The following is a 57537-nucleotide window of genomic DNA, read 5'->3' as shown; positions in this document are numbered from 1 at the left end:
CTACGCAGAATATGCCTGTGATGACCACCTTGCAAGGATGGAAATATGGATTTAATAGTCCTTTTAAAGCGGATGTGTTTTTTATCAGTTTAAGACAATTTACCAATCAAAAATGGGGAACTAAAAATCCGATTATGCTACGGGATGCTGAATTTGGTCCTGTACGATTACGGGCTTTTGGATCGTATGCTTTTCAGGTTAATGATCCTGCTGTGTTTTTAAAGCAAATTGCTGCAACCAATCCAACATTTACCGTTGAAAATATTAATGAGCAACTTCGCAATATCGCGGTCACTCGCGGGATGGATGCTATTGCTGAGTCTAAAATAGCCGTTTTGGATCTGGCATCTCATTATGATGAAGTATCCAACTTTATCCAAGAGAAAATACGCCCTGAATTTGAAGAGATCGGGTTGAATCTGAATAAATTTTTGATTGAAAATATTTCATTGCCTGAAGAAGTTGAAAAAGTATTGGATAAAAGAAGTAGTATGGGTATTGTTGGAAATCTGGGCGCTTACGCTCAATTTCAAGCTGCAAATGCTATGGAAAAAGCGGCTGAAAACCCCAATGGTGGAGGTCTTATGGGGGCTGGACTGGGGGTAGGACTCGGAGCGGGGATGGCTGGCCAGATGACCGGTGTGTTCCAGCAAAATAAGTTTGACGGTAACCAACCTACGGGTGCCTCTCCATCGGCAAGCCCACCAGTAATACCACAAGCTGTCCAATACTACCTCGCGATCAATGGTGTGCAAGAGGGGCCATTTACGATTGAGCAGTTGAAAGATGAGATACATACTGGTAAACTTACTTCTTCTACTCTGACTTGGAAAGCAGGGATGGAAAATTGGATGGAAGCGCGTGAAATAGAAGAATTGACAAGCTTGTTTCATGCTGGTCCTCCACCAATTCCGGGGGCATAGATTCTGTTTATGAGTTTTGAGGATAAAACAACGGAAATCAGTCAGGATTTGAAGTGTCAGGGCTGCGGAGCGATTTTAGCCTATCAGCCTGGTACGTCATATTTAAAATGTGCATACTGCGGTACTGAAAATCAGATTGTGGAACATGCGGGTATTGGAGCTGCCATACAGACGATCGATTATGATGAATTTACAACTGCAATGCGGGATATTCACGATGCCCGGTTTACGATCACGGCTGAGGTCGTGCACTGTCAAAATTGTGGAGCAAACTCAACTTTGGATCCACATGTTACAGCAGATTTATGTGCTTTTTGCGCCTCTCCTCTGGTTATTGATCATCAAGAAAGACGAATTGTCAAACCTCATGGTTTAATTCCGTTTGTTATTGACGAAAAGAAAGCATTTCCGCTTTTCAAAAAATGGGCTGGGGGATTATGGTTTGCTCCAAATGATTTTAAACGTATATTTAATGCGCAGAATAATAGGTTAAAGGGAGTTTATATTCCTTTTTGGTGCTATGACGCTAAAGCAACCTCTTCTTATCAAGGTCAAAGAGGGGAGTATTACTACGTCACGCGGACGCGTCGTACTGCAGATGGTAAGTCAGAAACCTACGAGGAACAGCAGACACGCTGGTATTATGCGTCTGGCCAAGTGTTGAATCGCTTTAAAGATGTTTTGATTAGTGCATCAACATCGTTACCCAATGATTTTGCTTCGAAAATAGGTCCTTGGAACATGGCCTATTTAAAACCGTTTAATGATCAGTATTTGAGTGGATTTATTGCTGAAACTTTTAGTATCGATCATATTGCCGGGATTCAAGCAGCGAAAAGGGTAATGGAAGATATCATTAGCGATACTGTGCGATCTGACATTGGTGGCGATACGCAAAGCATAGATCATATTGATTCGGATTATGAGGACATCAGGTTGAAGTATATTTTACTTCCCGTATGGTTGTCTGCTTATCGGTATAAAAGTAAGAGTTATCAGATTATGGTGAATGCATTTAACGGTAAGGTATATGGACAGCGACCTTATAGTTTTTGGAAAATAACCTTGTTTATATTGCTGATCATTGTCATTATCCTTTTATTAAGTAATATGGGGTAAATTTGAGGCACTGATAAAAATAAAAAATGGTCTTATTGATTTCAATAAGACCATTTTTTATTGACTCTTTTTAATTGTACTATTTATTTAATGAGAGTAAGAAACCAATTGTAAAGTTGGCATCCCAATCAAAAACAAAGGTATCGCAGTTGGTTGCATCTTTAATTGCTTTATAGATGTTAACACCACTTTTGATTTTGACTTTGTCAGTATTGTATGTTTCGGGATTGTTTAATACCGTAAAACGTTCTTCTCCTGTACGTGTTTGTTGTGCTAATTCAAAAGGAACTCCACCGATGATAAAACAGATTTCTCTATTGGCTGATGGAATTTTTGCTGTCAATGATTTTACTTCATTATAAACATCTTCATCTTTGAGGTTCTTTTCATAATATTTAGCACCTGGAGCCTCCAGTGAATTTGTCTGTCCTGCAACCCAAGAAATTTTGGTGTTACCCGAGCCAATATCAACAACAAAAGAATTATCTTGATAAGAAGGAGGCAATACGCATTTAAGGGCAAATTTACCCTCTTGTTCTGCTGTGACTAAATTGACAACAAATCCCATTTTCTTAAGCTCAGAAACAATGATAGTTGTTTTAGGTTCTTTTTGAGCTCCGGAACTGATCACAAAGTGTATGTTTTTTGATTTTACGCCCTTATCAAACATGGTTCCGATATAATCTTTAAGACCTTTGCGAATATCTTCGGTATTGGCCATACCTTCATATACGAATGATTTGCCAAAATCTTTGGAAATAATCTCCCAATGATTTTCTTTATCTATATTCACAACAAAAGAATTGAAGCCCGAAGCACCTACTTCTATTACTCCTTTGTATTCACCGTTTACCGGTTTTTCGGGTTGGTAATTAAAAGTTCTTTTATCATCATTTGATTTATGGGCAGGATTTGAAGAGGTACTGTTTATTGTGGTATCTGCAGTGGATGTTGCTGTACCATCAAATTTACCCGAATTAAATGCCCAGTAGCCAAGTGCAATAAGTGGAATGGCAATAATTATTGCTTTAATTGGCCAGCGTAATCTAGCCCAAGTTGATTTTTCTTCCATAATTTTTATAATATAATTTGTATAACGATTAATCTAATAATGTAAATCCTTTGTCTATTTTTTCTTCGGGTTTGAGTTCGTAACTTGAATCGGCCATTTGACTGACATTCAACACTTTCAAATTGCGCTCATCAACTTTTCGGATAAACTCTTCCAGTTCTACCTGCGTAGGTGCTCCGCCCACCGTAATATTATTGTTTTGATCTAAAAAGTCTAGATTAGATCTGATCGAAGCAATATTTTGGCTGATAGCACCTGTTGCCGCATTCATTGCTTCTTGGAAAGCCCAGCCATCTTTGATATTAAATACGTCGGCAAGCCCTTCTGTCGCATTTTTCATTTTTTGGGTAGCTTCGAGTTTTTTTGAAATAATAGATATACTACTGTCCAGTGTGCTTACATAAATACGGGCGGCACTTTCATTATCTTTCAATACTTCCAAAACTTTAGCAAATTGGTTGGCATACTGTACATAGCTTCGTGCATTTTGTTCTTCCGATTCTCCTTCTTTACCTAAAAGAAATGCTTTTGTGCGCGTCTCTTTTGCATTTCGCAGGTATGCGTTTGCTTTTTCGGTATTGTTGTTTTGAGTTTCTTTTTTAGCGCTTTCATCTAAATTTGCGGCTTCTGCGGTAAAGCGCTTTGCATAGATATACTTTTCTTCTGCGGTTTTTTGTGCTGTTTCACCACTTTGAATCATATCGATACGGACGCCATCTACATTACTAATTTTTTCTTTAACCCTTTTTAGGGTGTCCTTTGCATCTTTTGATAAAAGCTGTAACGTCTCTATGGGATTATTGCGGATGATCGCTTTTTCACCTTTAAATAATAAGACAGTACCCAATCGATGTAGTAACGCAATGATTTTTGGAGCTAATAATAATAGTGTTAATAATAGGATGCTGAAAATGACAAATAAAATGCTTTTTGCAGCATATTCCAACATGATCGGAAGAAACTTGAAAAAAGCGAAAGCACCTCCGAGTACTAATGCCCAAAAAAATATACTGGAGATTGTCTTCTTGGCTTGAGGAGTTTGCATCTGCGCGGGCAAATGATCACCCAATACTTGAAAAATAGGTAACTGAGATTTTATTTCAGCGGGTATATTGATATAGTGTTCTTTCTTTTCCATTGATTTGTAACTTATGAGATTGATCTCTCTATAATTGCTAAGGTTGTTTGAATATCGTTAACTACTTCATTGACAGCTGCGTTTCCAATCGAAATTTTTTGTTCGATCTCTTTTAATTTGGGCTCATATTTCGTGTTAATTTGAGCAAGGGCAACTTGTTTTTTCTGTAAGTCGTCTTGAAGCTTAGAAATGCTGTCGGTTAATGTTTTGATTTCATTGTTTAGTGTTGTCTTTTCAAATTCACGGTCTTGTTCTACCTTTTGTATTTCCGCTTCCTTTTGTTGTGTTTCTTTGGCTATGGTTTCTTTCAGTTTGTTAGCATAATTAGTGCCAGTTGTTTTTAACTTTTCTTTGGTCAAGCTACTATCCACATATTTCAGTGAAGTATAGGATGCTTTTAACGTATTTTCATCTACTTTTCCCATTGCTGCAGCTGCATTCCACACTTCAAAAAAATCTAATCCTTGTTCGTTGAGTCTTTCTAATATGCCAAGAACTTTCAGTTTCATTTGTTTGATATCAGTAGATCCATCATTGGCTGTTATCGGAATAGCGGGGGGCTGTTGATTGTTTGAAAGTGGATTTCCTGCGACGGCAGCTGTGTATTCCTTCGTGATCTTTGGAGGAATAGGTTCTTCTTTTATATGGGGCGATGGGGATCGTTCTTCAGATGGAGTCTCTTGGTGGTCTGTAAAAATTAGCTTTTTAAGACTATTCAATATACTTGAGCTTTTATTGTTTTCTTGATCAGTCATAATCTGTGTTAGTTTAGTTAAGTAAAAATAACAAAAAATGGCAATCTTGGTTCATGTCATTTGATTTTTAAAATGATATATGATGTAGCGCGATTTTCTAACCGAATTTTAGGGAATGATTGGTGGTGTTGAAATCATTCTATTGGTATTTTGAATATCAGATCATGTGTTTGTACAATATTATAGGACATAAAAAAACTCGAAAATTTAATTTTCGAGTTCTTTGTGTTTAATACGAGATGTGATACTCAGGTACTATCTTCCGAAATCATCTTGTACACGAACGATATCGTCTTCATTCGAAGGGTTTTCGATATCGGTGTGTTGCCAAATTTCAGCTAATATGCCATAACCATCTAATCCAATTAACCTGTGGCGTTGTCCTTGACGTAATTTGATAATACTACCTGCTGTCAATGTTTGAACAACAGATTCATCATCGGTATCTGATACCATAACACCAACAGTTCCGTGAATTACTTTCCAAATTTCGGCACGACGGTGGTGATACTGCCATGATAATCTTTTTTCGGGTGCTACCACGAGAATTTTTGGACTTAATTTTCCAGAAATTTTTAGATCTTTTACATCTAATCCGTCGAAATATTCGTCGGCAAATTTTTGGGCTTGATCTTCGTTGATGACAAAGAAACCGCCCCAAGGTCTGGTTTGATCAGATTTATCAATTTCAAATCCTTTTTCTTTTAACGCTTTATCTAATTCCTCAAATAGCGTTGATTTATCCGTTATCATAAATATGTATCTTAGTAAGTCTATTATATGTTTATTTGAGTGATAAATATAAATAAAATCTTTTAAATAAAAATAGCATAAACGTTTTAGCTATTTTTAACGATCATACTACTGGGGCTGATATATTGATGCTGTTGAGTCATGGTGAACACTTTATCGTCAGATCGATACGTATAAATAAACCTAAAGCGTAGTAGGTTTTCATTTTTTGACTCGGACTCGCTAGTGGCTCATGATCCGATCACAGGTAGATCTAGCTTACGCTGGTCTATCGCTTGAAGAGATGGATCAGTGTTTGTTAAATCTCTAAAAAAACATGGTCTGGCGTATAATAAACCTAGTTTTTCGGATTATTAGCTTATCAATAAGTATAGCTAAAGTCAGTAGGTTATTCGAATTTCCTTCATCTGTAGCGCACACAATATTCTTACCATATACAGCATAAATCCGTGTTAAGTCCATGGTGACTGCGTGTTAAGTCCGTGTTTTTAGTATTTTGACGATGATAGTACCATTTATAGACCCTGCTTACCTATATCAGATATATTGAAATGGCATCCTATTATGATCGGGACGTAGTGCCATAGATGACGGACAAGAGGCGCTATTACTTGATCTTAGAGCAGATCGTATCCAGTATAATCTTGACCAAGATTTCGGTAATAACCATCATTGGGTGTTTTGATATCAATATCAATAATTTGAAAAGTGGTATGGTTTAAAATATACAACAGATTGTATAGCGGTGTATGATGCTCATGTTTTTTACGATACCTTACTTCATCAGACTTAGATCGTATCATTATTTCCTCTCAGAATATTTGATTAGTTTTGTAATTCCACATTAAAATTATCAGTATGTCAGAAATAAAAATAGATCGTGAAAATACGGCTTTTATGCAAGCTGTTGCTTTTGTTAATCAAACAAATCAACATATTTTTCTTACTGGAAAGGCTGGAACCGGAAAAACGACATTTCTGAAATATATACGTGACCATAGTTATAAAAAAATGGCGATCACTGCTCCGACCGGAGTGGCGGCTATGAATGCGGGAGGGACTACTCTTCATTCGCTTTTTTGGTTGCCTTTTGGGACTTTTATTGAAGATCATGAATTGAAATGGGACGAACAAGATGGCCACATCTATAACAAAAGCCGTTTGTTTAGTACGATTAAATTAACGAAACAGCGTCGTACTATCCTTCAGGAGCTGGAACTGTTGGTGATCGATGAGGTGTCGATGGTTCGTGCTGATACATTAGATGCTATCAATGTTATCCTGCAATCAGTACGTCGTGATATGCGTCCATTTGGTGGTTTGCAATTGCTTTTTATTGGCGATTTATATCAATTGCCTCCTGTCGTGCGTGACCATGAGTGGCAGGTGCTACGCAATCATTATACTTCGGTATTCTTTTTTAATGCTAAAGTGCTTCGTGATAATCCTCCGATTTTATTGGAGTTAGATAAGATCTATAGACAGCAGGATGAAGGTTTTATTTCCATCTTAAATGCCATTCGAAATAATAACTGTGATACGGAGATGTTGAAGGAACTGAATACGTATTATAAACCTGATTTTGAACCGAAGGAAGGAGATCAATTTATTACGCTTACTTCCCACAATCGGAATGCTGACGATATCAATGGTAAAGCACTGGCTAATCTATCGGGAAAAATGCTCAATTTAAAGGCTGTTGTCAAGGATGATTTTGCACAGGGATCTTATCCTGCCGAAGAAATTCTGTCTTTAAAAATTGGTGCTCAGGTGATGTTCATACGGAATGATACGGGAGAGGATCGAAAATACTATAATGGCAAGATCGGTACGGTGAAGGATATTAATCTGCAAGCGGGCACAGTGGTTGTCAAATTTCCGGACGGGAGTGAGGATGTGACAGCGAAACGAGAGACTTGGGAAAACATCAAATACAACTACGATAAGGGACAGGATCAGATCAAGGAAGAGGTATTAGGTACATTTTCGCAATTTCCGCTGCGGTTAGCGTGGGCGATCACGATCCATAAGAGCCAAGGTTTGACATTTGATAAGGCGATCATAGATGCTGGAACTTCTTTTGCGGCAGGACAGGTGTATGTTGCACTGAGTAGATTGACGAGTTTAAAAGGATTAGTATTGAAATCCATTATTCCGGCATATGCAATCAGAACGGATAGCCAGGTCGTCGAATTTGCTTTGCGTTCTTCATTTCAAACGGATATTAAAGAAATTTTGGAGCAATGTCAAAGAACTTATCTGGCACAAAATTTAATCCAGTGTTTCCGTTGGGACTATTTGACTACTTCCTGTCAAGAACAGGTGGTTGCATTGGCCGACCGCAATATTGACAATAAAGTGGAAGCCGAGGCTTTTTGGTCTACGATGCAATCAAATTTGCTTACGCAAGAGAAGGTGGCGCATAAATTCATTACTCAATTGTACGAGCTATTGAAAAAAACCGACCAACATGTCGATTATGCTTTGATATGTGAACGTACTACATCTGCCGTCAACTGGTTTTTACCTAAGATGGATCAAGATCTGGTCGCCGCATTAGATCAGCACATAAAAGATTGGCAGATTAAGAAGCGAACAAAAAAATATATCGATGAAACCAAAGAGCTGCTTTTGGATTTTAAGCGTAAGCGCGAGCAGCTTCAACAATGTTTGACTATCGCTGATGCTTTATCTAAGAAAGATGATTTTCAACAAGCTTTGGAGCAGGTGCAGGAACAGTCTAAGACAAAAGAAAAAGAAGACCTTGTGGTGCAAAATGAGGAGGGAGAAAGTGCTAAAAAGCTTGATACTAAACAAGTAACTCTCGAGCTTTATAAGGACGGTGCTACTATCGAAGAAATTGCGGTGAAAAGGGGGATGGTAGCAGGGACTATTTATGGGCACTTAATTCATTTTGTTGGTACAGAAGTCGAGGCTACAGAATTGATCGAACAGGATAAATTGGATCTCATTATTAATACCATAAAGGCACATCCTGGTAAATCTTCCTCAGAATTGAAGATGATGTTAGGGGCTAGTATCGATTATCCTCATATTAAAATCGGACAAAAAGTTTTAGAAAATCCAGTTCATGATTAAGATGTTTCAAAATATGTGTATGTTTGTAAAAGTTAGCTATAAATAGCCATGGGAAAGTCTAATAAAAACCCAAATAAGTGGATGGTTTTTATCTCGTTGCCACTGCAAATGGGAGTCACCATTTATTTGATGTATATGTTAGGCACATGGCTAGATGAGAAATACCATTTTTCTAATGGTCTTGCCATGAAAATATGCACATTTATCGGTATTTTCGCCTCACTTTATCATTTTATACGAGAAGCTAATCGATTGAACAGGGATGAATAATTACATTAAATTTATTGCAATACTTCTAATTTTTACTGTTATCCTTTTTGGGGCACACTATTATGCGTTACCATCTTTTGGGATTACTGATTTTAAAAGTTTAACGGGTTTTGAACTGTATAGCTTATATGCATTTGAATCTGTTGCATCATTAGTGCTAGTAATTGTTATCCTGATCTCCGATGCTGTAATGCCCAAAAATATTGGTTTTATTTTTTTGGGATTGATCACGTTAAAGGCTGCATTAAGTTATGTGTTTTTTAGAGGTGGTTTAAATCATTCGTCGGGTGATATCTTCGAATATAATTTTTTAATCGTGTTTTTTCTTTACTTGTTTTTTGATGTATTAGTCGCATTTAAGGTCATTAATAAAGAAGTGGAATCAGTCAATAAGTAATTTTAATAAAAAGTTCAAATTAATCGCAAAAAATGACAAATAATATTGTATTTTTGCGCAAAAATAAAAAAACAGAACATGGGGAGCGTTAAGAAAGCATTTCTTTTTTTTGCAGTGATTTTATTTACTGTTAATCCGTTTTTTGCTAAAGCTAATGAAGTAAGCGAAGAGCCTAAATCTCAAGACGAAGAGATTAAATCCTACATCGAGCATCACTTGCAAGATGATCATTATTTTTCTTTATTTACAGATAAAGAAGCGGGTAAAACTTTTGGATTCCCATTGCCTGTAATATTAATTGATGGTGGAATTAAAGTTTTTATGTCTTCGGCATTCGATTTCGGAAAACAAGTAGTCGAAAAAGATGGTCAATTTTATATATTATACCATGGTAAAATTTATAAAACGGATGCTGCGGGTACACTTAATTATGATGAACATCATCACCCTACCAATAAAAAACCTTTAGACTTTTCTATCACGAAAAATGTTTTTGGTTTACTGTTAACGACTGTAATATTATTTTGGGGCTTTTTAGGCCTAGCAAAAACATACAAAAAAGGTGCTAATAACTTACCAAAAGGTTTTGGACGTGTGTTGGAGCCCATGGTACTTTATGTACGTGATGAGATGGCGATTCCAAATATTGGACATCGTTATAAAGAATTTATGCCTTACTTATTGTCGGTTTTCTTTATGATCTTGGTTTTAAATCTTTTGGGTTTAACACCGCTAGGATTCAATGTGACTGGTAATATCACGGTTACTTTCTGTTTAGCAATCTTTACATTTTTATTTATCAATCTGAAAGCAAATAAGGATTATTGGAAACATATTTTCTGGATGCCAGGTGTACCAGTTCCTTTCAAAATTGCTTTAGCACCCATTGAGTTTTTAGGTTTATTTACTAAACCATTCTCTTTAATGGTTCGTTTATTTGCCAATATTACGGCTGGTCACACAGTTGTAATGGGTTTAATTGCCGTTGTTTATTTGCTACAGGAGCAACTATCGGTAGGTGGAAGTATCGGTGTGTCAATGTTATTGACGACCTTCCTTATGGTAGTTGAAATATTAGTCGCATTTTTACAAGCGTTTATCTTCACCATGTTGTCATCTCTATTTATTGGAATGGCTGTCGAAGAACATAACGAGGCACATCACTAAGAAATTTTTTGTTTAATTATATTTAAATCATTTATTATGTACAATTTAATTGGAGCAGGTTTAATCGTTATCGGAGCAGGATTAGGTCTAGGTAAAATCGGTGGTTCAGCAATGGAAGCAATCGCTCGCCAACCAGAAGCAGCTAGTAAAATCCAAACTGCGATGATCATTATCGGAGCCTTATTAGAAGGTTTAGCTTTCGGTGCGTTATTATTAGGTAAATAATCACCCAATGAATTTAAAAGTATTATTTATGACGGTTGGTCATAAATAATACTTTCAATTAGACGAAATACAAAAAATATTATCATACATCAATGGAAAAATTAATAGAACAGTTTTCATTTGGTTTGTTTTTCTGGCAAGTCATCATCTTATTAATCATTATCTTTTTATTAGGTAAATTTGCTTGGAAACCGATCATGGCTGCTTTGGCAGAACGTGAACAAGGTATTTCTGATGCTTTGGAATCTGCTGAAAAAGCTAAGTTGGAGATGGCACGTTTGACAAATGAAAATGAATCCTTATTGAAGGAAGCTCGTGTAGAACGTGATCTTATCTTGAAAGAAGCTAAAGAAATGAAAGATAAGATTGTTGCTGAAGCAAAAAATGTAGCGCAAACAGAAGGTGCTAAAATGATTGCTCAAGCGTCAATCGAAATCAATGAGCAAAAGAATAAAGCAATGGCAGAAGTAAAAAATCAAGTTTCTACTTTAGCATTGGATATTGCTCGTAAAGTATTAAGCAAAGAATTTGAAGACCAAAATAAGCAAGAAGCGTTGATCGCAGATTTGCTTAAAGACGTGAAAGTAAACTAATCGGTCATTCAAATTTTATCATTAAAGAAGTATGTCAGTATTTAAAGTAGCATCAAGATATGCGAAATCATTAATTGATTTGGCAAAAGAACAAGGTAGTTTGGACGCTATCAAAACGGATATGGATCAATTCATCGAAGTTTTGAAAGCTAATCCTGAGCTACGTGCAGTATTGTCTAATCCAATTATTAAATTGGACAAGAAAGTAAATATCTTAGAGGCATTATTTAAAGATAAAATCAATCCTGCTATTTTATCATTCTTCAATATCATGATCCAAAAGGGTCGTGCTGAAGTGATCGAAGCTGCTGCTCATGAGTTTGTTCGTGAGTACAATGAAGTAAAAGGAATTGTAAACGCTACAGTAATATCTGCAGCACCACTTTCTGATACTAATTTATCAGAATTAAAAGCAACAATTGCCAATCAAATTAATGCACAGGTATTGATTACAAATAAAGTTGATCAATCGTTGATCGGTGGCTTTGTGATTACTATTGGTGATAAACAATATGATGCAAGTATTGCAGGTAAATTAAATAGATTAGAAAGATATTTTGAAGGTCAACGCGTATAGTGTTGATTTTAACATTTAACAAAATCAAGAACCCCTTATAATAATAACAATGATAGAGGTAAGACCAGATGAGGTTTCGGCAGTTTTAAGAGAACAATTGTCGGGCTTTAAATCAGAAGCCGAACTAGAGGAAGTTGGTACCGTACTTAGTATTGGTGACGGTATTGCTCGTATTTACGGCTTAACTAAAGTTCAGTCCGGTGAATTGGTTGAATTTGATAACGGATTACAAGGTATCGTATTAAACTTAGAAGAAGATAACGTTGGTGTTGTTCTTTTAGGTCCTTCAGACATCGTCAAAGAAGGTGATACTATCAAACGTACTAATCGTATCGCATCTATTAAAGTAGGTGAAGGTATGTGCGGTCGTGTTGTAAATACATTAGGTCAGCCAATTGATGGTAAAGGACCTATTACAGGTGAGACATACGAAATGCCAATCGAGCGTAAAGCTCCAGGTGTATTGTTCCGTCAACCAGTAACTGAGCCATTACAAACAGGTATCAAAGCTATTGATGCGATGATTCCGGTAGGTCGTGGACAACGTGAGTTGGTAATCGGTGACCGTCAGACAGGTAAAACTGCTGTATGTATCGATACAATCTTAAATCAAAAAGAATTTTATGATGCTGGTCAACCGGTATTCTGTATCTATGTTGCTATCGGTCAAAAGAACTCTACCGTTGCGAATATCGTTCGTACTTTAGAAGAGCGTGGTGCAATGGCTTATACCGTTGTTGTTGCTGCTTCAGCTGCTGATCCAGCTCCATTACAATTCTACGCGCCAATGGCGGGTGCTGCTATCGGTGAATTCTTCCGTGATACAGGTCGTCCGGCTTTGATCGTATATGATGATTTATCAAAACAAGCGGTAGCTTACCGTGAGGTTTCATTATTATTGAAAAGACCTCCGGGACGTGAAGCATATCCAGGTGATGTTTTCTACTTACATAGCCGTCTATTAGAAAGAGCTGCGAAAATCAATGCTTCTGATGAGATTGCTAGAAATATGAATGATCTTCCTGAGTCTATCAAACACTTGGTAAAAGGTGGTGGTTCATTGACTGCTCTTCCTATTATTGAGACTCAAGCGGGTGACGTTTCTGCGTATATCCCTACAAACGTAATCTCGATTACTGATGGTCAGATTTTCTTAGAGTCGAACTTGTTTAACGCAGGTATCCGTCCAGCGATCAACGTGGGTATTTCTGTATCTCGTGTAGGTGGTAACGCTCAGATCAAGCCAATGAAAAAGGTTGCTGGTACATTAAAATTGGATCAAGCACAATACCGTGAGTTAGAAGCTTTCGCAAAATTTGGTTCTGATCTAGATGCAGCAACTAAAGGAGTTTTAGATAAAGGTATCCGTAACGTTGAGATTTTAAAACAAGCGCAATACTCTCCGGTTTCTGTTGAAAAACAAGTAGCCATTATTTATGCAGGTACTAAAGGTTTATTCCGTTCTGTTCCAGTAAATAAAGTGAGAGAGTTTGAAGAAGAATATTTAACGTTGTTAGAGCAACGTCATCCAGAGGTTTTAAATGCTTTTAAAGCAGGTAAATTCTCAGATGAATTAACTTCAGTATTAGAAACAGTAGCTAAAGACTTAGCATCAAAATATTAATTAGATATGAGTATAGAGTATTGAGTATAGCGAGTTATACTCAATACACAGTACTCAATACTCAAATCTCAAATTAAATATGGCAAATTTAAAAGAAGTAAGAATCCGTATCGCATCGGTAACATCGACACAGCAGATTACTAAGGCGATGAAAATGGTATCTGCAGCGAAATTAAAACGTGCTACTAATGCAATCGTTCAATTGCGTCCGTATGCGAATAAACTTCGTGAAATTTTGGCAGATGTATCTGCAAGTGTAGAAGGAAGTAACTCTCCTTATACGGTAGATCGTGAACCAAATAAAGTGTTGATTATTGTTGTTTCTTCTAATAGAGGTCTGGCTGGTGCTTTTAATGCGAATGCAATCAAAACTGCTAATAAGTTAGTTGCCGAAAAGTATGCTGATCAATTACGTAAAGGTGATGTAAGTATGATCACCATTGGTAAAAAGGGATACGATTTCTATGCTAAAAAGCCTGCTTATAATATTATTGCCAATCATAGTGATTTATTCGGTGCTTTGAATTTTGAAAATACTTCAAAAATCACTGAATTTGTAATGGAACAATTCAAAGAAGGTAACTTTGACCGTGTAGAGGTGGTGTATAACCAATTCAGAAATGCTGCGGTACAAATTTTGACTTCTGAGCAAATTTTACCATTACTTCCTACGGAAGATACTGTTTCGACTAAGGAAAAAACTGCTGAGGTTGATTATATTATCGAACCTTCGAAAGAGAAGATCATTGAGGAATTAATTCCTAAAGCTATTAAAATTCAATTGTACAAAGCTATTTTGGATTCACATGCTTCTGAGCATGGTGCTCGTATGACAGCTATGGATAAAGCAACTGATAATGCTGGAGATTTGTTAAAAGCATTGAAGCTTTCATACAACCAAGCGCGTCAGGCTGCTATTACTACAGAGTTAACGGAGATTGTTTCTGGTGCAGCTGCATTATCAAATGGATAATTAAGAGTAATATCAATATAGAAAAAGGCGATGCACATACATGCATCGCCTTTTTTTATTTTATGATTTTTTGTTGGTTATTATAGAGTCCTATTAAAAGGCTATTTCCTTTATTATCGACTTTAATTCCTCCAAATTTTGCTTGCTCATATCTTTGAGCATGACCTTCCTGAAAAAAGAAAGACTCTGCACCAATGTTTAGATTGTTCCTGTTGGATTTTGTATAATTAATCAAAAATTCACCGTTATTCAATGGCGTCGTATGCTGTTGGACGCGTACTCCTTGTGCTATGTTCTTTTCATTTAATCTGACCACAAGATAGCCTCGCAATGGAGCTTCTTGTGTGTCAAGGCTATCTGCTATGCTATATCTCAATTGCATATAATCACCTTGCATAAGTGATCTTGGATCTATGGGAGATAATTCTAACAGGATCAGTTTTCCATTCTTAAGGATGTTTTCTTTTTGAATTATAGTGAAACTAAAGTAAGCTATGATGGCAATTAAATTTGCAGCGATGATCCAGTTTTTATATGTTTTCATTCTTGACTTTCTTTGAATTTATGATATAGTAAATGACTAGAAACACGAGTCCAGATAGCATTAAAAATATGGATTTGGTCAATAGCGAAAAGTTTAGGTTGTAGTAGAAATGCGATAGAAAAAATAATAATGCAATTATTCCTAAATAAAAACCAAATTTATATTGATAATAGAAACAAAATAGTATGAGCACTATGGCTCCTGATATCCCGGGATTAATAATTGTTGAAGCGAGTATGAAGGTGACGAATATATAAATTAATATTTGGGTATTAGACTTTACAGTATCAAATTTTGCTATGATTTTGTGCACGATAAATAAGGTTGCAAATGAATATATGATCGATAATGCGTACAATGCGATGGCAGAGGTATTGAAAGGTGATGCTTCAGTCTCAAAATGTGATAGTACAATAAACGCTGTTGTTGCTATTGTCGAAAGTGCGAGCGCAACTCGTATAGGTTGATAGAGTCTACTGATGAGGTTTCGTTTGGAAAGGATTGGTGCTTCTTGTGTCAAGATATAGATTAACGCGGCTATGAGTACCATGTTGATTAGTGCGATAAAGATTAGATTGTCCGAATTATGGTTGGTCAGTGCTATGCATGAATAGATGATAAGAAGTATGTTTAAGAGAGACATGAGATAGCGCTGTACTATAGCTAACGTGCATAGATTAATCATGAGGCATGCGATGAGCATATTATTGATATCATCATGATCTAAACCATAGATCAACATCCATCCTCCCACAACGTAGCAGGTGATACTCGCAGTATCTATGATGATGCTGTTGTATTTTTTAACGCACCATAATGAAAGAATGAGTAATATGGATCCGCAGATTATTACATTTAATTTGTCATCGAGTAGGTGTAGTGAAAATAAAGCGGCTAAAAAACATAAAACACTGCTGATCACTCCGAGTATAGATAGTATTTTTATGGTTATGTTTGATCTGTTTTTATCTAAATGTGCATACTCAGCTAATACGTTATCCGTATTGATTTGAAAAGCGGGATCACTGTCTTTACTTAGTCTTTCTATTTTATCTCTTATTGCCTGTTTATTTTCCATTGGTCCATTTTAATTGAAGATTTAATAAAAATTTAATAACTGCTGTTACACCCATAATAAATAAGATACTGATGATAAGTAATGCGATGTCATCATTATAAATTTCCAGGATGATACAATTGGTCATGATCAATAAGCTGAAAGCTATAGAGCCAATAAAAAATGTGCTTTTGTTTGATAATGCATATCGTATACTGTATAAGTAAAAAGCAATTGTGCCACAGATCAAAAGTGTGCCTTGTTGGAGTTTGGAGTCGAAGATCACGAAACAGATGCCCACAGTTGCAATCGTAGTAACTGCTAGTGCTAACGTATTTCTAAACCACAGGGGAATGTCTGCTTTGTCGTATTTATTTAATGTTAGTAATGCTATGAGTGCCAGACCATCGATGAAAAATAATAGGGTGGTTAAACTTATTGAGTCAAAATTGTTAGACACCTGTTCGTTGAATAAAACGATTGTAACATTGGTCAGCACTATAAATAGTAACCAAAGGGGATAAAAATGAGTGATAATAACCCAAAGTGTAATGAATAGCGTCCATGCCAGAAAAAAGTCGTAGGCATTGGCTCCTGTTTGATATATTTGACCAAAAACTGCAAATAGGACTCCTACTAACATTGCAGCCGCAGTTATTAGCATCTTTTTATAAATTTCTTTGATCCGCAACTGAATGGCGCAGATGATACTGGCAGCCAATAGTAAGAGTATAATGCCTATTTTGATAAATTTATTGAGTTCAGCCCAATTGAAAGCAAAGAAAAATACAATTCCAGATACGACAAATCCCAATCCCAAAGTCAATAAAAATAGATCTAGAAACTTTTTCCAATCTTTTGGTTTGGCATAGATATATTTTTCTAATAGTGATTCGATTTGTTTTTTTGACCGATTACTGTGCTTACTGGTAATCATGATATCTTCCCGATCTATTTTTTCCATTTATAAATTTAATAATAAATAGTGGTAATTATCGGCTGTGTTTTTTTGATGCATGGACAGCATTGGAAAGGAGAATTCTTGTTTTGCTATGCGCTATTTTGGTTTTCCACATGAGTTATTAACATTATGTTGATAACTCATGTGGAAAACCCACTATTGCTCTTAATCTGCTAAAATGAAAAGAGCTCGTATATGTTAAAATAAACGAGCTCTTCTATATCTAGGTTTCAAAAGGAATTTACCATCGTATTAAAGCTGATCCCCATGTAAATCCAGCACCAAAGGCTGCTAGACAAATGAGATCCCCGTCTTTTATTTTGCCAGCTTCCCATGCTTCACACAAGGCAATTGGGACAGATGCAGCTGTGGTATTTCCATATTTTTGAATATTATTAAATACCTGATCGTCATTGAGCTTAAGGGTTTTTTGAATAAACTGTGAAATCCTCAAATTTGCTTGATGGGGAACCAATAGGTCAATATCTTGTGTAGTTAAGTTATTTTTAGTCAATGCTTCTCCGATTACTTCTGGAAATTTTACTACCGCTTTCTTAAAGACGGCTTGACCATCCATTACTGGAAAGGCAGTTCCATCTTCCAACATCTCTGCTGTCATGAGCATTCCTCCGAGTTCTTGTTCAGGCCATGTTGGTTTTTCATCGAGCCAAATTCCTCCTGAAGCACCTGGATAATACATAGCTAATTTTTCAGCATCTGCACCATCAGCGTGTAAATGTGTACTTAATATTCCCTTATTGGCATCTTTTGTCGGTTGAAGTACAACTGCTCCTGCTCCATCTCCAAATATAACCGACACATTGCGACCTCGTGTCGAATAGTCCAAGGCAAATGAATGTTTTTCTGAACCAACTACTAAAATATTTTTGTACATACCTGTTTTGATAAACTGATCGGCTACAGATAATGCATATATAAATCCTGAGCATTGGTTTCGAATATCCAAAGCTCCGACTTCTTTCATTCCCATTTCTCTTTGAAGCAAGACCCCACAACCCGGGAAATAGTAGTCTGGCGATAATGTTGCAAAGATGATGAAATCAATTTCTTCGGCAGTGGTATTGGCACGCTCAATGGCTATTTTTGAAGCTTCGACCGCCATAGTTGTAGTCGTTTCGCCAATGCGATCGGCATATCTTCTTTCTTTTATACCTGTTCTTTCTTGAATCCACTCATCGCTAGTATCCATAAAACGAGTTAAATCTTGATTGGTATAAACATTTTTTGGTACATAGTATCCTATACCTGCAATTTTGGATTGAAACATGTGCTTATATTTATGTTAAGTTCAAATTAAGTAAAATTACGTAATTTTTGAAAATTAAAGTACTTTTGTAGCATGAGTACAGAAACTGCACAAGAAACCTATTCCTTGTCCGAAATTTTAGCTTCCGTTAAAGATTCCAACCGACTAATTCTTTGGAATGATGATATCAATACGTTTGATCATGTTATTTTTTGTATGATGCATCATCTTCAATATTCAGAACCAGAATCCGAAAGGATTGCATTCAAAGTTCATAATGAGGGTAAGTGTGCTGTCCTAGAAGGGTCGATGACTGAAATGGAAGTGTACCGGAAAATTTTGAAGGCAGAGGGCTTGACTGTTTCTGTAGAATAATTTCTATGGTGTGTTTGCTACCTGATTGCATTAAGTAATAAAGTGGTTACGAGTCGTTTTTGTTCAACAAAAAAATACATTTTTGTAAGATTACTGCTTACAATTATATTATGCTCTCTAAAAATCACACCTATTCCTTTGCTTTTTTAATCACTATTTTATTCTTTCCTATATGGGCTTTTGCTCAATCTGGTAAAATATCTGCCATACTGGTGGATGAAAAAACTGGTGCTACTGTCCATTATGCTAGTGCCTCTTTGCTTACGGGTACAGCCCAAGCTTATTTAAAAGGCACTCAATCTGACGATAATGGTGTCATTACTTTCCAAGATGTCCCAGATGGTACTTTTACCTTGCGTGTTACGTATGTTGGCTACGCTGACCTCATAAAACCTAATATTGTTGTTTCGAATGCTTCAAATTTAAATCTTGGCAAATTGATGCTCAAGTCTTCTGGTGAATTGCTAAGTGAGGTTGTGGTAGAGGGAAGAGTTCCGGCGATGCAAATTGGGATTGATCGTAAGGTATTTAATGTAGGAGAGAGCTTGGTCAGTGCAGGTGGTACTGCAACTGATTTATTGGCCAATGTACCTACATTGCAGGTCGATCAAGATGGTACGGTTAGTCTTAGAGGTTCTAATGTGAAGATATTGATCGATGGTAAGGAGTCTGCAATGGCAGGTAATGATGTGACGGCTTTATTACAGAGCTTACCGGCGAATTCCATTGATAAAGTGGAGATTATTACGAATCCTTCTTCTAAATATGATGCCGAAGGACAGACGGGCATTGTGAACATTGTCTTGAAAAAAAATATACGGACGGGTCTGAATGGTGCTGTTAATGCTTCGGCAGGTTCTTATGATAACTACATGGCTGGTCTGACCCTTAATTATCGGGACAAGAAGTTTAATTATTTTGGAAGCTATAATTTCAACCGCCGTAATATGGTGGGTAGCGGTAAGGTGGATAACACTTTATTAGATAATAATAGTCGCATCTATAATGAATCTGAGTCTTCTCGTAAAGGGAAGGGACATAATGTTAAAGCTGGAGTGGATTATAACATAACGGATCATACTACCGTGGGGCTTTCTGGTAATATGAGCATCCGTAATAATGACCGTTCTGAAGATCTGAATTATCAATATTTCAATCACCCTACACTTATAGGTACTAGTAATCGTACTTCACGTCAATTTGAAGATGACTTTGCGTACGACTTGAATTTTGATTTTAGACATCAATTTAAACGATCTGGTGAAGAATTGACGGCTAATGCTAGCTATGGAAATGATAAAGAGGATGGAACAAATGATTTCGTACAAGAGTTTAGTGGTCCCACTCTGGGTAGTGGTCGTAAAAATGTGACTTCTGAAAACGGAAAGGTGATCAACTTACAAGCTGATTATGTTTTACCTTTTTCTGAGACCAGTAAGTTTGAAGCTGGATACCGGACGCAGATCAGAAAATCTTTTGATACGCAGTTTTCAGATACGTTGGTTGTAAGTAATGGGGATTATCTGCCCGATTATAAGATCAGTAATGATTTTGACTTTACAAGTACCGTTCATGCTTTATATGTGAATTATCAGAATAAATTAAGCAAAAGGATTGGTTATCAATTGGGATTACGTGGCGAGCAGTTTGAATTAAAATCAACTTACTTTTCAAAGGATCCTGACGTACTTGATAAAGAAACAAATGCTAATCAGGATTTCTTTCGCTTGTACCCGACTGTTTTCTTGACGTACGATCTGGATGATAATGGTGATAATAAATTGCAGTTGAGTTATTCTAGAAGAGTGCAGCGCGCCAGAGGGTGGCAGATCAATCCATTTCCTGATGTGACCGATAATATGAACCAACGCCAGGGTAATCCAAATCTGAAACCTGAAGATGTACATGCTTTTGAGTTAAGCTATGCAAAAACTTTTGGTAAAGTAAACTTGGTCAGTTCAGCATATTTTAACCATACCAATGAAGTGATTCAACCTTACGTATTCTTTGTGGATTCAAATAGTGTGACTTACAGTAAATGGGAAAATTTAACAAGCCGTAATTTATCTGGTCTTGAATTTATTGCTAAAGTAAATGCAACAAAAGATTTTGATTTTACATTCAACCTGAACTTGATCAATACCAATTTTAAAGCGAATGACTTGTACCAGTTGCCCAGTAGGAAGGGATTTTCTTATAATTCTAATTTAACCATGAACTATAGGATGACACCAACATTTTCTGCACAGGTTAGAGGCGAATATAATTCTTCTCGAGTAATGGCTCAAGGTAAGATGAATGCGATGAAAGGTATAGATGTAGCTTTGAAAAAAGACGTCTTTAATAAGAAAGCTTCTGTTATGCTGAATGTACGTGATGTATTTAATTCTAGAAAAATGGAAGGGTATACGGAGACACCGAAGTTGATTTCTAATTTTGAAAGACGCTGGATGAAAAGGATGGTTACTTTGTCAGTTTCGTATCGATTCGGAGGCCAGGATTTAACAAAGTCTAAGAAAAAGGAGACCAATACAAATGAAATATCCGGAGAAGAATATTAAGATATATTCTTGATTCCGATGATTTTTTTTTAAATTTAATCCATATAAATACTAGATATGAAATTAAGAACAATCGTTTTAGCAGCTACTATGCTCGCGGGTACTGCAAGTGTGGGTACTGCTGTCGCACAACAGAAGAAAGAAGTCCCTGCATATAAGGTTTTGGATCTACCAAAGGTAGATTTGAAAAATTTTAAAAAAAATAAGCAAGGTGCATATATTATTTTCGACGGTACTTCCATGACCGGATGGAGAGGTTATAATAAAACCGTAGTTCCTAAAAAATGGACTGTCGATGAGGGTGCCATAAAATTTGATAGTAAGGCAAATGTTGGAAATGATGAAGGTGGAGATTTAATTTTCGCACACGATTTTAAAAATTTCGAATTGGAGTTGGAATGGAAAGTTGCGAAGGGGGCTAATTCAGGTATTTTCTTTTTAGCGAAAGAAATTGAAGGTCAACCGATCTATATTTCAAGCCCTGAATGTCAAGTGCTGGATAATGAAAATCATCCTGATGCGAAGATGGGTGTGGATGGTAATCGTAAATCAACATCTTTGTATGACATGATTCCGGCGAAGCCACAAAATGGCAAGCCATTTGGTGAGTGGAACAAAGTGAAAATCGTTGTGAACAATGGCAAAGTTGAACATTGGCAGAATGGTGTCAAAGTGGTCACCTACACACTTTGGGATCAATCTTGGATTGATTTATTGCAGAAAAGTAAATTTAGTGAAGCAAAATGGCCTTTGGCGTATGAGCTCTTGAAAAATGTTGGTGGTAAAACCAAATCAGGTGTGATTGGATTCCAAGATCATGGTGATGATGTTTGGTTTAAAAATATTACCGTAAAAAAACTATAATCTCATTTTAGATATAAACAAAGAGCGAGCTTAATTTTTAAGCTCGCTCTTTGTTTATATCATTTTGCGTTTCTATATTAAGATCGAGTAGGGCTGGCCATGCTGGTCGCTATTTCACTCTTTTGATTGCTATAACCGTTTTCGGAAACGAATGATAGGTGGTCAATCCTTGCTAGAGGATTTCTTGTAGTTCTTTAAGATTATGGATCATATGGTTGATATCTTGTGGTTTTTCAATTTGTGTTGGATTGAAGAATATCGCGTCCATTCCTACATGCATAGCTCCGCGAACATCGGCATCGATATTATCACCGATCATGATGGAATGATCAGTTTTTGCATGGGCTTTATCTAGTGCATAATTGAATATTCTGGGATCCGGTTTATTGACTCCCACCACTTCCGATATGAATATGTTTTTAAAGTATTTATGGAGATCACTTGTTGCAAGTTTTACTTCACAAGCTTCTTTGAAGCCATTTGATATCAAGTGTAAGTTATAATTATTATACAGATAGCTTAATGTTTCATGTGCATGAGGAAATAGATTTGTCTTTTGCGGACAGATCAATAAATATTCTTCCTCAAAATCATTTGGGAAAAGGGAAGGGTCTACACCAAGCTGTGTGAAGGTGTCTGCAAATCGCGCACGGCGCAGTTCTGCTTTATCGATTTTACCGTGATGGTATAAGTCCCATAGTCGATGATTATTGATCGTATAGGTCTTAATAAATGTCGTAGAGGATTCTTGTTGAAAGAGTTGATCAAATTGGTAGTGGTAATAGAGTTCATCCAATGTCTCTTCCGCATTTTTGTCAAAATCCCAAATGGTATGATCTAAATCGAAGAATATATCTTTTTTTTCTTGTTGAAACATAGTACAAATATAGGGTAAAAGGACTGATTGCAAGAAATATCGAAAATTCGATTTTCCTCTTAGTGTCATAAAGTCTAACACATTTTTTTATACCTCCCATTATCGTTATTTTTGTTCCGTTGCAATATATCGTATGAAAAAAGCACTTGTTTTATTTTATTTTCTAGTATTTTATGCGACTTCTCAGTTGATATGGTGGGGGGTTATGCTTGCTCGATTTCAACCTGAAAGAAAGTCGATGATTATTGGTGAGGGTATTTTTTTCTTACTGATCTTTTTGTGGGGAGCTTTGCGATTAAAAAAGCTTTTTGTACGTGAGCAGAAGTTACAGCAACAGCAGCAAAACTTTTTGCTGGCGATAACGCATGAACTGAAATCTCCATTGGCTTCTGTAAAATTGTACATTCAGACCATTTTGAAAAGAGATCTGGATAAAGAACAGCAACAGGTTTTTTTGACAAATTCTTTGAAAGATATCGAACGACTGGACGATTTGGTTGAAAATGTGCTGATCACAACAAAACTTGAAAGCCGTAACTATAATCTTCCTAAGGAGAAGTTTAACTTAACTGAATTAGTCGAACAGATTGTCGACCGTCTTCAAAAGAATGCTTGTAGAACACAGGTGCTGAAGCCTAAATTGGATGCTGATATTATGTTGTATGCTGATAAATTTGCTATTAGTAATGTGGTGACTAATTTGATCGAAAATGCCATTAAATATTCTCCTCCATGTGCCAATGTTGTTGTCAAATTGACAAATGAGGCTCAAGGAATTATTTTTTCTGTTTCTGATCACGGAATTGGTATCAGTGATGCGGAGAAAAAACTTATCTTTAATAAATTTTATCGTGTTGGAAGTGAAGCAACACGTAAAACTAAAGGTACTGGTTTGGGGTTGTATATAGTGAAGACGGTTTTGCAAAAGCATAACGCGTCTATTAAGGTAAAAGATAACACTCCTTCGGGGAGTATTTTTGAAGTAACATTTGATAAAAATGCAAAGTAAACAACGCATACTACTCGTAGAGGACGAAGAACACTTGTTAGAGGCTATCAAGTTGAATTTGGAGTTAGAAGGTTACCGTGTGACAACAGCTACAGACGGAAAAAAGGCTTTGAAAATATTCAAGGAAGAACGTTTTAATTTAATTATCTTGGATGTTATGATCCCTGAGATCGATGGATTCCAAGTGGCCGAAACTATTCGACTTCAAAATACGGAAGTCCCTATTATGTTTTTAACAGCTAAAAACAGTAGTGAAGATCGTATCACAGGTCTTAAAAAAGGGGCTGATGATTATTTAATCAAACCTTTTAATCTGGAAGAGCTTATTCTTCGGGTGGGTAATTTGGTTAGAAGAAGTTTGAAACCAGATGATCTGAAAGAGATTAACTCTTACCAAATCGGTGATAAGACCATTTATTTTAATTCCTATGAGTTGCACCATGCAGATGGTACGATTACATCATTGACCAAAAAAGAAACGATGTTGTTGAAGCTGTTAATCGAGCGTCGCAACGAAGCTGTTTCTCGTGAACAAATATTAGAAACGGTCTGGAATTATGATGTTTATCCGTCGACTCGTACTATCGACAATTTCATATTGACTTTCCGTAAATATTTTGAACCTGATCAAAAGCATCCTATTTATTTCCATTCCATTCGTGGCGTTGGATATAAATTTACGGACAATAACCACTAGTACTCTATGATGACATTTAAGGCTCGCGTAGCTGTTATTATTATTGCATTATTGTTAATTGGTTATGGTGTATATGCGGGACATTATCAGACTTCGATCCTTATAGCTGGGGGAGTTTGTTATCTTGTTTGGAGCCATCTACGTGAGAGTTCTGTTGCGATGGCTAGTGATTCTTTTCATAAGCAGAATTATGCTAAAGCAAAAGCATTACTGGCTGAAGTGAAGAATCCGGATCGATTGCGAAAAGGCCGTCGTAATATTTATGAATATATGATGGGTACTATTTCTTTACATGAAGATCGGATCGATGAGGCAGAATATCATTTTCAGCTAGCATCTCGATTGCCATGGAAAAAGGATAATGAAAAGGGAATGATCTTGATCAATTTGTCCAATATCAGTTTAAGAAAGGAAGAGTATGAACGTGCTCAGACGTATATTGATGTTGCTAAAAAGTTGAACTTGACCGAGCGCCAAGCTAGTATAATTGGTAAAATACAAAACGAAATTTCAAAACATATATAGTGATTACTACTTTACAAAACGATTTATTGATTAGAGCTGCGCTTTCGCAGCAAACTGAACGCCCACCTGTATGGATGATGCGTCAAGCAGGAAGATTTATGCCAGAGTATTGGGCAATAAAAAATAAATATTCCTTTTTGGAAATGTGCAAAACTCCAGAAATTGCTGCAGATGTAACCATGTTACCTGTTGATCTATTAGGAATTGATGCCGCAATCTTGTTTTCGGATATCTTGGTTACAGCGGAAGCAATGGGGGGAGATTTAAGTTTTGAACAAGGGGTTGGTCCTCGTTTTGCAAATCCAGTACGTTCATTTGCGGATGCGGATAAATTAGCGACGGATTGTCTACCTAAATTGGAATACGTTGCTGATGCTATTAAAGTTATTCAACAACGTTTGAATGGAAGTATACCGCTCATTGGTTTTGCTGGTGCACCGTTTACTATTTTAAGTTACTTGGTCGAGGGTGCGTCTTCAAAAGATTTTAAGCTGACTAAGTTAATGTTGAATAATGAACCAAAATTGGCTCACACTATTCTTCAAAAGATTGCTGATGTAACGGTTGAATATTTAAATATGCAAATCGCTGCTGGTGTAAATGCTGTTCAGCTTTTTGATAGCTGGGCTTTGGCATTATCTTGGAACGATTACAAAGAGTTTGCTCATTATTATAATAATCAAATCATCTCGAGATTGAATCGTCAAGATGTTCCTGTAATTTCTTTCTGTAAAGGTTCTTCTGTCTTTGCTCCAATTATGGCTGAAGCAAAACCAGATGTAATTTCTGTAGATTGGAATGCTGATCTGAAAAATATCAAACAATCTTTACCTGCTGGTATTGCGGTTCAGGGAAACTTAGATCCGTTTGTACTATATGCGGATAAAAAAGTGATTAAGGATAAGATTCTTCAATTATTTGAACGTATGCGTGGTGAAAATGGCTTTATTTTTAATTTAGGTCATGGAATCATGCCTGATATCCCTTTTGATCATGTAAAATATGCAATTGAGGTTGTTAAGGAATTTAGATACTAACAACGGGCAATTACTACACAAAACAAGGAACAAATTTTTGTTCCTTGTTTTGTTTAAAGACTGTGAACTTTTTTAAGCAATAAAAATATTCGACTATATTTGTCTTAATTTTATACGACCATGGTGTACTTATACGCTAAAGCAATTCATATTATATTTGTCATTTGTTGGATGGCAGGCTTATTTTATATGCCTCGCTTATTTATCTACCATACCGAAGCAAAAGATCAATCCAAAGAAGCCTATCATGTCTTGCATAAACAGTTTTCCATCATGGAAAATCGACTGTGGTGGGTAATCACGACTCCTGCGATGTATATCACTGTGATTTCAGCTTTAGTGATGTTGTATATAAATCCTGGATTATTACAGATGGGATGGATGCAGGTCAAACTCCTATTTGTTGCCGGTATGATCGTTTATCATTTTGTCAGCCAACGCATGATGTTCAATCTAAGAGATGAAAAATCAACGCTGAGCTCTTCAAAACTTAGAATGTGGAATGAAGTATCAACTGTTCTATTGTTTTCTATTGTCTTTACGGTAGTTCTTAAATCAGCATTAAATTGGATCTATGGTGTTGTTGGCCTGATATCGTTAGCGATTTTATTGATGGTTCTCATTAAAGCTTATAAAAAATACCGTATTTCAAAGGGAGATAAATAAAACCCATGTCCGGTCTAGGTTAATTTGTAACGTGTTGAACATTACCCACCTACTTTAAAAATAAAAAGTATTTGTACTTCATCTTCTCTATTGATACCTGCTCCGTAACTTTTGAGAATAAATAATAGTGTACATTTGCAAGTAAATAAAACGTTTTTATGTCATTTGAGTCTTTAGGATTATCACACAATATCATTAGTTCTGTTAAACAGTTGGGTTATCTAAAACCTTTTCCAATTCAAAAACAAGCCATTCCAGTCATCTTATCAGGTAAAGATCTGATGGGAATCGCGCAGACAGGTTCTGGAAAAACTGCATGTTTTGTGATGCCTATTTTAGAGAAATTGCAAGTTGAGGTTGTTAAACGTGACCGAAATATTGAAATATTAGTTCTAGTTCCTACACGTGAATTGGCGATTCAGATTGATGAAGTTTTTAGAGCTTTCACCACGAATTTGAAACGCGACATCAAAACGATGGCGGTATATGGTGGTGTATCTATCAATCCACAGATGAAGGGTATGCTTGGGGTTGAAGTTTTGACCGCTACTCCTGGTCGATTGCTAGATCTCATTAATAGTAAAGCATTGAGCATTAGTCATATTCAGCATCTTGTTATTGATGAGGCTGATAAAATGTTTCAATTGGGGTTTGAGGATGAGCTGAAACAACTTTTAGCTTTAATGCCTCAGAAAAAACAAACAACTTTATTCTCCGCAACGTTAAATGATAAAATAGCAGAAATCAATCAACTTCTTGGAATTAAACCTGTGGTGATAGAGGTTGCAAGTGAAGAGGCAAATATTGACCATATCGATCAGATTGCTTATCATGTCACTGCCGAATCTAAAGGTCCATTTTTACGCTATCTGATCAAAGAGAACAAGATGACTCAGGTTTTGGTCTTTGTGTCTTCTACACGTACAGCAGATAAGCTAGTGGATAAATTGTTGAAAAATAAAATTAGAGCTATCTCGATACATGGTCAAAAATCACAAGGGAGTAGAAGAGATCATCTTGACTATTTTAAAAAGGGTGATGTCCAAGTTCTCGTGGCTACAGATTTAATCGGTCGTGGAATTCATATTGACGGCTTACCTGTTGTCATTAATTTCGAATTACCTCGTTCTCCTTTGGACTATGTACATCGTATCGGTAGAACAGGTCGTGCAAATGATGTCGGTACCGCCATTACACTATTGACAGATGAGGATTTACATCATTTTTCTGTTATCCAAAAGAAAATGGGTAAAACGGTAGCGATCAAATCTACTGAGGATGTGAATTTGCATGGATATTAATCGATTTTGTTAACCCACTTCCTAGTGGGTTAACTGTTTTTGGTGCTTTTGCATCTTCGCATGTTGAGAACTACGCTATATGTTTTATGCGTTTAAAAATCAAAAATAAGGTTGTTCGATTTCGTTGAATACAAAATTGGTACTGTCGTAGTTGATGGAAACATCGGGGGCATAATAGGGTATATCCATAAAACTCATGACAGCACCCGAGCCTAGTTTTAAGGTCTTTCCTTTCTGTAGCAATGCAAATGGTTTTCTTTTTTTTACTCCACCACTATTTGGCATGTAAAAATAGTCTCCAAGTAATGTGTCGCCTAAAATATTTCCTCTGATTTCACCCGAGTCTTTAGCGCTATTTCCGTATTTTACGATATATTGCCCATAAAAATAATTTTCGCGTTTGGTAATTTTCAGGTATGCCGTGTCTCTTTTTGAAATTGCTAAATAGTGTTTCGAAGGGTAATCTACTGTATTGGAATGGCAACTTATGGCCAATAGTATGATGCTCAGACAGAAGTATCTTAAAATTAGCTTGGCTGAGATCTTATCAATATGTAACATGGAAATTTATAAATGGTGTGTATATGATCGTTGTATTTTTGAAGCTATACACTGATCATTCTGATATATAGTATGAAACTGAATTTTGTATTTCTTCGATTAACTCTTGATCCATGTACTTGTATTCATCTGCTATGTCCAAAATTATTATTTCTAAATCTTTAGTTTCATTTGGAAATTGTTGTATTAATTTTTCTTTATGATGCTTTTCCATAGCAAATACAAGGTCAGCCCATAAAAGCTGTTTTCCATTTACTTTAATTCGGGCATTATTTTCTGTACCAGCCGATTTTGCTCGTATTGTTTTATGTTTCTTATAAATGGTTTCTGCTGTTAAACTTCTCCAGCGGTTGCGGCTACAAATAAACAATACATTTTGCATTTACATTTCTAAGTTTTTTTAAGCAGAAGATTTAATTATTTTAATAATCTCCTGCGGAATTTTAAATTAAAGGTCGTTTTTATCACATTGGGTTGATCGGCTAATAGTGTTCCATAGTTAGGTCCAAAATTTTTGATGTATGGTTGTTCGTTGTGTGCATCTAAACCTGCTTGATCTGTCCATATTTCATAAAACGTAAATACATTTGGATCTTCTATACCTTGATGTAGATTGTAAAGCTCGGCTGCGGGCTCTAGTCTTGTTAAATGGACCATTTCTAGTAAGATTGTTTTGATCTCCTCACGATGTTCTTCTTTTACTCGTAATACTACTGTTAAATAAATTTTCATTGTTTTAGATATGATATAAATAAGTTGTACATGATATATTGTTTATTTTTTGATGTTACACAGATTGGGTTTTACTATTGTCTTGACCAATGTACATACTAACCCAGTTTTAGTTTTTTACCTGTGCATATTATATCAAAAATATCGTTTATTCCTATCTTCTAAAATAGGATTTTTTTAATAGCTAAACCAATTGTACTTGCATTGTTATCTAAAATTTAGGTGCTCTTGTTGGATCTTTTTGAAATAATGTATAATATTACATTTAATCTTCCAAATGATTATAAAGCTAGATCGAGAATATTTAACATATTTTACTACAGCTTTATTATCGAATAAGAAGGAAGTCTTATTTTTAGAATAATCTTTATGAAGAAATTGAAATTTTTAGTTGCTGTTCTATTGGTGACAGGATCTAGTCTATGTGGATTTGAGAGTGTTGCACAAACATTGAAAAAGAAAGATATAGGCTTACAATTGTATTCTGTTAGAAGTCAGATCAAAAACGATACGGACTATTTTCCTGTATTGAAAAAGTTATCCGCTATGGGCTATACTGCAGTTGAGGCGGCAGGTTTTAGTGACGGAAAATTTTATAATAACTCACCGCAGGAATTTAAGAGTAAAGTGGAGAAAGCAGGGATGAAAGTGATTTCATCGCATGCTACAAGAAATCTTTCAAAAGAAGAATTGGCTACTGGTGATTTTTCTAAAGCTTTGGAGTGGTGGGTTAAGGCGATAGAGGCGCATAAGGCTGCTGGGATGCAATATATTGTTACTCCTTGGATGGAAGTTCCAAAGACAATAAAAGATCTGGATACACAGTGTAAATACTTAAATGAGGTGGGTAAACTATGTCGCCAGCATGGGATCAAGTATGGGTATCATAATCATGCTCATGAATTTCAAAAAGTGGAAGATAAAGTGATCATGTTAGATTATATGATTGAACATACTAATCCTGAAGATGTATTTTTTGAAATGGATGTTTATTGGACGGTTATCGGTAAATCTAGTCCTGTCGATTATTTCAATAAATATCCAGGACGATTTACGGCACTTCATATAAAAGATCACCGTGAAATCGGTCAAAGTGGAATGGTCGGATTTGATGCGATCTTTAAAAATGCTAAAACTGCTGGAGTGAAACATATTTTTGTTGAACTTGAAGAAGTAACGGTTGATCTGGATAAAGGTCTCAAAGAAAGTATTGATTATCTTTTAGCTGCTCCGTATGTTCAAACAAGTTATTCTAAATAATTACTCGGATTAGATGAGTAAGATTTTATAAAAAAGCACGAGCGAATCACTCGTGCTTTTTTTTTATCAAATGATTTATTATTCGCCGAAGCAGAGGTATTTTAGCTCCATATATTCGTCTAATCCATGTTTGGATCCCTCTCGGCCGACTCCTGATTCTTTTACTCCTCCAAATGGAGCTGCAGCATTTGAAATCAATCCGGTATTGATACCGACCATTCCAGCTTCTAGTTGTTCAGAAACGCGGAAACAACGATTTACATTTTGTGAATAAAAATAGGAGGCTAAACCAAATGGGGTATCATTGGCCAACTGGATAACTTGTTCTTCAGTGGTAAATTTAAACAGAGCACACACGGGGCCAAATGTCTCTTCTTGTGCTATAAGGGCATCATGGGATAGATCTGTCAATACCGTTGGTTCAAAGAAAAGTCCTTTCTGAGGTTTTCCACCTGTTGCAATTTTTCCACCATGTTTAACGGCATCTTCAATATGGTGTTTGACTTTTTCAAGTCCTTTGCTATTGATGAGCGGACCAACTTCAACTCCTTTATCCAATCCATCGCCTACTTTCAGTTTTTTTACGGCTTCAGTAAGTTTTTGAGCAAAGGTATCGTAGATATTTTCTTGGATATAAAAGCGATTGATCGATACACAGGTTTGTCCTGAATTTCGAAATTTACCAGCTATAGCTCCTTTTACTGCAGCTTCGATATCAGCATCTTCAAATACGATAAATGGGGCGTTGCCACCCAGTTCCATCGATACCTTTTTGATGTTAGAAGCAGCTTGTGTTATTAGTGTTTTTCCAACTTCTGTCGAACCGGTAAATGATAATTTTCTGATCACAGAATTGGTTGCCAGCTCTTTTCCAAATCCAGCACTATCTTTACTGGTGACCACATTGAAAACACCTTTTGGTATACCGGCTTCTTCGGCTAATTTTGCTAGGGCAATTGCTGAAAATGGCGTTTGTGAGGCTGGCTTTAGAATAATGGTACAACCTGCTGCTAATGCCGGAGCTACCTTACGTGTAATCATGGCTACAGGAAAATTCCACGGGGTAATGGCTGCGACCACGCCAATACCTTGTTTGATCGTCATCAGTCTATTTCCATTTTGAGCCAATGGTAGTGTTTCGCCATAAGCGCGTTTGCCTTCTTCAGCAAACCACTCGACAAATGAATTACCATAGTCGACTTCGGTCAACGATTCCTTTAATGGTTTACCGCTTTCGAGTGTTATTATTTGAGATAAGTGCTCCTTATTTTGTAAAATAAGTTCGTACCACTTTCGAATTAGGGAGCTACGTTCGGCAGCTGATGTTTTACGCCACGAGGTCCAGGCTGCTTCTGCTGCGGCTATCGCTTTCTGGCACGCAGCAATTTCAAGATCTGGAACGGTATCAATGACTTTTCCTGTGGAAGGATTGACGACATCGAATGTCTTTTTATCGGAAATGAATTTTCCATTTATATATGCTTGATTAAGCAATAAGGGATTTTTCATCGTTTATTAATTTTATGAAATGAATTTTTTTCGATTTTGCTCAGTAGGTATTTCACAATGATCCTTTTTGCCAAACCATCGATATCTATTTTTTGCTATATAATCATAACAGCAGTCTCGCCAAGATGTTGGGAGATACTTGAAAATGCCCATTAATTTATAGGGATATCCTAAATCTTGGGCAATATAAAGAGCTGCGGTACTTTTTATTAAAATTTCTTGGTTTCTAACGTAAACTATCGAGTCTATATTTGAGGGAAGCCTGTGAATGAAACTTTGCCCCAGTTTTGACTGCAGTGTAGCAAATCTAAACTGATCCTTCTTATCTTTATGAATGATAAAATTGACGGTGCTATTGCAAAAATTGCAAACTCCATCAAATAAAATAAGCTGTTTGATATCTTGTTTTATCATTTGATGTAATAAAATAAAAGGGAGAACTTACGAACTCCCTTTTACAAGTATGATTATAGATTCTTCATAATGGTATGACCCATTCGATCTCTTTTTGTTTTTAAATAGACCTCGTTAAAAGGGTTTGATTTGATTTCTATCGCAACATTTTCAACGATCTCTAATCCATATCCAACTAAACCAGCTCTTTTGGATGGGTTGTTAGACATTAGGCGCATTTTTGTTACGCCAAGACTACGTAATATTTGAGCTCCTACTCCATAATCTCTTAGATCGGCTTTGAATCCGAGTTGAATATTAGCATCTACGGTATCGACTCCAGTTTCTTGAAGTTTGTAGGCTTGCAATTTATTCACTAGACCGATGCCACGACCTTCTTGGTTCATGTAAACGATGACTCCTTTTCCTTCTTGTTGGATCATTTCCATGGCTTTGTGTAATTGTGGTCCACAATCACAACGGCAAGAACCAAAGATATCTCCCGTAAGGCAAGAGCTGTGTACACGTACAAGAATGGGTTCATCTTCATTCCACTCACCTTTGTAAAGCGCTAAATGATGCTCACCTGTATCCTTTTGTGTATAAGCTTTTAATTTGAAATCGCCAAATGCTGTTGGCATATCCACTTTCACCTCTTCGACGATAAGTGAATCATGCTTTAGACGGTATTCGATCAAATCTTCAATGCTGATGATTTTTAAATCGAATCTTTTAGCTACTTCCATTAATTCTGGAAGTCGAGCCATTTCACCGTCTTCTTTTAAGATTTCAACCAATACCCCGGCAGGTTCAAAACCGGCAAGGCGCGCTAAGTCTACCGTAGCTTCGGTATGACCGGTACGGCGCAATACGCCACCATCTTTGGCAATTAATGGAAAAATGTGTCCAGGACGTCCTAATTCGACAGGATCTATATTGGGGTCAATAAGTGCTTTTATTGTTTTTGAACGATCTGATGCTGAAATACCTGTTGTACAACCATATCCTTGTAAATCGACAGAAACGGTAAAGTTTGTTTCGTATACAGCGGTATTCTTTCCAACCATCAGCTCAAGTTGCAGTTCCTCACAACGTTCTCTCGTCAACGGCGCGCACACTAATCCTCTACCATGCGTAGCCATAAAATTAATTATTTCTGGTGTAGCATTTCTTGCTGCTGTAACAAAATCACCTTCATTTTCGCGGTCTTCATCATCTACGACAATGATCACTTTGCCCGCTTTTATATCTTCGATTGCTTCTTCAATCGTATTTAATTTGAAATCCATGGATATCTTAAATGTATATATGCAAAGTTAGTATAGAATTCTATTTTATTTATAATGTATAAGTCAAAATGAGCTTATTATTGCGCTTTTGCCTTTTTCTTGCTCATCTTACTTTTGATCCAATTGAAGCCGGCTTCAGCTTTTAACTTATACTGGTCGATATCAAATAGTGCCGAATCTGTTGTGGATTTGTAAGTTAGGAATCCTGCCAATGGAGATAATACGATAATCGCCATCCACATTCCCAGAATAGGTGAGATGGCTCCATCTTTTGCAGACTTTTCTGCTACTGTAGAGATGATATGATATATTAAAAAGAAGATAATAGCCATGATAACCGGAAGTCCCAATCCTCCTTTTCGGATAATCGCTCCTAAAGGTGCACCAATGGCAAATAATAATAAACAGGATACTGCTAGCGTGAATTTTCGATGAAACTCAATCCGATAGCGAATATCTTTTCCATTTAAGTCTTTATAGTCAGGCAATTTATTATTCAGATCATCTTTCATGTAGTTCAACTGACTCAGTGCATTTCCTGTAATTTGTGCCCGCTGTTCAACTGGGATCACATCTTGCAATAGATCGTTGAAGGGCTTGATTTTGGCCGGTTTAATCTTTTCATTTCCTTGTCTATTGTTAAAATAAGGTGAATAGAGATTAAAACGATGATCCATCGTATTAGATAACAGGTGTTTGACACTGTCCAATTTCATTTTATTGGAGTCTGTGTACACTTTTAGTTGCTTCAAATTTAACATGGCATGATGGCTCTTGAACAGATTTTCGTCTGTTCGTTGCATCTTATTCCATTCCATATCAAATTTTTGTTCTGTTTCTTTGAACTTGAATCTGGTGAACTGTTGACGGGGATCATAACTTTTTGAGCTTTTAACACGTGCGTCTTCATAGCGGATCCCATCTTTGAGCTTTAGGATCATATAGCTGTTGTCGGGAGAATTGTATATAAATCCTTCTTTAGCGATTAATACGGTATTGCCGGCATTTCCACCTTGATTGTCATAAATCATTAAATCATACAGGATGGTTCCATTTTCATTTTTGCCTTTGGCGCGAATGGAATAGCCTGGAATGGTGTTATTAAAAATACCGGGTTTAATGAGGAAGTCAGCCTTTTTATTGCGCACGTCATATAGCAATGAACCCATTTTCAAATTGACAATAGGTAGTATATAATCCGAAAATAGGAAGGAGCTTATGCTAAAAAAACCAACTAAGATAAAGAGAGGTGTCATGGCTTTTCTGAGTGATACTCCAGCAGCTTTGATGGCTACAAGCTCATAGCTTTCTCCCAAATTACCAAATGTCATAATGGATGACAAGAGCATAGAAAGTGGCATAGCCATAGAAATCTGAACCGCACATTGATAGCCGATTAGTTTCAGTATGACATACCATTCAAAGCCTTTTCCTATTAAATCATCGATATATTTAAATAAGAAAAGCATTAAAAGCACAAACATCACAATACAAAAAGTGACGAAAAATGGCTTTATAAAGGATTTAAGAATAAGTAAATAAATCTTTTTCATCCGATCACATGTTCCTTTCTAAAGCTTATTTTTTTTGAAGCTTCAGAGGTCTATTTTTTAAAGACCTAATTTAGATGCAAAGATATACTTTTTTATCCTCCAATTACACTTTGGAGATATTCAATTGAATTATTCCAAATCATTTTACGGTTTTCAACATCATCTTCTTTTGCGAAATCTGTAATTCGCAATGCAACATCATTTGTTAGTTCGTCTTGGTCGATCTCCAATTCGAAGTAATAAGGCTCATCTTCAAGCCATTTATAGCGTATCAGCTTATTTTCCTTAATATTGACGATTTTAGCTTTGTGACCTTCATCATCCCAAACAAATTCATACACGGATTCGCGATAATTAACATCATCAGCGAGCCATTGTGAGAGGGCATTAGGTTCTTGTAAAAATGGGAACAGAATTCTAGGTGAAGAATTTACAATATATTCTAAGTTTAATTTTATTTTTTCTGCCATATTGCATGAATATTTATTTTTTATTTATTAAAAAAAATCTATATTTGCATTCCCAAAAACGGCGGGGTAGCTCAGATGGTTAGAGCGCAGGATTCATAACCCTGAGGTCGGCAGTTCGATCCTGCTCCCCGCTACTAAACTCAAAAGCCCCTCTTTATTATTGCGTATGGGTTATACTTTTATAGTATTATATGTAATAATACATATTTATTTTGTCTTTGCAATTATTTTATAAAAAAGTTTTGGATTAAAAAAAATAAAAAATATTGCCTTTTTAGGCGGTATGTTTTTTTATCTAGTCACTTTTATTTTTTTATGATTACTATTTGTTTCATTATAAAGGAATTGCGTTTTTTTTGTGCATAAAGGCATTAAAACAATGAAAAAAAATAAAAAAAAGCTTTTTATTTGACGGGTAATTACTATATTTGCATACCGAAAAACGGCGGGGTAGCTCAGATGGTTAGAGCGCAGGATTCATAACCCTGAGGTCGGCAGTTCGATCCTGCTCCCCGCTACTAAAAGCTTCAAGTTTACTTGAAGCTTTTTTTATTTTTGTCTCTTTTTCCCTTTTTATATCATTCTTAATCACTCTACAAGGAAGGGATTCTATCTTAGATTTCAATATGTTTATTGATGAGGGATAGACAATAAGCCAGCGCGGTACGGTAGTATCAACTTTTGTCTTCATGAGAGCCTCTTTAAGGAGATCTAACCACTAGGGATGATCGAATTGGAGAATGTATTCAGTATACTGCTAGTGAGTCTTCATGATGAGGGGAAGCGGTATGGGTTATTTATAATTGTGATTCGACGTATTTTTTAAAATTATTAAGAATAGCTTGCCATCCTTTATGTTGCTGCTCTTCTGTATGTGTGGTCTCACTATCAAAACTTTGAACGATGGTAACTACATTTTTATTTTCGAAAAAAGTAGTGCTTACTCTTCGGTTATCTTCGAGACTGTATGAAATATGTCTTAAAGGTCTTACTTCATCGTATTGTCCTCCGAAATCAAAACTAGAGCTTTTGTCTTTTGCAGTCATATGAAAACTAAATCTGCCTCCATTTCGAAGATCATTGGTTGCTGATGTAGTTTCCCAATCATCGCTGGCTGTGTTCCATCGCATAATATGTTCAGGCAGCGTGAATAGTTTCCAAACAAACTCTAAAGGAGCATTGATATCGGCACTGACAGTTATTGTTGACATAATTTTTTTATTTATAAATTGTAAACTTCTTTAAATATAACGCTTTTTTAATCTTCGTCATAGAGCATCTCCACATCTATAGTTGTTTCTTTAATATTGAGGATACCTTTTTCATCGATTATTTTTATTAATCTCCCTGCGAAAAAATCTGCTGGAATTCCGTATGGGAGATGATAGCTAAAATAATTTGTGAATATGATGATAGGTTGTATTTTATTTATTTCTTCTGTCAGGATGTCATCATCATTGTATATAGATTTAACCATTTCTATATAAGAGTTTTGATCAGCGTAGTAGTTATTATAAAAACTAACAAATTTTTCATCGATATAATCGTTATAAAACTCGGATTTACTGACTAAAAGATGATTTGATAGCGGGTTTGGTAATTCAACTTCTGAATAAATAGTATCTTTAGTGTCGTATACGCCGCCATATAAACTGCACAATAATGGTATTTCAGGCAAGATAAAGTTTTCGACTCCAGATTTGGACTCGAACATTTTAGTGTACTTTTCTAATATTAACTCATTGTCGTTTTGATTTGGGCTATTCTTCAACAAACTTTTAAAATATTTAATAGAGAATTCACCGATCACTTTATGATTTTCTATTTCTAAAAACCGACCTAATGTATCCGTTTTGAAGATAATTTGAGAATTATTTAAGGCCATTGCATCCAAGAGTAAATCTTCTGGAATATCTTTTTTTTCTGGATTTAAATTTTCAATAATTTTCCATTCGATGCGATATCCATCTTCTAAAGAGTCTAAGACAATAAATTGTGCAATATAGGCGCGCTCTTCATGTTTTACAAGTTTGTGATCAACGCTATCCGTATTTTTTTTAATGACCTTAAATTTGAAAGTATCTCCTTGATCCCAATAAGCAATAATAGGTACATGGCGTACAGTGTCTTGCACGTTAACCTGTGCTTGCGAGGCTTGGAAAAATAATGTTATTAAAAATATAGATGTGATTATTGTTTTCATTATTATACAATTTTTAATTGTCATCAAAAGCTAAACTTTTCCAGTTTTCTTTTTTTAGGTATTTTATCATAATTAAAAATACAATCCAGGCGATAATAGCTATTGCCCAAATGATTGTTTCGTATTGGTGGATGACAATATGCAAATAACCTACAATGGCTAAGAGCCCTAATACCAAAAGATTGATCAACACTCTACTTTTCCCATTTTCTGCTGCTTGAGAAAAAGGATAGGATTTAACCAAAAAGAGCATTACGAGAACACTCTCAATACCTCCGACAGCTGTAGCTAGCAGAATGTCATTGGTGACATGTGCGCCAAAAAGTGGTACACAAATGATTAGAAATATCAGATTGAAGGGTATAAAATATTTCAGAAATGCAGATTTTAGTACTCCTGACATTAGCTCTCCAGTTTGCTGGATAGGTGCGGCATAATAGATCCATGCTGCTTTGTATTTTTCACTTTTAGTGATCAGTTGGAAGACGGTCAATACCGTAAATAACGATAGATAAAAAATCATGATATAGAGCCCTGATGTATTGACATTATCGATTCGTTCCGCGAATGTATCGTTTTTCCCTTGCAGAAATAGAAATATAAAATAGATGGGTAAATAGGCCATGGTGGGATAGAGCTGCATCTTAAATTCTCGAGATCGTGCCGTTATCAGCCAAATGATGGAAAATCCAGCTTTTTCTAGTGGACTGTTGGTGACTATTTTTTCTATTTTCTTATACAATGGAACTTTTCCTTCTGGATATTGTTGTTTTTTCTCCACTGGGTTATCTCCTCCTGCCAATTGTGCGATTTTTGAATTGAAATCTTTAGAAAATAACTGTGATGATCCTGAGATGGCTATAATGAGTAAACATATGCTGAGTGCAGAGAATGAAAGTGTAAGCGTACTGAAGTCTTGTACAAGTAGTGCTTGGAATGAAGCGATCCAGGTGCCCGGAGAAAGCCAGAGTAATTTTATATGATGGACACTGGTTTGTCCTTCTGTAAAACTTTGCATCACTCTAGGACCAATTTGATAGCCTAAAAAGATAAAAATGGAAAAAAATATTTGGATGTAATTGATGACATCTTTAAACTTTTGAATCGATAGAAACCGTAAACACAAGGAATAAAAAATATTAACAAAAAATACAGCGATCAAGGTGACGAGTATTAATTGGATCAAAAAAGTAAAAGCGGCTAAAATGCTCCAACTTGTAAACACAAAAATTAACCCAGGTAAGGACATGGCCATCAACTGTGTTGAAATCTTGATAAGCATATAAAGTACTCTTGAGAATGCTACTGTTTTATCATTGACGGGTCTTGGCAATATGATATATTGATCTTTATTGTCAAGTAAGATTGTGGAGAAATCAGTTATCAGGGATAACGATAACATGGACAAAATTAGTGTTAAAAACAATGATGTTGCGAGAAATTTGTCAGGAATGACAATAACAAATGCGAGAAACATCAACCCCATCAGGAGAAAAATAAAAAATTGAAACCATGTTGAATATTTGGATGGTTTCTTGTTTTGATTTTTTGTGAATGATGCTAAAGGGCGACGATCATCGATGATCAATTTTGTTTCTATAATTATTTTTAATTGCGCAACATCAATTCCCATATTTGTCCATAATTTGCTAAATAGCAAAATGAATTTTAACGTTAGTTTTTGCATAGGATATTAGCGGATTGCTGAAATTATATGTGATGCCTCTACACTTCCATCTTCTTTGCCCGTGAGTTTAGAAAAGATTTGTTCTAAAGATTCGGATTGGTATGTTTTCAATTGTTCAAAGGTGCCATCTGCAATGATATGCCCCTCAGAAATTAACATGATGCGGTCGGATACTTTTTCCACTACATCCATCATATGCGAACAGTAGAATATTGTTTTACCTTCTTTGGCTAAAAGGGAAATTAATTCTTTGACTATGATGACGGCATTTGCATCTAGACCAGACAAAGGCTCATCCAAGACGATGATCTGTGGATTGTGAATAATACCTGATATCAGTAACACCTTTTGACGCATACCTTTTGAAAAGGTATCCATTCTATTATTTATGGTTTGTTCGAGACCAAATGCTTTGAGCAATTGTTGAGACCTTTGTTTAATCAGTGTATTTTCCATACCGTAGAGCTGACCTACAAAATCAAGATATTCCAGGGGTGTAAGCACATCATATAGCTCTGCATTTTCGGGAACATATCCAATCTGGCTTTTTATAGCTAGTGGATTTTCTTTGATATCGATATCGTTGACCATGACTTCGCCTTCAAAATCATTGATCAATCCTGTAAGAATTTTTACTGTTGTTGATTTTCCGGCTCCATTTGGACCTATATAACCGATGACTTGACCCGGGTAGATGTCTAAGTTGATTCCTTTTAATATTTCTTTAGATCCGTAAGATTTGCGAAGATTGGAAATTCTGATGATTGGTTTGCTTACTTCCATAAAATAAATTATTATGAGCTAAAGATATAAATTCGAAAGCTAATTACATTAATTTAAGAGAGAAGTAAGGTTAGTTTTGTGAGGGGGTAGGAAGTGGGGCTCCAAATGGAACAAGATGTGCGAATAAAATAATTGATAAAAATATTATTTTATTGGTGATCGGTATATTTATTGACAATTGCTAAAAAATAACTGTTAGTCTATTTTTTAGCAATTGTTGACATATGATTTGATCTGATTTTATGGAGTTAAATTAGTCATAGTTGATCGGGTAGCCCTCATCATCTAAATCGTCGCGTAAGTCTTCTGGTGTCTCGGCCAGTAATTTATCGATTTCACTTACTTTAACTTCTCCTTCTATACGCATGCCATCTTCATCAAGTTCATCTTCTTCTAGATCTTCCAGATCAGCATACTCATCACCAACATATGGATTTGAGTTATCGTACGTCGAATCATCATCAGCTGCTCCTTCTGCAACAGTTTCATAATCACTGGGATGGTCATAGTCCGGATCATCATCATCTACATCCAAGGAAAATGATTTTTTTTCCTCGTCGTAGGCTAATTGATCGGGGTTTGAATTGTTAATATCTTCGTCTTCAGTTGTTTTATTTTTATCTATCGACATTTTATATTCTCCTTTCTGTAAAAAATAAACAAACTAAAAGCCGAAAAGTTTAAAAATTAGGATTCAATTTTAATATCATATTCAGTTAGCAGACCTGGTAGACTGAGGAGTGAAAATTTGGCTTTTTTTAATTTATTTCTATTTGGAGAAAGAGTTAAATTTAATGCATCACGAAAATCTACCTGTTCAAGATTGGTTTGATCGAATAGGGCTTGATTTAAGTCACAGTGTTGAAAAGATGATCCGGTTAGATCGGATTCTGAAAAATCTACTTCTTTTAATTGACAGTTTTTAAAGGATGTCTTTTTTATCTTAAGCAGATAAAAAGAAGCGTGATCGATATTGCAGTTGTCAAAGGTAAATGATAAACCAAAAGTATTGCATTGCTGAAATTGTAGACCTAATAATTTACAGTTTTTGAAAAATACTTGTTGGAATGTGGTTCCAGAAAGTTCGGCTAACGAAAAATTACAATCTACAAATGTACAATCTGTGAATATGCTGTTGTTCAATTTGTTATTGGAGAAATCACATTTTTCGAAGCGACAATTATCGTATTCTGCCTGTTGAAATACATTTTTTTTAAAATCAATGGAAACTATTTTCTCCCCTTCGTAATATGCGCTAATCATATTCAAAAGTAAAGAATTTAAATCAAGAATATAGGATCAATCCATCCTTTATTTTAGGTAAGATGATCGATTTAATCGATGTCACTTTATGCATCCATCACCATAATAAGGAGTTGATGTCCAATGGGGACACATAGCTATTTTGCGATGAAGCAGAATTCATTTGCTTTAGTGTGCCATTCTTTAGCTAGGTTTACTTGTTCTGCACTTCTAATCCAAACTGTCGAATGTAGTGTTATTGTGGTCATGTGGTTTTAATTTATTCGGTTTCTAATTTTGTTTTTAACCTTTGAAGGCCTACTTCTAGATCTTGACCTAACATTTTGTCAAAGTCCATAAATAGCAGCATGAGATTCATGGGGTAATTCATATGTCCATCAAATCCCCAAATTACTTTTGTCATATTGGACGATAAGGAGTCGGTGATCATATAGGCCTTATCTTTTGATTCAAACGGTTTGATAAATCTAATTTCGAAATCAATACGTTTTCCTTGTTCAATTTTGACAATTTCCTGCTCGCCTTTTCCTACACTATCCGCTTTACTGTCCCATGCAGAAATAAATCCGACAGTTCCATCGGTACCCTGATATGTTTTTTTCATCAGCGGATCCATCATTGCCCATTTGCTGAAGTTGTTTTGATTTCTGAGGTATTTAATATAGTCGAATACCTCTTGATTGGGTTTGTTAATGGTGATTTCTCTTTTGACTGCATAGTCTTTTTTAACAAATAGTGCGATGATCAAAAGTAGTACTACGATGGAAAGTAATACAAATACTATTTTTTTTAAAATTTTCATATAAGTAGATTTAAGAGTTTACATCATCACTTGTTTTGGAAATTTGTCAGCGATTAGGTTTAAATCGATTCCGTGTTCTAGGTATGCTTTACACCCATCGAGTACTGTTGTGAATCCGCCGGTAGAATCCATTAAAACTTGTAGTAGTTCATCTCCCGATTGTTGAAAATCTTTCTGATAGATCGTGACATATGTCCGATCTATAGATAGTGATTTGAAATTGAATTCCACTAAAGTTTCGGGTGGTCCCCATCGTACTGTAATTTTTTCATTGGTAATAATATCTTGTACTTTAACTGTACTTTTTACAGCATACATTTCCCATTCCCAAATAATTGTTTTGCCAGTTTCCAGTTTTCCGGAGCTTTTGGTAAACCAAAAATGGACCGTAATCGCAGGATCTATAAATGCCTGGAAAACCTGTTCAACAGGTTTTCTAATTAACATTTGAGCTGTCACACATATTTGATTTTTCATCACGGGTATTACTGAATCTGTTTTAGATAATTGATTATGCCGATAACATCTTGCTTTCCAAAACCTGCATCGTGGGCCTGTTGATAAGTCTCGATTAATACCTTGCTCAGCGGACTATTCGCTCCTTCGTTTTTAGCTAGATTGATATCTTTTAACATGAGATCTAAAGCAAACGCAGCTGAGTAATCTTGTTGTAGGAGAAGTGGCGTTTTTACCTTCGTGGCACCACTACCGCTTGCGCTTTCATTGATAATTTCTAGCATGTCTTCTCTCTTTATACCACTTTGCTCACCAAATAGTACGGTTTCGGCAAGTCCCTGGTAAATAATGGATAGAAAATAATTGATAGCTAATTTGGCTGAGATACCTTGTCCGGTAGGACCGAGATGTTTTACTGCTTTACCCAGCTTTTGAAAATAGGGCAGTACCTCCTGAAGATCTTTTTCATCACCACCTGCCATAATAATCAATGTCCCCTCCTTGGCCGGTACTGTACTGCCAGCTACAGGTGCATCGATGAAGCGTGCTTGCTTTTCTTTTAGCTGGCGCGCTGTGCGGAGCGTAAGTTCTTTGGAAATAGTACTCATATCAACGAATAATTTTCCTTCAATGTCTTCAAGTTGAAAAATATCTGCGTATAGATCTATAATGGCAGCATCGTTGGAAACCATTGTAAAAATGATATCACAGTTCTTGACCAATTCAAGGGCACTGATATAGACTTCTGATCGATCTGTAAAAGGTTCTGATTTGCTGGGTGTTCTATTGAAAACAGAAAGCGGAAATCCAGCATTTTCGAGATTTTTTGCCATCGGAAACCCCATGTTTCCGAGTCCGATCCAACCTATCTTTTTATGATGCATATGTTCTAAGTTTACAACAGATATAACAACTCATTTTTAAGTTAGTTTTTATCATCTGTAGTGTTGTGTTTTTTTTGATATTAAATTTTAAATCAATAGGTTATAAAAATAAAAAAAGATAATCTAAACGTATCTGCCCCTTAGGAGATGAAGCGGATAAATTATCTTTTCTATACTACTGCTAGTACATTTTTTATAAGAAGGTGGATCCCATTATCGCAACTACTTACTTTCGTACTGATATATCTTGAGATACAATTCTTCTACCTTTTTTCTTGCCCAAGGTGTTTTTCTTAAAAAAACGAGTGAAGATTTTATACTTGGATTTTCATTGAAGCATTTGACGTTGATGCGCTCACCTAAGCCTTCCCAACCTCCAAAGTAGGCAACCAGGTATTCTAATATGGTGTCCAATCGTTGTCCATGAAGTGGGTTATTTTTTTGTTCCATTGTTTGTCTGTTTTTTAAAATTGAGATCTTGAAAGTCAAAACTGAAATCTGTCTGCGGAGAAATCGGTTTCATTGTAAATCCAGCGACCTGATTGTTTTGAATGTCCATATATACAAATGCATCAGCATACATAAAGCGATTATACCATTTGACAGCATAGGTGTTGTCTTGATAATAGAATAGTTCCCCAGTGAGCTGTGGCGAACGTTTAGAAATAAATTCTAACTGTCCATTTTTATTCATATGAATGTCTACTTCCCCAAGCCAATTATCATTATATGTGCCTTCTATGGATTGATGGTGCTGATTTTTTATATTTTTATGCTCATCTACGATCTGCCATGTTTTTTGCGTTATGAGATCGGCATCGGCATTATTTTTTGCGATCAGATCTTGATAGGTCGTGATCCAATGTTGATCTGGAATACCTAGGTAGAAATCTTTTATACTGTTGCTTATGGCAGTGAATGCAGCACCTTCTTGTTGATTGGTCAATACGACAATGCCTAGCTTTAATTGTGGAATCATAACGATTTGAGTGACAATCCCTTCTAAACCTCCGGTATGCGAAACTTCCAATTTTCCTGCTACATCTGTAAGGACAAATCCTAGTCCGTAATTCTTAAATAGGGAGTGGTATGGTGCAGTGGTCCGCACCGGCATAATGGTCTGGGGACTCGTCAATTCTTTCAGTTGTTTTTTAGATATCAATTGTTTTCCTTGATGCTCCCCATTATTTAGATGAAAGATCATCCATTTGTTGAGGTCTTCAACATTTGAGTATATTCCACCAGCCGCATCTAAGATTGTATTGGTATATCGTGTGCTAACTTGATTTTTTCCATCTATCGGTACGTGAGGGGAAATGACATCGTCTCGATCCATTAATAAGTTCCAGTTTGGAGCTGAATGATTCATCTCTAGTGGTTTAAAAATTCTTTGTTGAATAAATTCTTGCCACTGTTGTCCAGATACTTTTTCTAATACTTCTCCAGCGATGATGTATAAAAGATTGTCATAATCATATTTTGTACGAAAGGCGGAAGTTGGTTTTAAAAACTGGATATTATGGACGATGTCTTTTGGGCTAAAGTCATGTCCGTCTGGCCAGATCATTAAATCTCCTGCTCCTAAGCCTAAACCACTTCTATGGGTCAGCAAATCTCGAATCGTAAAATTTTGACTGACGTAGTCATTATATAATTTGAATTCGGGGATATATTTTTGAACTCGATCATCCCAATTAATTTTCCCTTCATCAACCAAGATCGCTAGTGCAGATGTTGTAAAAGCTTTGGAATTAGATGCAATACCGAAATTTGTACTTGCATAAACCTTGTTTTTTCTGTTTAAATCTGCAATACCGTATCCTTTGGCCAAGATGACTTGATTGTCTTTGACAATACCTACTGCAATTCCGGGTACATTAAAAGCGGACAATGCTTTTTGAACGAGAGAGTCTACGGTATTTTCTGCTATTTGCTGTGCAGATAAAGACGATCCGCTAAAAAATAGGAGTGTTATGAAGGCTATTTTTTTCATTCCTGTGTTATTATTGTCAAATATCTAAATAAAACAACAATTGTCTAGCCTTTGTATAAAAAACAATCGTATTTATTCGCGCTAGTTTAAGTGCTTTTTGCTCCTCGGGTCAATTTTTCTACCGTATCCCACTGTTCATCAGTCACCGCATCGAGTCCATTGAATTCTCCGGCACCTTTTAGCCATTCTCCACCATCTATCGTGATGACATCACCATTGACATAAGCTGAATAATCAGATACGAGATATGCCGCTAAATTGGCCAGTTCTTGTAAGTCGCCCGTGCGACCTAATGGAATTCTATTGATAGGGTTGAGGGTTTCACTTAGGTTGCTTGGAAAAAGACGGTCAAAAGCGCCAGTGGTATGAAAGGGGCCTGGTGCAATGGCATTCAATCGAATCCCTTTACGTCCCCATTCTACGGCTAATGATCTTGTCATCGCCAATACGCCTGATTTGGCGCAAGCTGAAGGAACTACATATCCTGAACCTGTACTTGCATAGGTAGTCACAATATTCAAAATCGTTTTATCTTGATCTTTATTGGCAATCCAGATTTTTCCAAGAGCTAAGGTGCAGTTAATGGTACCTTGTAGGACAATTCCTAAGACAGATTCAAATGCACGGTGGCTTAGTCTTTCTGTAGGGGATATGAAATTTCCAGCAGCATTATTGACCAGAACATCAATGGAACCTAGTTCTTGAATACCAAAAGCGATGACTTTCTCTACAGATTCATAATCACGGACATCGCATGCTATAGCGATGCACCTACCTTTTGTTTCTTGACTTAGTTCTGTTGCGGTTTGCTGTATGACATCATCTTTGCGGCTCGTGATCAGGCATTGGGCACCTAATTGTAAAAAATATCTGGTCATGGCTTTACCAAGCCCAGTACCACCGCCGGTAATTAAAATGTTTTTTCCTTTTAATGCATCATCACGAAGCATGCCTTGTGTCGTACTCATTTTGGATATCATTTAGTGATGTATAATCAATGTTATCAACCAATTTACAAAAAATATGTGCTTTTGGTACTATTTATTTTAAACGTAATAATTTGATCTCTTTAATTTCTAAAGTTGATTTTGATTAATTCTGTTTATTCTATTTAACATAGCTTACTTCATTTTAATGAGTTTTTGAAAGGTAAATAAATTGAAATAAGCAACTGTGAATCATGTAGATTGAAGAGGTAGATTGTAATGGATTGATATAAAATAAAAAGTATATTTGTTTGACCTAAATTTTAAAATTATGAAGAAGTATATCTTTATCATGGCTATCCTGCTTATTGGGCTACCTAGTTTTGGACAGCATGTACGGCAGCTGTTTGGATCAGGTGCAAAAAATACGATACCTGGAATGAGATCTAATTTACATAAATGGCAAGATTCTACTAATTATAAATTAAATGTGATACCTGATTATTTTATGTTGGGCACTTTTAGTGATTATTTGGATCGGTTTAATGGTCGTAATAAGGAAATTAATATTGATGAATATGGTTCTTCAGAAAAAGCATTATTCACGTATTTAGCTGCATTTTTAGAAGATAATTATCAGGTGAAAATTGAAAAAAAAATATATAATGATATTCAAAGCGAATTGAATAATCCACAATTGGCTCAACATTTTAATACGTTTTATACCGATGATGGTCATTTGATTGACGAAAATTTTGATAAAGATGAAAGTAGGAAATATTCATTTTTACTTGGATTATATATCCGGTATGGGGAGCGGGTTTATGATGATGTTTATAAAATTAGAATTATAAATTCATCAAAAGATAAGATTTTATATCCTTTACTGAAAGATCTGGGCTGTAATAAAATTTACTATAAAATGTTAAGAAATTTTATTCCTGTGAGTGAGTATTTCTATTTTGAGGCTACCCCGATAATGATTAAGTATTTTAAAACGGTTGATTCTATAAAAGCAGATGATTTGAATGTTTTTGTTCAGCATCCGTTTTTAAAAAATTTAAGAGAGGAAGATAGGAAAGAAATGGAACGGGTGATGATGGAAAATAAGGAAAAGGAGATGCAGATGTTGAAAAACTGGTTTTCTGCAAATGAATTTTAATGATATAGTTTTGAATTAAAATAAGAAGACCTATCTCTTTTGGAAATAGGTCTTCTTTATTGAATAGCGTTAATTATGCTCCTAATTGAACACGTTTGAACGCTGTAACTGTTAAACCTTTAGAAACTGAATCTAAGAATTGTGCGATAGATTTAGAGTTATCTTTAACGAATTCTTGGTTCAACAAAGTTGTTTCTTTGTAGAATTTATTCAATTTACCAGCAGCGATTTTTTCTGCCATTTCAGCAGGTTTTCCTTCAGCGATGATTTGTTCTTTAGCAATAGCCATTTCACGCTCAATAGTATGTGAATCTACACCATCTTTATCGATAGCGATAGGGTTCATTGCAGCGATTTGCATAGCTACATCTTTACCCGCTTCTTCAACACCATCAGCAGCAGCTGATAAACCTACTAAAACACCTAAACGGTAGTTTGCGTGGATATAAGCAACAACTTTCTCAGCAGAAATAGTTTCATATTTAGAAACGTCAATTTTCTCACCGATTTTACCTGTTTGATCGATTAATAAATCAGCGATTTTAGTACCACCGATTTCTAACGCTTTTAAGTCTTCTAAAGAAGCAGGTTTGTTAGCCAAAGCAACTTCAGCAACTGACTCAGCGAAAGCTACGAAATCAGCATTTTTAGCTACGAAATCTGTCTCACAGTTTACTTCAACTACGATACCTGATTTACCATCAGTAGCAGCTTTAGCAATGATAACACCTTCGTTAGAATCACGGTCTTGACGGCTAGCAGCAACTTTAGCTCCTTTTTTACGTAAGTAATCAACAGCAGCTTCAAAATCACCGTTTGCTTCTACTAACGCTTTTTTACAATCCATCATACCTGCGCCTGTTTGTTGACGCAACTTGTTTACATCTGATGCAGAAATTTGTACTGACATGATATATTTCTTTTTTAAATTTTTGACTTATTATTTTCTTGACAATATTAACCTAACTCTTGTTAAGCTAATATAAAGTTTACCATTTCTTTTTAGAGCAATGTTAAACCAAAAAACCGGACAGATAGGTTAGTCCAAGAAAAGAATTCTTTTCCAGAAACCAACGCTACGCTATCCGGTTTGGAATAAAAAATATTATTCTCCGTCTTTCGCTTTACGAGGACGTTTAGCTTCTGAAGCTTCAGTAGTATCAACTTTAGCTTTAGCTGCAGCTGCTTCTTTTTCTGCTTCGTCTTCTTTATCACGTTTACGTTCGTCCAAACCTTCTTGGATTGCTTGACCAATGATTCCAGCGATTAAGCTAATAGATTTACTAGCGTCATCATTTGCAGGGATTGGGAAATCAATGTTTGAAGGGTCAGAGTTTGTATCTACCATTGCAAAAGTAGGGATGTTTAACTTGATTGCTTCAGTTACAGCGATGTGTTCTTTTTTCACATCGATGATGAATAAAGCAGCCGGTAAACGGTTCAAATCAGCAATACCTCCTAATAGAGATTCTAATTTGATACGCTCACGTTGAATCATCAACTTCTCTTTTTTAGATAATACATCATATGTACCATCTTTTTGCATTTTGTCAATAGTAGACATTTTTTTGATAGACTTACGCACTGTTGTGAAGTTTGTAAGCATACCACCTAACCATCTTTCCGTAACGAAAGGCATGTTAACTGCCTTCGCTTGTTGAGCGATAATTTCTTTTGCTTGTTTTTTCGTTGCTACGAATAAAACCTTACGACCTGATTTTACGATTTGTTTGATAGCTGATGCAGCTTCTTCCAATTTCGTAAGCGTTTTGTTCAAGTCAATAATGTGGATCCCGTTGCGTTCCATGAAAATGTACTTAGCCATTTTCGGATCCCATTTACGAGTAAGGTGACCAAAGTGCACACCTGCATCCAATAAGTCTTGATAAGTTGTTCTTGCCATTTTTTGATCCTCCTTTGATTAACGTTTACTGAATTGGAATCTCTTACGAGCTTTCTTGCGTCCTGGTTTTTTACGCTCAACCATACGGTCATCACGTGTTACTAAACCTTTAGCACGTAAAGCTGGTTTAACTTCTGGGTCTAATTCAACTAATGCTTTCGCAATAGCCAAACGAACAGCCTCAGCTTGTCCTTTTACACCACCTCCATTAACGTTCACTTTCGCATCAAAATTCCCAGCTTGACCTGCTACTTCTAATGATTGAGTAACAATGTATTGCAATGGCAATGTTGGGAAATATTCTTTGTAGTCTTTACCATTAATAGTAAGGACTCCGCTACCAGCAGTTAAGTAAATGCGGGCAACAGCAGTTTTTCTTCTTCCTGAAGTATTAGTTGTTGACATGTCGATTCTCCTTAAAATTTAACTGGTTTTGGATTTTGAGCCTCTTGTTTGTGCTCAGTTCCAGCATAAACATAAAGATTTTTAAACAATTGACGACCTAAACGGTTTTTAGGAAGCATACCACGAACAGCTTTCTCAATGATGCGCTCAGGGTGTTTTGCCAATAATTCTTTTGGAGTGATGAAACGTTGACCACCCGGGTATCCCGTGTAGCGAACGTAAGTTTTGTCGCCCAATTTATTACCTGTCAATCTAATTTTTTCTGCATTGATAACGATAACATTATCTCCGCAATCTACGTGAGGGGTAAACGATGGCTTGTGCTTTCCGCGAATTACTTTCGCAATTTCGCTTGCCAAGCGCCCCAAAATCTCGCCTTCAGCATCAACAACGATCCATTCTTTGTTGATGGTGTTCTTGTTGGCAGAGACAGTTTTGTAACTTAACGTATTCACTTGCTTTTAATTAAATAATTAATAATATTTTATTCACTTCTTTTCCCTGTATCTCAAGGGTCTGCAAAGGTACTTTTAATTTTTTGATTACGAAAATCTATTTTACTTTATTTTAGGGACTTTCATTATCCATAAGTATGTTTTACTCTAGTTTAAAATAAGGAGATCGTCAAAAATAACCCATTGAATTGCAATACCGTTATTTACAATTGTCGTTTATTAGTATATTGCAACATAATTAACACAGTAATTGGTGAACGAGAAGGATTATTTATGTTTAAAAAATATTTGAAGTATGCGCTATTAGTAACAATGTTATCTGCAGCTGGAGAAACAGCATTAGCACAAAATAGTACCCCAGAAAAACCTTATTCGCAACAATTAAAAAATATAGAAGCTTTTTTAAGAAAGGGTGATTATAAACAGGCGATGGATTCGTTAGATGCGATTACAACGCGTTATCCCAAAGCAGATGACGTTTATTTTACGAAGGCAGTATTATTTGGACAGATGAGAAATGCTGATCGTGCTCTGGAGGAAGTAAATAAAGCGCTCGAAATAGATCCTAAAAACGAATATTTAAGTTTTAGTATTGATGTCAATAAGGGTAAAGGCGACCTAGCAAGTGCAATCCGGTCATTGGATATGTTAATGAATAAGGATCATGTCAATATCGCTGCATTAAATAGGGAAAAAATCATGTTATTGTTCAATAATGAACAAAAGGAAGAGGCTTTTGCACGTTATAAAAATGTCCGTGAATCGGCCGGTGCTACTGATACATTGGATGTCATTGGGGCTACTTTGTTATTGGATAAAAACGATTTTCCTGCTGTAATCAATGTTTTGGAACCTTGGGCTAATAAAAAATCTCCTTTAGCACAAGTATATAGTCAATTGGCGCAGGCGTATCGTGAAAATAAAGAGCCTAAAAAATCACTTGCTGTTTTGAATGCGGGTGTTTTAAATACTAAGGATGATTATCTTTTTTTGGATTTAGCTGATGAATATCGTTTATCGGGTAAAGGAAAACTTTCATTTGAGTACTTAAAACAGGCTTTTTCGTCTAAAACTATTGATTTTTCGGAAAAAAATAGAATTATTTTATCCCTCTTGGCTCCGAATAGCAGCTTCACACTCGATCAGGCGCAAGAGCTGGCGAATATTTTAGTAGATATGCATCCGCGTGTAGCAGAAAGCCATGTCGCAAAAGGGCAAGTAAACTGGATGCGTAATGACCTTGTTGGTGCACAATCATCATTTTCGATTGCCGTAGGGATCAATCCCTATCAAATTGACGCTTGGCGGATGTTGATCAATGTCGATCTGGCCATGGAGCAGTATGATCAAGCGATAGCGCATGGGGGAGAGGCTTTACACAATATCCCAAACAATCCTGTTATCTTGTATTTCAGTTCGATTGCCTATACATTAAAGGGTAATTATGAGCTTGCTCGTAATTTGATGGAAGCTGCACTGAATAATGGGCAAAATGAAAATGCTATTTTTCAATCCAATATATATAGCGGACTGGGTGATATCTACCATTCACTTAAAATGGAATCAGCGTCGGATGTGGCCTACAGAGAAGCGATTCATCTAGATAGTACAAATGTAAGTGCTATGAACAATTTAGCCTATTATTTGTCGTTAAGAAATCAGGATTTAGAAGATGCGGCCCATTTTGCTGAAACTGCAAATAAGTTGAGACCAAATGATGCAACCTTAGAGGATACGTATGCTTGGGTGCTATTTAAACAGGGTAAGTATGCTGATGCTTTGGTCTGGATCGAAAAAGCTATTAAAAATTCAAATACGATTTCTGCAGTTTTATTAGAGCACTATGGTGATATTCTAATTAAAAATAAAAAACCTGCAGAAGCAATGAAGCAATGGAAACTAGCGTTAAGTAGAGGTGGTCAATCAGAAATAGACTTGGATAAGTTAAAAGAAAAAATAAATGCGAAAGCTTATGTGGAGTAGATCTATTGCTATAATGGCCGTGCTTTTAATATTTGCGTCTTGTAGTACGAAGAAGAAAGTTGCGAAAGTGGAGAGTGATCCTGTGGAGATTCTGACGATAGATAAGGAAGATTCTAAGACCGAAATTGCGCAAAAATTTTTATTATCTAACTTGGAGTTTACGACGTTCTCGGGCAAAGCTAAGAGTAAAATAAGCATTGGAAAATCTTCTCAAGATGCAACGGTGAATATCAGAATAGAGAAAGATAAGAAAATATGGATTTCTATTACTGCATTGTTAGGTATTGAGGTTGGGCGAGTTTTGATTACACCGGATAGTGTTCAGATATTAAATAAATTTCAAGGTGAATATACTGGAAAACCATTTAGTTACTTGTACCAATATGCAAGTGAGGATTTGACTTTTGCAAATGTACAAGATCTGCTTTTGGCGAATTTTTCTACAAATCTGTTAAATGCCAATAATTTTGAAGTGGATCAAAAAAGTATACCGATGCAATTGAAGGGTCAAAAGAATGAACTTACTTATAGGTATGTAGTGAACCAACAAAATAAAGTGGACTCGTTTAGCTTAGAACAAGTTGCTAAGGGACAAAAATTGGAAGCAAATTATGCAGGCTATTCAAATAACGGAGGGATGTTGTTTCCGATGGCACTTGAATTACTGATTTCGGGAGGTGATACCGCTATAAGCGCTAACTTTAATTATAGCAGAGTATCGTTCAATGAGGCACTGGAAATGCCTTTTACAATCTCCAACAAATACAAAGTAATTAATTAATGTTAGCACGATAATCCTTAAGATTTATTACTTTCGCATCTGGGACTGTTTTTAATGAAAAGATGTTAATTCGGACTCAACTGCTAGTAAAAGATTACTATAGATGAATTTAAAAAAGATAATACTAAGTCTACTTGCGTTTTTTTTGATGCTTGGAATCGGTTTTTCACAAACCCGGGCGGAGCTTGAAAAGAAACGTGAAAAAATAAATCGTGAAATAGCGGAACTTCAAAAGACGCTTAAGGAGACTACGACGGAAAAGATATTGACGCAGAAGCAGGTGAGTGCGCTGAGTAGTCAGATTAATCTTCGTCAAGAAAAAATTACTACCATTAGTTCTGAACTCAGTTTGATTAATCGCCAGATTAATGTCAATACTGCTGCTGTTGATAAATTGAAGGCTGAGTTGGAAAAGATGCGCAACGATTATGAGAAAATGATCATGTTTGCGTTTCGAAACCGTAATGCTTATAATAAATTGATGTTTATTTTCGCTTCAAAAGATTTTAATCAAGGGTTTCGACGTGTAAAATATTTGCAACAATTCAATGATTCACGGAAGTTAAAGGCGAGTGAGATTGAAGGGACTAAAAAACAAATTGAACAAAAGATCGCACAGCTTCAGGCTGATCGTAATAAACATAAACAGTTATTGAACGAACAAGAACAAGAGAAGAAAACGATCGCTCAGCAACGTGCTATTTTCTCGAATGAATTAAATTCTTTGATTACCACTGAAAGAGGTGTAAAACGCGATATTACGCAGAAACAAAAAGAGGAGCGTAAGTTAAGATCTGCCATTCAAGCAATCATTAAAAGAGAGATTGAAGCCGAGCGTAGAAGACAAGAAGCTGCTCGTAGAGCTGCAGAAGCTGCTGCGGCAAGAAGTGCTAAGAAAAACGACACTAAAGTAGAAGAAAAAGAGTCATCTAAATCTACTGCCCGTAAGTCGGATTCAGAGGTGTTGCGCGCTACTCCAGAAGCAGCCCGTCTATCGGCTGATTTTAGATCTAATCGCGGACGATTGCCATGGCCAGTTTCCAATGCTAAAATATTACAAAGTTTTGGTACAGATAGGACAGGAAGAAACGTGTCTGTGAGCCATGAGTCCTTGAAATTACAAACAGCAAGTGGCGCTACGGTTAAGTCGGTATTTTCTGGAACTGTAACAAGTACGTTAACGTTGAATGGACTTAAGGTGATCATCATTTCACATGGTGAATTCTTCTCGGTGTATAGCAACTTAGCAAGTTTTAGTGTTTCGAAAGGACAGAAAGTGTCTGCAGGTCAGTTTATTGGAACTGTTGCTAACGATCCTGATCTGGATGCGCCGGTACTGGATTTTCAAGTTTGGCAGGGTCAAATTCCGATGAATCCACAATCTTGGTTAGCAAATTAAAAAAATATAGAAATAAAAATTATTATGTACATTTGTTTTTAAGGTATAAGTGTATATACTCAAAGAGAATATTGAAAAACAGTAAATCATAAGTTATGTTGACATCAGGGTTATTAATAATGGGTATTGGGGGTCAGGAATTAATTATAATCGTTGTAATATTATTACTATTATTTGGCGGTAAAAAAATTCCTGAATTGATGCGTGGATTAGGTAAAGGTGTAAAAGAATTCAAAGACGGACAGAAAGAGGATTCTACAGATGATACTAAAGAGAAAACAACAGAGAATAAATAATTCTGTTGTGTGTTAGAAATAAGATTTTACCTCTTCGTAAAATCTTATTTCATTTTTTACCATTTCTAATCTTGTAAAAGAAAAGCGTATTTGAAAAAAATTATACTTTATTCTTAGGACGATTTAGTTCTAATTGTCAACCATAATTAAAAAAGATGATTGAAAAAAAGAGGACTCTATTCACCATAGGCTTAGCCATCACGACGTATTGTTTGTGTGCACAAGAAAGGTCTATAGATGAGATGAGAAATTCTACGCAAGCAATTATGTCTGCGAGTATTGATCGTGAAAATGCATCGATCTTACAACAGCTTGACAGCATTAAATTTGTTAATATAGGAGAGAAAGACGCCCAATCGATCGTCTTTGATATTGAAGATGTCAATGTTGTTCGAAAACTAAATTCCTTAGAACGTGAAGTCCCCTTAGACTACAACCAACATGTTCGCAAGTATATTGATCTTTACAATTCGAAAAATTATTCTGGGCATATGTCCCGAATGCTGGGACTGGCGCAATATTATTTTCCGCTTTACGAACGTATTTTGGCTGAAGTGGGCGTTCCTAAAGAAATAAAATACCTGTCGATTATTGAGTCTGCTTTAAATCCTCATGACGTATCACGTGTTGGAGCAACAGGACCGTGGCAATTTATGTATGGTACTGCTAAGATTTATAACTTAACGATGGATACGTATGTTGATGAACGTAAGGATCCTATTGCATCCAGTTATGCTGCTGCCAAATATATGAAAGAAGCTTATGCCGAATTTGGTGATTGGCTGTTAGCGATTGCTTCCTACAATTGTGGAAAGGGTGGAGTCAAACGTGCGATTTTAAGATCTGGAAAGATTCAACCTACATTTTGGGAAGTCGCACCTTATCTACCTAAGGAAACCAGAAATTATATTCCTGCTTACATCGCGATGACTTATACCTTAGGCTATGCACAGGAACATGGCATCGAAGCTCAGGAAAGTGAAATCGCTTTGAATACGCAGGTGTTAGAAGTTGATAAGTTTATTTCGATAGCTGAGGTTGCTAAGGCAATAAATGTTTCAGAAGAGAGCTTAAAACTGCTTAATCCGGCTTATAAGAAAGGAGTAGTCAATGGCTCCGATGAAATTCATCGCCGTTTAATTATTCCTGCACTGGGTGACGGCATCAATAAAGATCAACTTTATCTAGCGCTCAATACAACAGTAGAAGCTCCTGTTCAATCCATTGCGGCTGTAGACGCTGATATTCGTAAGAATAGTAAAGGTAGTGCCCAGCCTAGTCGCCATCAAGTGCGTAGAGGAGAAACCTTGGCTATAATTGCGAGAAAGTATGATGTTAGTGTTCAAAATTTAAAAGCTTGGAATAACGTGAGCGGATCTTCTGTAAAGGCCGGAACTTCTTTAGTTGTCAATAGCAATGGAATAAATAGCCGATTAGCTCAGAAAGCTACTGCAAGCTCGTCCAAAAAGTCAACTGTTCTGGTATATACTGTCAAGAAAGGTGATACACTTTCTGAAATAGCGAATAATAAGGGGGTGTCTCTATCTAAATTGAAAGCGGATAATAATTTATCACACACAAAACTAAAGCCTGGAATGAAATTGAAAATCAATAAGGGTTAGCATCAAGATGTCAATCTATAAAAAATTAAAAGCCTTCCATACGGAAGGCTTTTAATTTTTTATATCGTTTTATGCTCTTATACAAGCCACGCTGCATCATCTTCTGCTTCAAAACCTTGCAGATTAACTTCTACATGTTCCTTCAAGATGGTCGATAGTTTTAATCCATAATAATCACTTACAATAGGGAATTTTGGGTGACTTCGGTCAATAAGTACGGCAGTACGCATTTTCTTAATTGGAACGTTTAAGAATACCCCTAATCCATAAGCAAGCGTTCTTCCGCTATTCAATACATCATCAACTAAGATTAAGGTTTTATTTTTAGCTCCTTCAATGGG

Annotated in this window: 62 protein-coding genes and 2 tRNA genes (2 of these 64 cut by a window edge); 29 read left to right on the top strand and 35 right to left on the bottom strand. The window is 36.0% G+C overall.

What is annotated here, in order from left to right:
• Both AC06G9_RS18120 and AC06G9_RS18115 read left to right on the top strand, forming a co-directional pair.
• Positions 1 to 923 carry the 3' portion of an SPFH domain-containing protein gene (locus tag AC06G9_RS18120; protein ID WP_293923974.1) on the top strand. It extends 208 nt beyond the left edge of the window, so only the last 923 of its 1131 coding nucleotides appear in the window; its start codon lies off the left edge, out of view; the stop codon is at positions 921 to 923.
• Positions 924 to 932: 9 nt separating this feature from the next.
• A complete protein-coding gene (locus AC06G9_RS18115) occupies positions 933 to 2042 on the top strand; it encodes a TFIIB-type zinc ribbon-containing protein (protein ID WP_248755699.1) in 1110 nt (369 codons plus the stop codon).
• Between the two features lie 79 nt (positions 2043 to 2121).
• Here the strand turns inward: AC06G9_RS18115 and AC06G9_RS18110 are convergent, their stop codons facing one another.
• The 5 genes from AC06G9_RS18110 to AC06G9_RS18090 all read right to left on the bottom strand — a co-directional run bounded on the left by AC06G9_RS18110 (position 2122) and on the right by AC06G9_RS18090 (position 6563).
• On the bottom strand, positions 2122 to 3114 hold the full coding sequence (locus AC06G9_RS18110; protein ID WP_480956884.1) for a hypothetical protein: 993 nt from the start codon (positions 3112 to 3114) through the stop codon (positions 2122 to 2124).
• 28 nt (positions 3115 to 3142) lie between these two features.
• Entirely contained in the window at positions 3143 to 4252 is a 1110-nt protein-coding gene (locus AC06G9_RS18105) for a hypothetical protein (protein WP_248755700.1), read from the bottom strand.
• Between the two features lie 11 nt (positions 4253 to 4263).
• Positions 4264 to 5007 (bottom strand): hypothetical protein, encoded by a 744-nt coding sequence (locus tag AC06G9_RS18100; RefSeq protein WP_434443007.1) that lies wholly within the window; start codon positions 5005 to 5007, stop codon positions 4264 to 4266.
• Between the two features lie 255 nt (positions 5008 to 5262).
• The gene (locus AC06G9_RS18095) at positions 5263 to 5760 is read right to left on the bottom strand and encodes a cupin domain-containing protein (protein WP_045753267.1); all 498 of its coding nucleotides are present in this window, start codon (positions 5758 to 5760) and stop codon (positions 5263 to 5265) included.
• 617 nt (positions 5761 to 6377) lie between these two features.
• Entirely contained in the window at positions 6378 to 6563 is a 186-nt protein-coding gene (locus AC06G9_RS18090; protein ID WP_480956883.1) for a hypothetical protein, read from the bottom strand.
• Positions 6564 to 6618: 55 nt separating this feature from the next.
• Between AC06G9_RS18090 and AC06G9_RS18085 the strand changes: the two genes are divergently transcribed.
• The 9 genes from AC06G9_RS18085 to atpG all read left to right on the top strand — a co-directional run bounded on the left by AC06G9_RS18085 (position 6619) and on the right by atpG (position 14685).
• Positions 6619 to 8859, top strand: a complete 2241-nt coding sequence (locus AC06G9_RS18085; RefSeq protein WP_045753268.1) for a helix-turn-helix domain-containing protein — start codon at positions 6619 to 6621, stop codon at positions 8857 to 8859.
• A gap of 48 nt (positions 8860 to 8907) precedes the next feature.
• Positions 8908 to 9129, top strand: coding sequence for an AtpZ/AtpI family protein (locus AC06G9_RS18080; protein WP_021188663.1), 222 nt, complete (start codon positions 8908 to 8910; stop codon positions 9127 to 9129).
• Positions 9122 to 9526, top strand: a complete 405-nt coding sequence (locus AC06G9_RS18075) for a hypothetical protein (protein WP_045753269.1) — start codon at positions 9122 to 9124, stop codon at positions 9524 to 9526. Before AC06G9_RS18080 ends, AC06G9_RS18075 begins: the two co-directional genes overlap by 8 nt.
• 78 nt (positions 9527 to 9604) lie before the next feature.
• Positions 9605 to 10693, top strand: coding sequence for a F0F1 ATP synthase subunit A (atpB, locus tag AC06G9_RS18070; protein ID WP_480956882.1), 1089 nt, complete (start codon positions 9605 to 9607; stop codon positions 10691 to 10693).
• Positions 10694 to 10729: 36 nt separating this feature from the next.
• Complete coding sequence (gene atpE, locus AC06G9_RS18065) at positions 10730 to 10918, top strand: ATP synthase F0 subunit C (protein ID WP_021188666.1); 189 nt, start codon at positions 10730 to 10732, stop codon at positions 10916 to 10918.
• Positions 10919 to 11010: 92 nt separating this feature from the next.
• Positions 11011 to 11511, top strand: a complete 501-nt coding sequence (locus tag AC06G9_RS18060) for a F0F1 ATP synthase subunit B (protein ID WP_045753271.1) — start codon at positions 11011 to 11013, stop codon at positions 11509 to 11511.
• A gap of 31 nt (positions 11512 to 11542) precedes the next feature.
• Entirely contained in the window at positions 11543 to 12088 is a 546-nt protein-coding gene (locus AC06G9_RS18055; RefSeq protein ID WP_045753272.1) for a F0F1 ATP synthase subunit delta, read from the top strand.
• 49 nt (positions 12089 to 12137) lie between these two features.
• The gene (gene atpA / locus AC06G9_RS18050; RefSeq protein WP_021188669.1) at positions 12138 to 13712 is read left to right on the top strand and encodes a F0F1 ATP synthase subunit alpha; all 1575 of its coding nucleotides are present in this window, start codon (positions 12138 to 12140) and stop codon (positions 13710 to 13712) included.
• A gap of 79 nt (positions 13713 to 13791) precedes the next feature.
• Positions 13792 to 14685 carry an ATP synthase F1 subunit gamma gene (gene atpG, locus AC06G9_RS18045; protein ID WP_045753273.1) on the top strand — a complete coding sequence of 298 codons (894 nt, stop codon included), beginning with the start codon at positions 13792 to 13794 and terminating at the stop codon, positions 14683 to 14685.
• Positions 14686 to 14740: 55 nt separating this feature from the next.
• Here atpG and AC06G9_RS18040 read toward each other — a convergent pair whose 3' ends face one another.
• The 4 genes from AC06G9_RS18040 to AC06G9_RS18025 all read right to left on the bottom strand — a co-directional run bounded on the left by AC06G9_RS18040 (position 14741) and on the right by AC06G9_RS18025 (position 18535).
• On the bottom strand, positions 14741 to 15229 hold the full coding sequence (locus AC06G9_RS18040; protein WP_045753274.1) for a GDYXXLXY domain-containing protein: 489 nt from the start codon (positions 15227 to 15229) through the stop codon (positions 14741 to 14743).
• Entirely contained in the window at positions 15216 to 16307 is a 1092-nt protein-coding gene (locus AC06G9_RS18035) for a DUF4401 domain-containing protein (protein ID WP_480956881.1), read from the bottom strand. The genes AC06G9_RS18040 and AC06G9_RS18035 overlap by 14 nt, the downstream gene beginning before the upstream one ends.
• Positions 16297 to 17250 (bottom strand): DUF2157 domain-containing protein, encoded by a 954-nt coding sequence (locus AC06G9_RS18030; protein ID WP_480956880.1) that lies wholly within the window; start codon positions 17248 to 17250, stop codon positions 16297 to 16299. Before AC06G9_RS18030 ends, AC06G9_RS18035 begins: the two co-directional genes overlap by 11 nt.
• Positions 17251 to 17488: 238 nt before the next feature.
• The gene (locus tag AC06G9_RS18025; protein ID WP_045753277.1) at positions 17489 to 18535 is read right to left on the bottom strand and encodes a 3-oxoacyl-ACP synthase III family protein; all 1047 of its coding nucleotides are present in this window, start codon (positions 18533 to 18535) and stop codon (positions 17489 to 17491) included.
• A 72-nt stretch (positions 18536 to 18607) separates the two neighbouring features.
• Between AC06G9_RS18025 and AC06G9_RS18020 the strand changes: the two genes are divergently transcribed.
• The 3 genes from AC06G9_RS18020 (at position 18608) to AC06G9_RS18010 (ending at position 22314) form a co-directional block, all read left to right on the top strand.
• Positions 18608 to 18889, top strand: a complete 282-nt coding sequence (locus tag AC06G9_RS18020) for an ATP-dependent Clp protease adaptor ClpS (RefSeq protein WP_045753278.1) — start codon at positions 18608 to 18610, stop codon at positions 18887 to 18889.
• 110 nt (positions 18890 to 18999) lie between these two features.
• Positions 19000 to 21450 (top strand): TonB-dependent receptor, encoded by a 2451-nt coding sequence (locus AC06G9_RS18015; RefSeq protein ID WP_248755706.1) that lies wholly within the window; start codon positions 19000 to 19002, stop codon positions 21448 to 21450.
• Positions 21451 to 21507: 57 nt separating this feature from the next.
• The gene (locus tag AC06G9_RS18010; protein ID WP_094771362.1) at positions 21508 to 22314 is read left to right on the top strand and encodes a 3-keto-disaccharide hydrolase; all 807 of its coding nucleotides are present in this window, start codon (positions 21508 to 21510) and stop codon (positions 22312 to 22314) included.
• A gap of 172 nt (positions 22315 to 22486) precedes the next feature.
• Here AC06G9_RS18010 and AC06G9_RS18005 read toward each other — a convergent pair whose 3' ends face one another.
• Positions 22487 to 23191 (bottom strand): YjjG family noncanonical pyrimidine nucleotidase, encoded by a 705-nt coding sequence (locus AC06G9_RS18005; RefSeq protein ID WP_045754391.1) that lies wholly within the window; start codon positions 23189 to 23191, stop codon positions 22487 to 22489.
• 133 nt (positions 23192 to 23324) lie between these two features.
• Between AC06G9_RS18005 and AC06G9_RS18000 the strand changes: the two genes are divergently transcribed.
• From AC06G9_RS18000 to AC06G9_RS17975, 6 genes are all read left to right on the top strand, one after another.
• Positions 23325 to 24200 carry a sensor histidine kinase gene (locus AC06G9_RS18000; protein ID WP_045754390.1) on the top strand — a complete coding sequence of 292 codons (876 nt, stop codon included), beginning with the start codon at positions 23325 to 23327 and terminating at the stop codon, positions 24198 to 24200.
• Positions 24190 to 24897: a response regulator transcription factor gene (locus AC06G9_RS17995; RefSeq protein ID WP_045754389.1), complete on the top strand. Its 708-nt coding sequence runs from the start codon at positions 24190 to 24192 to the stop codon at positions 24895 to 24897. Before AC06G9_RS18000 ends, AC06G9_RS17995 begins: the two co-directional genes overlap by 11 nt.
• Before the next feature lie 6 nt (positions 24898 to 24903).
• Positions 24904 to 25422: a hypothetical protein gene (locus AC06G9_RS17990; protein WP_228115869.1), complete on the top strand. Its 519-nt coding sequence runs from the start codon at positions 24904 to 24906 to the stop codon at positions 25420 to 25422.
• Positions 25422 to 26459 carry a uroporphyrinogen decarboxylase gene (gene hemE / locus AC06G9_RS17985; protein WP_045754388.1) on the top strand — a complete coding sequence of 346 codons (1038 nt, stop codon included), beginning with the start codon at positions 25422 to 25424 and terminating at the stop codon, positions 26457 to 26459. The genes AC06G9_RS17990 and hemE overlap by 1 nt, the downstream gene beginning before the upstream one ends.
• A 120-nt stretch (positions 26460 to 26579) precedes the next feature.
• Positions 26580 to 27125 carry a CopD family protein gene (locus AC06G9_RS17980; RefSeq protein WP_094771364.1) on the top strand — a complete coding sequence of 182 codons (546 nt, stop codon included), beginning with the start codon at positions 26580 to 26582 and terminating at the stop codon, positions 27123 to 27125.
• A 158-nt stretch (positions 27126 to 27283) separates the two neighbouring features.
• Positions 27284 to 28426 carry a DEAD/DEAH box helicase gene (locus AC06G9_RS17975; protein WP_480956879.1) on the top strand — a complete coding sequence of 381 codons (1143 nt, stop codon included), beginning with the start codon at positions 27284 to 27286 and terminating at the stop codon, positions 28424 to 28426.
• A 99-nt stretch (positions 28427 to 28525) separates the two neighbouring features.
• On the opposite strand, the gene AC06G9_RS17970 is transcribed toward AC06G9_RS17975, so the two are convergent.
• Genes AC06G9_RS17970 through AC06G9_RS17960 form a run of 3 tightly spaced genes read right to left on the bottom strand, consistent with a single transcriptional unit; the run spans position 28526 to position 29719 of the window.
• Entirely contained in the window at positions 28526 to 28987 is a 462-nt protein-coding gene (locus AC06G9_RS17970; RefSeq protein ID WP_045754385.1) for a hypothetical protein, read from the bottom strand.
• A gap of 55 nt (positions 28988 to 29042) precedes the next feature.
• Positions 29043 to 29369: a low molecular weight protein tyrosine phosphatase family protein gene (locus AC06G9_RS17965; protein ID WP_045754384.1), complete on the bottom strand. Its 327-nt coding sequence runs from the start codon at positions 29367 to 29369 to the stop codon at positions 29043 to 29045.
• A gap of 35 nt (positions 29370 to 29404) precedes the next feature.
• Positions 29405 to 29719 (bottom strand): putative quinol monooxygenase, encoded by a 315-nt coding sequence (locus tag AC06G9_RS17960; protein ID WP_480956878.1) that lies wholly within the window; start codon positions 29717 to 29719, stop codon positions 29405 to 29407.
• A gap of 369 nt (positions 29720 to 30088) precedes the next feature.
• Here AC06G9_RS17960 and AC06G9_RS17955 point away from each other — a divergent pair, with 369 nt between their 5' ends.
• Positions 30089 to 30979 (top strand): sugar phosphate isomerase/epimerase family protein, encoded by an 891-nt coding sequence (locus tag AC06G9_RS17955; RefSeq protein WP_248755712.1) that lies wholly within the window; start codon positions 30089 to 30091, stop codon positions 30977 to 30979.
• Positions 30980 to 31057: 78 nt separating this feature from the next.
• On the opposite strand, the gene AC06G9_RS17950 is transcribed toward AC06G9_RS17955, so the two are convergent.
• The 5 genes from AC06G9_RS17950 to AC06G9_RS17930 form a co-directional block, all read right to left on the bottom strand.
• Entirely contained in the window at positions 31058 to 32488 is a 1431-nt protein-coding gene (locus AC06G9_RS17950) for an NAD-dependent succinate-semialdehyde dehydrogenase (RefSeq protein ID WP_480956877.1), read from the bottom strand.
• A gap of 12 nt (positions 32489 to 32500) precedes the next feature.
• Positions 32501 to 32902 carry a thiol-disulfide oxidoreductase DCC family protein gene (locus tag AC06G9_RS17945; RefSeq protein WP_045754380.1) on the bottom strand — a complete coding sequence of 134 codons (402 nt, stop codon included), beginning with the start codon at positions 32900 to 32902 and terminating at the stop codon, positions 32501 to 32503.
• Between the two features lie 53 nt (positions 32903 to 32955).
• On the bottom strand, positions 32956 to 34170 hold the full coding sequence (locus tag AC06G9_RS17940; RefSeq protein ID WP_045754379.1) for a bifunctional 3,4-dihydroxy-2-butanone-4-phosphate synthase/GTP cyclohydrolase II: 1215 nt from the start codon (positions 34168 to 34170) through the stop codon (positions 32956 to 32958).
• Positions 34171 to 34247: 77 nt separating this feature from the next.
• Complete coding sequence (locus tag AC06G9_RS17935) at positions 34248 to 35723, bottom strand: LptF/LptG family permease (RefSeq protein ID WP_045754378.1); 1476 nt, start codon at positions 35721 to 35723, stop codon at positions 34248 to 34250.
• A 92-nt stretch (positions 35724 to 35815) separates the two neighbouring features.
• Positions 35816 to 36193 (bottom strand): START-like domain-containing protein, encoded by a 378-nt coding sequence (locus AC06G9_RS17930; RefSeq protein ID WP_094771368.1) that lies wholly within the window; start codon positions 36191 to 36193, stop codon positions 35816 to 35818.
• 60 nt (positions 36194 to 36253) lie between these two features.
• On the opposite strand from AC06G9_RS17930, the gene AC06G9_RS17925 reads away from it, so the two are divergent.
• Positions 36254 to 36327: transfer RNA gene (locus AC06G9_RS17925), tRNA-Met, on the top strand.
• 310 nt (positions 36328 to 36637) lie between these two features.
• A tRNA-Met gene (locus AC06G9_RS17920) sits at positions 36638 to 36711 on the top strand.
• 279 nt (positions 36712 to 36990) lie between these two features.
• On the opposite strand, the gene AC06G9_RS17915 is transcribed toward AC06G9_RS17920, so the two are convergent.
• The 12 genes from AC06G9_RS17915 to AC06G9_RS17860 all read right to left on the bottom strand — a co-directional run bounded on the left by AC06G9_RS17915 (position 36991) and on the right by AC06G9_RS17860 (position 47232).
• Entirely contained in the window at positions 36991 to 37404 is a 414-nt protein-coding gene (locus AC06G9_RS17915) for an SRPBCC domain-containing protein (RefSeq protein ID WP_045752210.1), read from the bottom strand.
• A 47-nt stretch (positions 37405 to 37451) separates the two neighbouring features.
• Positions 37452 to 38396: a hypothetical protein gene (locus AC06G9_RS17910; protein ID WP_293924051.1), complete on the bottom strand. Its 945-nt coding sequence runs from the start codon at positions 38394 to 38396 to the stop codon at positions 37452 to 37454.
• A 13-nt stretch (positions 38397 to 38409) separates the two neighbouring features.
• On the bottom strand, positions 38410 to 40083 hold the full coding sequence (locus AC06G9_RS17905) for a hypothetical protein (protein ID WP_346575884.1): 1674 nt from the start codon (positions 40081 to 40083) through the stop codon (positions 38410 to 38412).
• 6 nt (positions 40084 to 40089) lie between these two features.
• Positions 40090 to 40866, bottom strand: coding sequence for an ABC transporter ATP-binding protein (locus AC06G9_RS17900; RefSeq protein ID WP_480956876.1), 777 nt, complete (start codon positions 40864 to 40866; stop codon positions 40090 to 40092).
• Between the two features lie 253 nt (positions 40867 to 41119).
• A complete protein-coding gene (locus AC06G9_RS17895; RefSeq protein WP_045752214.1) occupies positions 41120 to 41497 on the bottom strand; it encodes a hypothetical protein in 378 nt (125 codons plus the stop codon).
• Positions 41498 to 41553: 56 nt separating this feature from the next.
• Positions 41554 to 42129, bottom strand: a complete 576-nt coding sequence (locus AC06G9_RS17890; RefSeq protein WP_480956875.1) for a pentapeptide repeat-containing protein — start codon at positions 42127 to 42129, stop codon at positions 41554 to 41556.
• Between the two features lie 259 nt (positions 42130 to 42388).
• Positions 42389 to 42931 (bottom strand): SRPBCC family protein, encoded by a 543-nt coding sequence (locus AC06G9_RS17885; protein WP_045752216.1) that lies wholly within the window; start codon positions 42929 to 42931, stop codon positions 42389 to 42391.
• An 18-nt stretch (positions 42932 to 42949) separates the two neighbouring features.
• Complete coding sequence (locus AC06G9_RS17880) at positions 42950 to 43408, bottom strand: SRPBCC family protein (protein WP_480956874.1); 459 nt, start codon at positions 43406 to 43408, stop codon at positions 42950 to 42952.
• A gap of 8 nt (positions 43409 to 43416) precedes the next feature.
• Positions 43417 to 44271, bottom strand: coding sequence for an NAD(P)-dependent oxidoreductase (locus AC06G9_RS17875; RefSeq protein ID WP_045752217.1), 855 nt, complete (start codon positions 44269 to 44271; stop codon positions 43417 to 43419).
• 222 nt (positions 44272 to 44493) lie between these two features.
• Positions 44494 to 44721 (bottom strand): VF530 family protein, encoded by a 228-nt coding sequence (locus AC06G9_RS17870; RefSeq protein ID WP_248755720.1) that lies wholly within the window; start codon positions 44719 to 44721, stop codon positions 44494 to 44496.
• The gene (locus AC06G9_RS17865; RefSeq protein WP_480956873.1) at positions 44705 to 46264 is read right to left on the bottom strand and encodes a serine hydrolase domain-containing protein; all 1560 of its coding nucleotides are present in this window, start codon (positions 46262 to 46264) and stop codon (positions 44705 to 44707) included. The genes AC06G9_RS17870 and AC06G9_RS17865 overlap by 17 nt, the downstream gene beginning before the upstream one ends.
• Positions 46265 to 46350: 86 nt before the next feature.
• Positions 46351 to 47232, bottom strand: coding sequence for an SDR family oxidoreductase (locus AC06G9_RS17860; protein ID WP_045755962.1), 882 nt, complete (start codon positions 47230 to 47232; stop codon positions 46351 to 46353).
• A 289-nt stretch (positions 47233 to 47521) separates the two neighbouring features.
• On the opposite strand from AC06G9_RS17860, the gene AC06G9_RS17855 reads away from it, so the two are divergent.
• Positions 47522 to 48352, top strand: coding sequence for a hypothetical protein (locus tag AC06G9_RS17855; protein ID WP_281046821.1), 831 nt, complete (start codon positions 47522 to 47524; stop codon positions 48350 to 48352).
• 73 nt (positions 48353 to 48425) lie between these two features.
• Here AC06G9_RS17855 and tsf read toward each other — a convergent pair whose 3' ends face one another.
• The 4 genes from tsf to rplM form a co-directional block, all read right to left on the bottom strand.
• Positions 48426 to 49262, bottom strand: coding sequence for a translation elongation factor Ts (tsf, locus tag AC06G9_RS17850; protein WP_045753025.1), 837 nt, complete (start codon positions 49260 to 49262; stop codon positions 48426 to 48428).
• A 195-nt stretch (positions 49263 to 49457) separates the two neighbouring features.
• Positions 49458 to 50255 carry a 30S ribosomal protein S2 gene (rpsB, locus tag AC06G9_RS17845; RefSeq protein WP_045753024.1) on the bottom strand — a complete coding sequence of 266 codons (798 nt, stop codon included), beginning with the start codon at positions 50253 to 50255 and terminating at the stop codon, positions 49458 to 49460.
• A gap of 18 nt (positions 50256 to 50273) precedes the next feature.
• Positions 50274 to 50660: a 30S ribosomal protein S9 gene (gene rpsI, locus AC06G9_RS17840; protein WP_021188575.1), complete on the bottom strand. Its 387-nt coding sequence runs from the start codon at positions 50658 to 50660 to the stop codon at positions 50274 to 50276.
• Positions 50661 to 50671: 11 nt separating this feature from the next.
• The gene (gene rplM / locus AC06G9_RS17835; RefSeq protein WP_045753023.1) at positions 50672 to 51115 is read right to left on the bottom strand and encodes a 50S ribosomal protein L13; all 444 of its coding nucleotides are present in this window, start codon (positions 51113 to 51115) and stop codon (positions 50672 to 50674) included.
• A gap of 273 nt (positions 51116 to 51388) precedes the next feature.
• Between rplM and AC06G9_RS17830 the strand changes: the two genes are divergently transcribed.
• The 5 genes from AC06G9_RS17830 to AC06G9_RS17810 all read left to right on the top strand — a co-directional run bounded on the left by AC06G9_RS17830 (position 51389) and on the right by AC06G9_RS17810 (position 57196).
• Entirely contained in the window at positions 51389 to 53098 is a 1710-nt protein-coding gene (locus AC06G9_RS17830; protein WP_248755723.1) for a tetratricopeptide repeat protein, read from the top strand.
• On the top strand, positions 53076 to 53879 hold the full coding sequence (lolB1, locus tag AC06G9_RS17825) for a lipoprotein insertase outer membrane protein LolB1 (protein ID WP_480956872.1): 804 nt from the start codon (positions 53076 to 53078) through the stop codon (positions 53877 to 53879). Before AC06G9_RS17830 ends, lolB1 begins: the two co-directional genes overlap by 23 nt.
• Before the next feature lie 103 nt (positions 53880 to 53982).
• Entirely contained in the window at positions 53983 to 55278 is a 1296-nt protein-coding gene (locus AC06G9_RS17820) for a murein hydrolase activator EnvC family protein (protein ID WP_480956871.1), read from the top strand.
• Positions 55279 to 55373: 95 nt separating this feature from the next.
• Positions 55374 to 55574, top strand: coding sequence for a twin-arginine translocase TatA/TatE family subunit (locus AC06G9_RS17815; protein ID WP_045753019.1), 201 nt, complete (start codon positions 55374 to 55376; stop codon positions 55572 to 55574).
• A 155-nt stretch (positions 55575 to 55729) separates the two neighbouring features.
• Positions 55730 to 57196, top strand: a complete 1467-nt coding sequence (locus AC06G9_RS17810; protein ID WP_248755725.1) for a lytic transglycosylase domain-containing protein — start codon at positions 55730 to 55732, stop codon at positions 57194 to 57196.
• Between the two features lie 77 nt (positions 57197 to 57273).
• Here AC06G9_RS17810 and AC06G9_RS17805 read toward each other — a convergent pair whose 3' ends face one another.
• Positions 57274 to 57537, bottom strand: partial view of a phosphoribosyltransferase family protein gene (locus AC06G9_RS17805; RefSeq protein ID WP_045755329.1) — the 3' portion only. It continues 249 nt past the right edge of the window; only the last 264 of its 513 coding nucleotides appear in the window; its start codon lies off the right edge, out of view; it ends in the stop codon at positions 57274 to 57276.

The sequence above is a fragment of the Sphingobacterium sp. MAE genome, assembly GCF_056711605.1.
This window is presented reverse-complemented; position numbering and strand designations above follow the sequence as displayed.

Coding starts and splice junctions, on each gene's coding strand:
- AC06G9_RS18115 (WP_248755699.1), top strand. CDS start 933: ATGAGTTTTGAGGATAAAACAACGGAAATCAGTCAGGATTTGAAGTGT.
- AC06G9_RS18110 (WP_480956884.1), bottom strand. CDS start 3,114: ATGGAAGAAAAATCAACTTGGGCTAGATTACGCTGGCCAATTAAAGCA.
- AC06G9_RS18105 (WP_248755700.1), bottom strand. CDS start 4,252: ATGGAAAAGAAAGAACACTATATCAATATACCCGCTGAAATAAAATCT.
- AC06G9_RS18100 (WP_434443007.1), bottom strand. CDS start 5,007: ATGACTGATCAAGAAAACAATAAAAGCTCAAGTATATTGAATAGTCTT.
- AC06G9_RS18095 (WP_045753267.1), bottom strand. CDS start 5,760: ATGATAACGGATAAATCAACGCTATTTGAGGAATTAGATAAAGCGTTA.
- AC06G9_RS18090 (WP_480956883.1), bottom strand. CDS start 6,563: ATGATACGATCTAAGTCTGATGAAGTAAGGTATCGTAAAAAACATGAG.
- AC06G9_RS18085 (WP_045753268.1), top strand. CDS start 6,619: ATGTCAGAAATAAAAATAGATCGTGAAAATACGGCTTTTATGCAAGCT.
- AC06G9_RS18080 (WP_021188663.1), top strand. CDS start 8,908: ATGGGAAAGTCTAATAAAAACCCAAATAAGTGGATGGTTTTTATCTCG.
- AC06G9_RS18075 (WP_045753269.1), top strand. CDS start 9,122: ATGAATAATTACATTAAATTTATTGCAATACTTCTAATTTTTACTGTT.
- atpB (WP_480956882.1), top strand. CDS start 9,605: ATGGGGAGCGTTAAGAAAGCATTTCTTTTTTTTGCAGTGATTTTATTT.
- atpE (WP_021188666.1), top strand. CDS start 10,730: ATGTACAATTTAATTGGAGCAGGTTTAATCGTTATCGGAGCAGGATTA.
- AC06G9_RS18060 (WP_045753271.1), top strand. CDS start 11,011: ATGGAAAAATTAATAGAACAGTTTTCATTTGGTTTGTTTTTCTGGCAA.
- AC06G9_RS18055 (WP_045753272.1), top strand. CDS start 11,543: ATGTCAGTATTTAAAGTAGCATCAAGATATGCGAAATCATTAATTGAT.
- atpA (WP_021188669.1), top strand. CDS start 12,138: ATGATAGAGGTAAGACCAGATGAGGTTTCGGCAGTTTTAAGAGAACAA.
- atpG (WP_045753273.1), top strand. CDS start 13,792: ATGGCAAATTTAAAAGAAGTAAGAATCCGTATCGCATCGGTAACATCG.
- AC06G9_RS18040 (WP_045753274.1), bottom strand. CDS start 15,229: ATGAAAACATATAAAAACTGGATCATCGCTGCAAATTTAATTGCCATC.
- AC06G9_RS18035 (WP_480956881.1), bottom strand. CDS start 16,307: ATGGAAAATAAACAGGCAATAAGAGATAAAATAGAAAGACTAAGTAAA.
- AC06G9_RS18030 (WP_480956880.1), bottom strand. CDS start 17,250: ATGGAAAAAATAGATCGGGAAGATATCATGATTACCAGTAAGCACAGT.
- AC06G9_RS18025 (WP_045753277.1), bottom strand. CDS start 18,535: ATGTTTCAATCCAAAATTGCAGGTATAGGATACTATGTACCAAAAAAT.
- AC06G9_RS18020 (WP_045753278.1), top strand. CDS start 18,608: ATGAGTACAGAAACTGCACAAGAAACCTATTCCTTGTCCGAAATTTTA.
- AC06G9_RS18015 (WP_248755706.1), top strand. CDS start 19,000: ATGCTCTCTAAAAATCACACCTATTCCTTTGCTTTTTTAATCACTATT.
- AC06G9_RS18010 (WP_094771362.1), top strand. CDS start 21,508: ATGAAATTAAGAACAATCGTTTTAGCAGCTACTATGCTCGCGGGTACT.
- AC06G9_RS18005 (WP_045754391.1), bottom strand. CDS start 23,191: ATGTTTCAACAAGAAAAAAAAGATATATTCTTCGATTTAGATCATACC.
- AC06G9_RS18000 (WP_045754390.1), top strand. CDS start 23,325: ATGAAAAAAGCACTTGTTTTATTTTATTTTCTAGTATTTTATGCGACT.
- AC06G9_RS17995 (WP_045754389.1), top strand. CDS start 24,190: ATGCAAAGTAAACAACGCATACTACTCGTAGAGGACGAAGAACACTTG.
- AC06G9_RS17990 (WP_228115869.1), top strand. CDS start 24,904: ATGATGACATTTAAGGCTCGCGTAGCTGTTATTATTATTGCATTATTG.
- AC06G9_RS17980 (WP_094771364.1), top strand. CDS start 26,580: ATGGTGTACTTATACGCTAAAGCAATTCATATTATATTTGTCATTTGT.
- AC06G9_RS17975 (WP_480956879.1), top strand. CDS start 27,284: ATGTCATTTGAGTCTTTAGGATTATCACACAATATCATTAGTTCTGTT.
- AC06G9_RS17970 (WP_045754385.1), bottom strand. CDS start 28,987: ATGTTACATATTGATAAGATCTCAGCCAAGCTAATTTTAAGATACTTC.
- AC06G9_RS17965 (WP_045754384.1), bottom strand. CDS start 29,369: ATGCAAAATGTATTGTTTATTTGTAGCCGCAACCGCTGGAGAAGTTTA.
- AC06G9_RS17960 (WP_480956878.1), bottom strand. CDS start 29,719: ATGAAAATTTATTTAACAGTAGTATTACGAGTAAAAGAAGAACATCGT.
- AC06G9_RS17955 (WP_248755712.1), top strand. CDS start 30,089: ATGAAGAAATTGAAATTTTTAGTTGCTGTTCTATTGGTGACAGGATCT.
- AC06G9_RS17950 (WP_480956877.1), bottom strand. CDS start 32,488: ATGAAAAATCCCTTATTGCTTAATCAAGCATATATAAATGGAAAATTC.
- AC06G9_RS17945 (WP_045754380.1), bottom strand. CDS start 32,902: ATGATAAAACAAGATATCAAACAGCTTATTTTATTTGATGGAGTTTGC.
- AC06G9_RS17940 (WP_045754379.1), bottom strand. CDS start 34,170: ATGGATTTCAAATTAAATACGATTGAAGAAGCAATCGAAGATATAAAA.
- AC06G9_RS17935 (WP_045754378.1), bottom strand. CDS start 35,723: ATGAAAAAGATTTATTTACTTATTCTTAAATCCTTTATAAAGCCATTT.
- AC06G9_RS17930 (WP_094771368.1), bottom strand. CDS start 36,193: ATGGCAGAAAAAATAAAATTAAACTTAGAATATATTGTAAATTCTTCA.
- AC06G9_RS17915 (WP_045752210.1), bottom strand. CDS start 37,404: ATGTCAACAATAACTGTCAGTGCCGATATCAATGCTCCTTTAGAGTTT.
- AC06G9_RS17910 (WP_293924051.1), bottom strand. CDS start 38,396: ATGAAAACAATAATCACATCTATATTTTTAATAACATTATTTTTCCAA.
- AC06G9_RS17905 (WP_346575884.1), bottom strand. CDS start 40,083: ATGCAAAAACTAACGTTAAAATTCATTTTGCTATTTAGCAAATTATGG.
- AC06G9_RS17900 (WP_480956876.1), bottom strand. CDS start 40,866: ATGGAAGTAAGCAAACCAATCATCAGAATTTCCAATCTTCGCAAATCT.
- AC06G9_RS17895 (WP_045752214.1), bottom strand. CDS start 41,497: ATGTCGATAGATAAAAATAAAACAACTGAAGACGAAGATATTAACAAT.
- AC06G9_RS17890 (WP_480956875.1), bottom strand. CDS start 42,129: ATGATTAGCGCATATTACGAAGGGGAGAAAATAGTTTCCATTGATTTT.
- AC06G9_RS17885 (WP_045752216.1), bottom strand. CDS start 42,931: ATGAAAATTTTAAAAAAAATAGTATTTGTATTACTTTCCATCGTAGTA.
- AC06G9_RS17880 (WP_480956874.1), bottom strand. CDS start 43,408: ATGAAAAATCAAATATGTGTGACAGCTCAAATGTTAATTAGAAAACCT.
- AC06G9_RS17875 (WP_045752217.1), bottom strand. CDS start 44,271: ATGCATCATAAAAAGATAGGTTGGATCGGACTCGGAAACATGGGGTTT.
- AC06G9_RS17870 (WP_248755720.1), bottom strand. CDS start 44,721: ATGGAACAAAAAAATAACCCACTTCATGGACAACGATTGGACACCATA.
- AC06G9_RS17865 (WP_480956873.1), bottom strand. CDS start 46,264: ATGAAAAAAATAGCCTTCATAACACTCCTATTTTTTAGCGGATCGTCT.
- AC06G9_RS17860 (WP_045755962.1), bottom strand. CDS start 47,232: ATGAGTACGACACAAGGCATGCTTCGTGATGATGCATTAAAAGGAAAA.
- AC06G9_RS17855 (WP_281046821.1), top strand. CDS start 47,522: ATGAAGAAGTATATCTTTATCATGGCTATCCTGCTTATTGGGCTACCT.
- tsf (WP_045753025.1), bottom strand. CDS start 49,262: ATGTCAGTACAAATTTCTGCATCAGATGTAAACAAGTTGCGTCAACAA.
- rpsB (WP_045753024.1), bottom strand. CDS start 50,255: ATGGCAAGAACAACTTATCAAGACTTATTGGATGCAGGTGTGCACTTT.
- rpsI (WP_021188575.1), bottom strand. CDS start 50,660: ATGTCAACAACTAATACTTCAGGAAGAAGAAAAACTGCTGTTGCCCGC.
- AC06G9_RS17830 (WP_248755723.1), top strand. CDS start 51,389: ATGTTTAAAAAATATTTGAAGTATGCGCTATTAGTAACAATGTTATCT.
- lolB1 (WP_480956872.1), top strand. CDS start 53,076: ATGCGAAAGCTTATGTGGAGTAGATCTATTGCTATAATGGCCGTGCTT.
- AC06G9_RS17820 (WP_480956871.1), top strand. CDS start 53,983: ATGAATTTAAAAAAGATAATACTAAGTCTACTTGCGTTTTTTTTGATG.
- AC06G9_RS17815 (WP_045753019.1), top strand. CDS start 55,374: ATGTTGACATCAGGGTTATTAATAATGGGTATTGGGGGTCAGGAATTA.
- AC06G9_RS17810 (WP_248755725.1), top strand. CDS start 55,730: ATGATTGAAAAAAAGAGGACTCTATTCACCATAGGCTTAGCCATCACG.